Source organism: Streptomyces speibonae (genome assembly GCF_984686075.1).
Window position 1 is genome coordinate 57,672 of sequence record NZ_OZ480260.1, and the last position, 57,671, is coordinate 115,342.

Annotated in this window: 39 protein-coding genes and 1 pseudogene (2 of these 40 cut by a window edge); 21 read left to right on the forward strand and 19 right to left on the reverse strand. The window is 70.8% G+C overall.

All coding sequences use genetic code 11. The features are described 5' to 3' along the window. The 7 genes and pseudogenes from AC5L3C_RS00170 to AC5L3C_RS00200 all read left to right on the forward strand — a co-directional run. A protein-coding gene (locus AC5L3C_RS00170) for a type I polyketide synthase (protein ID WP_493646204.1) crosses the window boundary here: on the forward strand, positions 1 to 3,140 show its final stretch. 14,887 nt of this gene lie to the left of the window's left edge; only the last 3,140 of its 18,027 coding nucleotides appear in the window; its start codon lies off the left edge, out of view; its stop codon occupies positions 3,138 to 3,140. 62 nt (positions 3,141 to 3,202) lie between these two features. Continuing rightward, entirely contained in the window at positions 3,203 to 11,905 is an 8,703-nt protein-coding gene (locus AC5L3C_RS00175) for a type I polyketide synthase (RefSeq protein ID WP_493646205.1), read from the forward strand. 91 nt (positions 11,906 to 11,996) lie between these two features. Further along, a pseudogene (locus AC5L3C_RS00180) lies at positions 11,997 to 15,182 on the forward strand (type I polyketide synthase); the annotation flags it as partial. Then, the gene (locus AC5L3C_RS00185) at positions 15,179 to 17,620 is read left to right on the forward strand and encodes a type I polyketide synthase (RefSeq protein WP_493646206.1); all 2,442 of its coding nucleotides are present in this window, start codon (positions 15,179 to 15,181) and stop codon (positions 17,618 to 17,620) included. The pseudogene AC5L3C_RS00180 and the gene AC5L3C_RS00185, both read left to right, overlap by 4 nt. 6 nt (positions 17,621 to 17,626) lie before the next feature. After that, positions 17,627 to 18,979, forward strand: coding sequence for a crotonyl-CoA carboxylase/reductase (ccrA, locus tag AC5L3C_RS00190; protein WP_493646207.1), 1,353 nt, complete (start codon positions 17,627 to 17,629; stop codon positions 18,977 to 18,979). Between the two features lie 101 nt (positions 18,980 to 19,080). Next, a complete protein-coding gene (locus AC5L3C_RS00195; RefSeq protein ID WP_493646208.1) occupies positions 19,081 to 19,914 on the forward strand; it encodes an SAM-dependent methyltransferase in 834 nt (277 codons plus the stop codon). Positions 19,915 to 20,278: 364 nt separating this feature from the next. Then, positions 20,279 to 20,689, forward strand: coding sequence for a DUF6896 domain-containing protein (locus AC5L3C_RS00200; RefSeq protein ID WP_493646209.1), 411 nt, complete (start codon positions 20,279 to 20,281; stop codon positions 20,687 to 20,689). Positions 20,690 to 20,962: 273 nt separating this feature from the next. Here the strand turns inward: AC5L3C_RS00200 and AC5L3C_RS00205 are convergent, their stop codons facing one another. Beyond that, positions 20,963 to 21,538: a TetR/AcrR family transcriptional regulator gene (locus tag AC5L3C_RS00205; RefSeq protein WP_493646210.1), complete on the reverse strand. Its 576-nt coding sequence runs from the start codon at positions 21,536 to 21,538 to the stop codon at positions 20,963 to 20,965. Positions 21,539 to 21,779: 241 nt separating this feature from the next. On the opposite strand from AC5L3C_RS00205, the gene AC5L3C_RS00210 reads away from it, so the two are divergent. Continuing rightward, a complete protein-coding gene (locus AC5L3C_RS00210; RefSeq protein WP_493646211.1) occupies positions 21,780 to 22,736 on the forward strand; it encodes an NAD(P)-dependent alcohol dehydrogenase in 957 nt (318 codons plus the stop codon). Positions 22,737 to 23,105: 369 nt separating this feature from the next. On the opposite strand, the gene AC5L3C_RS00215 is transcribed toward AC5L3C_RS00210, so the two are convergent. Beyond that, on the reverse strand, positions 23,106 to 23,249 hold the full coding sequence (locus AC5L3C_RS00215) for a hypothetical protein (RefSeq protein ID WP_493646212.1): 144 nt from the start codon (positions 23,247 to 23,249) through the stop codon (positions 23,106 to 23,108). 425 nt (positions 23,250 to 23,674) lie between these two features. Here AC5L3C_RS00215 and proS point away from each other — a divergent pair, with 425 nt between their 5' ends. From proS to AC5L3C_RS00230, 3 genes are all read left to right on the forward strand, one after another. Beyond that, positions 23,675 to 25,087 carry a proline--tRNA ligase gene (gene proS / locus AC5L3C_RS00220; protein ID WP_493646213.1) on the forward strand — a complete coding sequence of 471 codons (1,413 nt, stop codon included), beginning with the start codon at positions 23,675 to 23,677 and terminating at the stop codon, positions 25,085 to 25,087. A gap of 261 nt (positions 25,088 to 25,348) precedes the next feature. Next, entirely contained in the window at positions 25,349 to 25,528 is a 180-nt protein-coding gene (locus tag AC5L3C_RS00225) for a hypothetical protein (RefSeq protein ID WP_493646214.1), read from the forward strand. Between the two features lie 48 nt (positions 25,529 to 25,576). Then, the gene (locus tag AC5L3C_RS00230) at positions 25,577 to 26,071 is read left to right on the forward strand and encodes a hypothetical protein (protein WP_493646215.1); all 495 of its coding nucleotides are present in this window, start codon (positions 25,577 to 25,579) and stop codon (positions 26,069 to 26,071) included. A gap of 200 nt (positions 26,072 to 26,271) precedes the next feature. On the opposite strand, the gene AC5L3C_RS00235 is transcribed toward AC5L3C_RS00230, so the two are convergent. Then, the gene (locus AC5L3C_RS00235) at positions 26,272 to 27,294 is read right to left on the reverse strand and encodes a carboxylesterase family protein (protein ID WP_493646216.1); all 1,023 of its coding nucleotides are present in this window, start codon (positions 27,292 to 27,294) and stop codon (positions 26,272 to 26,274) included. A 388-nt stretch (positions 27,295 to 27,682) separates the two neighbouring features. On the opposite strand from AC5L3C_RS00235, the gene AC5L3C_RS00240 reads away from it, so the two are divergent. The 3 genes from AC5L3C_RS00240 to AC5L3C_RS00250 are packed head-to-tail and all read left to right on the forward strand — an operon-like array spanning position 27,683 to position 31,405. Further along, positions 27,683 to 28,936 carry an IS256 family transposase gene (locus AC5L3C_RS00240; RefSeq protein WP_493646217.1) on the forward strand — a complete coding sequence of 418 codons (1,254 nt, stop codon included), beginning with the start codon at positions 27,683 to 27,685 and terminating at the stop codon, positions 28,934 to 28,936. A 40-nt stretch (positions 28,937 to 28,976) separates the two neighbouring features. Further along, positions 28,977 to 30,617: an amidohydrolase gene (locus tag AC5L3C_RS00245; RefSeq protein ID WP_493646218.1), complete on the forward strand. Its 1,641-nt coding sequence runs from the start codon at positions 28,977 to 28,979 to the stop codon at positions 30,615 to 30,617. Then, positions 30,614 to 31,405, forward strand: coding sequence for an IS5 family transposase (locus tag AC5L3C_RS00250; RefSeq protein WP_472094517.1), 792 nt, complete (start codon positions 30,614 to 30,616; stop codon positions 31,403 to 31,405). Before AC5L3C_RS00245 ends, AC5L3C_RS00250 begins: the two co-directional genes overlap by 4 nt. On the opposite strand, the gene AC5L3C_RS00255 is transcribed toward AC5L3C_RS00250, so the two are convergent. The 3 genes from AC5L3C_RS00255 to AC5L3C_RS00265 form a co-directional block, all read right to left on the reverse strand. Next, positions 31,362 to 31,898, reverse strand: coding sequence for a hypothetical protein (locus tag AC5L3C_RS00255; protein ID WP_472094515.1), 537 nt, complete (start codon positions 31,896 to 31,898; stop codon positions 31,362 to 31,364). The two genes, AC5L3C_RS00250 and AC5L3C_RS00255, sit on opposite strands and share 44 nt — an antisense overlap. 265 nt (positions 31,899 to 32,163) lie before the next feature. After that, complete coding sequence (locus AC5L3C_RS00260) at positions 32,164 to 33,393, reverse strand: amidase family protein (protein WP_493653700.1); 1,230 nt, start codon at positions 33,391 to 33,393, stop codon at positions 32,164 to 32,166. Between the two features lie 160 nt (positions 33,394 to 33,553). Next, the gene (locus AC5L3C_RS00265; protein WP_493646219.1) at positions 33,554 to 35,050 is read right to left on the reverse strand and encodes a sodium:solute symporter family protein; all 1,497 of its coding nucleotides are present in this window, start codon (positions 35,048 to 35,050) and stop codon (positions 33,554 to 33,556) included. A gap of 261 nt (positions 35,051 to 35,311) precedes the next feature. Here AC5L3C_RS00265 and AC5L3C_RS00270 point away from each other — a divergent pair, with 261 nt between their 5' ends. After that, positions 35,312 to 36,355, forward strand: coding sequence for a LacI family DNA-binding transcriptional regulator (locus AC5L3C_RS00270; RefSeq protein WP_493646220.1), 1,044 nt, complete (start codon positions 35,312 to 35,314; stop codon positions 36,353 to 36,355). A 122-nt stretch (positions 36,356 to 36,477) separates the two neighbouring features. On the opposite strand, the gene AC5L3C_RS00275 is transcribed toward AC5L3C_RS00270, so the two are convergent. Further along, on the reverse strand, positions 36,478 to 37,791 hold the full coding sequence (locus AC5L3C_RS00275; protein WP_493646221.1) for an MFS transporter: 1,314 nt from the start codon (positions 37,789 to 37,791) through the stop codon (positions 36,478 to 36,480). Between the two features lie 431 nt (positions 37,792 to 38,222). Here AC5L3C_RS00275 and AC5L3C_RS00280 point away from each other — a divergent pair, with 431 nt between their 5' ends. Beyond that, positions 38,223 to 38,792, forward strand: a complete 570-nt coding sequence (locus tag AC5L3C_RS00280; protein ID WP_493646222.1) for a CGNR zinc finger domain-containing protein — start codon at positions 38,223 to 38,225, stop codon at positions 38,790 to 38,792. Positions 38,793 to 39,088: 296 nt separating this feature from the next. Here the strand turns inward: AC5L3C_RS00280 and AC5L3C_RS00285 are convergent, their stop codons facing one another. The 3 genes from AC5L3C_RS00285 to AC5L3C_RS00295 form a co-directional block, all read right to left on the reverse strand. Then, a complete protein-coding gene (locus AC5L3C_RS00285; RefSeq protein ID WP_493646223.1) occupies positions 39,089 to 39,829 on the reverse strand; it encodes a dienelactone hydrolase family protein in 741 nt (246 codons plus the stop codon). A 21-nt stretch (positions 39,830 to 39,850) separates the two neighbouring features. Beyond that, on the reverse strand, positions 39,851 to 40,576 hold the full coding sequence (locus AC5L3C_RS00290) for an MFS transporter (protein ID WP_493653701.1): 726 nt from the start codon (positions 40,574 to 40,576) through the stop codon (positions 39,851 to 39,853). Positions 40,577 to 41,527: 951 nt separating this feature from the next. After that, positions 41,528 to 42,694, reverse strand: coding sequence for an ROK family transcriptional regulator (locus tag AC5L3C_RS00295; protein WP_493646224.1), 1,167 nt, complete (start codon positions 42,692 to 42,694; stop codon positions 41,528 to 41,530). A 77-nt stretch (positions 42,695 to 42,771) separates the two neighbouring features. On the opposite strand from AC5L3C_RS00295, the gene AC5L3C_RS00300 reads away from it, so the two are divergent. The 4 genes from AC5L3C_RS00300 (at position 42,772) to AC5L3C_RS00315 (ending at position 47,080) form a co-directional block, all read left to right on the forward strand. Then, the gene (locus AC5L3C_RS00300) at positions 42,772 to 44,061 is read left to right on the forward strand and encodes a Gfo/Idh/MocA family protein (RefSeq protein WP_493646225.1); all 1,290 of its coding nucleotides are present in this window, start codon (positions 42,772 to 42,774) and stop codon (positions 44,059 to 44,061) included. 73 nt (positions 44,062 to 44,134) lie between these two features. Next, positions 44,135 to 45,052 (forward strand): SIS domain-containing protein, encoded by a 918-nt coding sequence (locus AC5L3C_RS00305; protein WP_493653703.1) that lies wholly within the window; start codon positions 44,135 to 44,137, stop codon positions 45,050 to 45,052. 4 nt (positions 45,053 to 45,056) lie between these two features. Further along, entirely contained in the window at positions 45,057 to 46,151 is a 1,095-nt protein-coding gene (locus AC5L3C_RS00310; protein ID WP_493646226.1) for an ROK family protein, read from the forward strand. After that, on the forward strand, positions 46,148 to 47,080 hold the full coding sequence (locus AC5L3C_RS00315) for a 1-phosphofructokinase family hexose kinase (RefSeq protein ID WP_493646227.1): 933 nt from the start codon (positions 46,148 to 46,150) through the stop codon (positions 47,078 to 47,080). Before AC5L3C_RS00310 ends, AC5L3C_RS00315 begins: the two co-directional genes overlap by 4 nt. A gap of 140 nt (positions 47,081 to 47,220) precedes the next feature. Here the strand turns inward: AC5L3C_RS00315 and AC5L3C_RS00320 are convergent, their stop codons facing one another. From AC5L3C_RS00320 to AC5L3C_RS00350, 7 genes are all read right to left on the reverse strand, one after another. Continuing rightward, positions 47,221 to 47,580, reverse strand: a complete 360-nt coding sequence (locus tag AC5L3C_RS00320) for a putative quinol monooxygenase (RefSeq protein WP_125501296.1) — start codon at positions 47,578 to 47,580, stop codon at positions 47,221 to 47,223. 263 nt (positions 47,581 to 47,843) lie between these two features. Continuing rightward, positions 47,844 to 49,151: an alpha-glucosidase/alpha-galactosidase gene (locus tag AC5L3C_RS00325; protein ID WP_493646228.1), complete on the reverse strand. Its 1,308-nt coding sequence runs from the start codon at positions 49,149 to 49,151 to the stop codon at positions 47,844 to 47,846. A gap of 111 nt (positions 49,152 to 49,262) precedes the next feature. Next, on the reverse strand, positions 49,263 to 50,153 hold the full coding sequence (locus AC5L3C_RS00330) for a carbohydrate ABC transporter permease (protein WP_493646229.1): 891 nt from the start codon (positions 50,151 to 50,153) through the stop codon (positions 49,263 to 49,265). Beyond that, entirely contained in the window at positions 50,150 to 51,094 is a 945-nt protein-coding gene (locus AC5L3C_RS00335) for a carbohydrate ABC transporter permease (protein ID WP_493646230.1), read from the reverse strand. Before AC5L3C_RS00335 ends, AC5L3C_RS00330 begins: the two co-directional genes overlap by 4 nt. Positions 51,095 to 51,107: 13 nt before the next feature. After that, complete coding sequence (locus AC5L3C_RS00340) at positions 51,108 to 52,436, reverse strand: ABC transporter substrate-binding protein (protein ID WP_493646231.1); 1,329 nt, start codon at positions 52,434 to 52,436, stop codon at positions 51,108 to 51,110. Positions 52,437 to 53,332: 896 nt separating this feature from the next. After that, positions 53,333 to 54,190 (reverse strand): class II fructose-bisphosphate aldolase, encoded by an 858-nt coding sequence (locus AC5L3C_RS00345; RefSeq protein ID WP_493646232.1) that lies wholly within the window; start codon positions 54,188 to 54,190, stop codon positions 53,333 to 53,335. A gap of 24 nt (positions 54,191 to 54,214) precedes the next feature. After that, complete coding sequence (locus AC5L3C_RS00350; RefSeq protein ID WP_493646233.1) at positions 54,215 to 55,099, reverse strand: SIS domain-containing protein; 885 nt, start codon at positions 55,097 to 55,099, stop codon at positions 54,215 to 54,217. A 531-nt stretch (positions 55,100 to 55,630) separates the two neighbouring features. On the opposite strand from AC5L3C_RS00350, the gene AC5L3C_RS00355 reads away from it, so the two are divergent. Next, positions 55,631 to 55,771 (forward strand): hypothetical protein, encoded by a 141-nt coding sequence (locus AC5L3C_RS00355; RefSeq protein WP_493653705.1) that lies wholly within the window; start codon positions 55,631 to 55,633, stop codon positions 55,769 to 55,771. 103 nt (positions 55,772 to 55,874) lie between these two features. Here the strand turns inward: AC5L3C_RS00355 and AC5L3C_RS00360 are convergent, their stop codons facing one another. Both AC5L3C_RS00360 and AC5L3C_RS00365 read right to left on the reverse strand, forming a co-directional pair. Continuing rightward, on the reverse strand, positions 55,875 to 57,389 hold the full coding sequence (locus AC5L3C_RS00360) for an aldehyde dehydrogenase family protein (protein ID WP_493646234.1): 1,515 nt from the start codon (positions 57,387 to 57,389) through the stop codon (positions 55,875 to 55,877). A gap of 123 nt (positions 57,390 to 57,512) precedes the next feature. Beyond that, positions 57,513 to 57,671, reverse strand: partial view of a TetR/AcrR family transcriptional regulator gene (locus AC5L3C_RS00365; RefSeq protein ID WP_493646235.1) — the final stretch only. 405 nt of this gene lie beyond the right edge of the window; only the last 159 of its 564 coding nucleotides appear in the window; its start codon lies beyond the right edge, outside the window; its stop codon occupies positions 57,513 to 57,515.

The window sequence follows — 57,671 nt, forward strand, 5'->3', positions numbered from 1 at the left end:
TACTCGACGTGCTGTACGACCGCCCGGGCGCGCCCTCGATGCAGCGGCTCGACGTGGTGCAGCCGCTGCTGTTCGCGGTGATGGTGGCGCTGGCCCGCACCTGGCGGGCGGCCGGGGTGGTACCGGCGGCGGTCGTCGGGCACTCGCAGGGCGAGGTGGCCGCGGCCTGTGTCGCGGGTGCGCTGTCCCTGCCGGACGCGGCACGGATCATCTGCCTGCGCAGCAAGGCCATGCAGGAGGAGCTGTCCGGGCTCGGCGCGATGGCGTCGGTGGCCGGCAGGTCGCGGGAATGGGTCGCCGCGCGTCTCGAACGCTGGGGCGGCCGGCTGAGCGTGGCCGCGGTCAACGGACCCGAGTCGATGGTGGTGTCGGGGGAAGCGGCCGCGGTGGACGAGTTCCTGGCGGACGCCGAGTCGGCGGGCGTCCGGGCCCGCCGGGTGAAGGGCGCGATCGCCGCCGGGCACTCGGCCCAGGTGGAGCTGGTGCGCGACCGCGTCCTGGCCGAGCTGGCCCCCGTGGCGCCCCGGGCGGGCGAGGTCCCGGTCGTCTCCACGGTCTCGGGTGCCGTGACCGACGGCTCCGGCATGGACGCCGGCTACTGGTACCGCAACATGCGTGAGCCGGTCCGCTTCGACGCGGCCGTACAGGAGCTGCTCGGCCGAGGTCACCGGGTGTTCCTCGAGGTGAGCCCGCATCCGGTGCTGCTGACGGGGCTCCAGGAGACCGTGGAGGGCGCGGGCGTGTCGGCGTCCGCGCTGGGTACGCTGCGCCGTGACGAGGGCGGACCCGACCGGCTCGCGCTCTCCCTGGGCGCGGTGTACGTCGCCGGGGTGCCCGTCGACTGGGCGGGGGCGGTGTACGCGCACACCCCGCCGGCCTTCGTGGAGCTGCCGACCTACGCGTTCCAGCGGCAGCGGTACTGGCTGGACGCGCCGCGCCAGTCGGCCTACTTCGCCGCTCCCGCCGCCGTGCGGGCACCGGCCGTGGACGGGGACTCGGCCCAGCGGCGTTTCTGGGACGCCGTCGAGAGCGGGGACGTCGACGCGCTTTTGGGTGAACTCCCGCTCGTGAACGGGCAGGTGGCCTCCCTGCGGGACCTGCTGCCCGCGCTCGCCGACTGGCGGGAGACGTCCCGGCAGGACGCGGCGCTCGACCGGTGGCGGCACCGGGTGGTGTGGGAGCCGGTCGGCACGGCCGCGCGGCCCGCGCTCACCGGTGAGTGGCTGCTCCTCGTACCGGACGACCCGGCGGCCCGTTCGGTGGCCGCGCAGGTCGAAGAGGCGCTCGGCGCGCACGGGGCGCGGGTGACACGGCTCGGGCTGCCGGCCGGGGCCGACCGGGCCGCCGTGGCGCAGGCGCTGGACGGGGCCGGGGTTCCGGCCGGTGTGCTGGCGCTGAGCGGGCTGCTCGACGGTACGCACCCCGGTCACGACGCCGTACCGTCGGCGCTGGCGGCCACGCTGGCCGTCGTCCAGGCCCTCGGCGACGTGGACTGGCCGGCTCCGCTGTGGGTGCTCACCCGTGGTGCGGTCGCCGCGGAGCCGGCGGACCCGGTGACGGCGCCCGAGCAGGCGATGGTGTGGGGGCTGGGGGCGACCGCCCGGCAGGAGCATCCCGAGCGGTGGGGCGGGGTGATCGACCTGCCCCCGGATCTGGCGACGCGTGCGCTGACCCGGCTTGTGGCCGTGGTGTCCGGGGCCACCGGCGAGGACGAGGTGGCGATCCGGGCGTCGGCGGCGCTCACCCGGCGGCTGGTGCCCGCACCGCTGGAGGAGCGGACCGGCAGCTGGAAGCCCACGGGGACGGTGCTGGTCACCGGCGGCACGGGCGTGCTCGGCGGGCACGTGGCCCGGCACCTGGCCGCTCTGGGGGCGCCCCATCTGCTGCTGACCGGGCGGCGCGGCCAGGACGCGCCGGGCGCGCGGGAGCTGGTGGACGAACTCACCGCGCTCGGCGCCCGGGTGACCGTCGCGGCCTGTGATCTCGGCGACCGTACGGCGCTCGCGGAGCTGCTGGCCTCGGTGCCGGCCGAGGATCCGCTGACCGCCGTGGTGCACACGGCGGCGGCCGTGGACGACGCGCTGCTGACGTCCCTGACGGCCGAACAGCTCCAGCGGTCGCTGCGGGTGAAGGCACGGGCCGCGCGTCATCTGGACGAGCTGACGCGGCACCTGCCGCTGGGCGCGTTCGTGCTGTTCTCGTCGTTCGCGGGCGTCACGGCGGACGCGGGACAGGGCGGCTACGCGCCCGGCAACGCCTACCTCGACGCGCTCGCGCTGCGGCGCCGGGCGCTCGGCCTGCCCGCGCTGTCCGTCGGCTGGGGGCACTGGGCGGGCGGCAGCGGCCTCGAAGGCGGCGAGGTGGTCGCCAACCGGCTGCACCGGTTCGCGATGGAGTCGATGGACCCGCGGCGGGCGGTGCGCGCGCTGGAGCGGGCGGTGGCCGGCGACAGCGGTCATCTGGTGATCGCGGACGTGGACTTCGGCCGGTTGGGCGCCGGCTCGGTGGCAACGCGGCCGACCCGGCTGTTCCTCGGCCTGCCCGGCTACCGGGAGGCCGTGCGGCCCGCCGCCGGAGAGCCGTCGGCCACCCCGGCCAAGACCGCTCCGGCGGAGTCCGGCTCCGGCTTGGGCGACCGGCTCGCGAACACCGCGGCCGGTGACCGCAGGGCGCTGGTGCGGGACCTGGTGCTGCGCCAGCTCGCCGCGGTGCTCGGCCACGCCGACCCCGCCGAGATCTCGGCCACCCGCCTCTTCCGCGAACTGGGCATCGACTCGCTCACGGCGGTGGAGTTCCGCAACCGGCTCGGCGCGGCCACCGGGCTGCGGCTGCCGGTCGGCGTCGTCTTCGACCATCCCACGCCGGAGGCGCTGGCGGCCCACGTCGTCACCGAACTCGCCGTGGACGACGAACCCACCGCCGGTGACGGCCCCGCGGCGGACGTCGAGCTGGACCGCCTGGAGGCGGCGATCGACCGCCTCGCCGCCCCGGCCTCGGCGGCGGTGGCGGCCCGTCTGCGCGCCCTGCTGGCCCGGCTCCCGGACACCGTCCCGGCGGCACAGGACGGCGGCGACGCGCTGGCGTCCGCGACGAGTGCCGAGGAGGTCCTCGGCTTCATCCAGGAACGGTTCGGCAGATGACCGGCCGTGCCCAGGCGCGCCCGCCCCGAAAAAAGCCCCAGGCAGCACAGGAGATGCGTGCAGTGACGAGCAGCGACAGCTCCGCCGGCGCCCCGGCCGGCGGCGACAAGGTCATCGAGACCCTCAAGTGGATGGCGAACGAACTCGACGTCACCCAAAGGCGGATGGCGCGGCTGGAGGCCGAGCGGTCGGAGCCGGTGGCGATCGTCGGCATGGGCTGCCGCTTCCCCGGAGACGTCGCCTCCCCGGGCGACCTGTGGCGGCTGCTGTCCGAGGGCGGCGACGCGATCGGTCCCCTGCCCGCCGACCGGGGCTGGCAGCTGGACACGCTGTACGACGCGGACCCGGCCGCGCCCGGCACGGCGTACGTACGCGAGGGCGGGTTCCTCGCCGCGGCGGGCGACTTCGACGCGGGCTTCTTCGGGATCTCGCCGCGCGAGGCCCTCGCCATGGACCCGCAGCAGCGGCTGCTCCTCGAAGTCGCCTGGGAGACGCTGGAGGACGCGGCGATCGATCCCGGGGCGCTGCGCGGCAGCGGCACCGGCGTCTACGTCGGCACCAACGGCCAGGACTACGTGCCGCCCATGATGGACGGCGTCGCCGACCTCGGCGGCTACCTCGGCACCGGCTCCACGCAGAGCGTGCTGTCCGGGCGGCTCGCCTACACGCTGGGCCTGGAGGGCCCCGCCGTCACCGTGGACACGGCGTGCTCGGCGTCCCTGGTGGCCCTGCACCAGGCGGTACGGGCGCTGCGCGGCGGCGAGTGCGACCTGGCGCTCGCGGGCGGCGCCACGGTGATGTCGACCCCGTGGACGCTGGTGGAGTTCTCCCGGCAACGGGGCCTGGCGCCGGACGGCCGCTGCAAGACGTTCTCGGAGCGGGCCGACGGCACGGCCGTGTCGGAGGGCGTGGGCCTGCTGCTGGTGGAGCGGCTGTCGGACGCCCGCCGCCACGGCCACCGGATCCTGGCGGTGGTGCGCGGCTCGGCCGTCAACCAGGACGGCGCCTCCAACGGACTGACCGCCCCCAGCGGGACCGCCCAGCAGCGGGTGATCCGGGCGGCGCTCAAGGACGCCGGCCTCGCCCCGGCCGACGTGGACGCCGTCGAGGCGCACGGCACCGGCACCCGGCTCGGCGACCCCATCGAAGTGGACTCGCTGCTCGCCACCTACGGCCGTGACCGGGACACGGAGCGGCCGCTGTGGCTCGGCTCGGTCAAGTCCAACCTGGGCCACACCCAGGCCGCCGCCGGGGTCGCCGGCGTCATCAAGACGGTCCTCGCCCTGCGGCACGGCGTGCTTCCCCGCACCCTGCACGCCGAGCCGCCCACCGCCCACGTCGACTGGGACACCGCCGGTGTCCGGCTGCTGCACGACGAGCGGCACTGGCCGCGCGTGGACCGGCCGCGCCGGGCGGCGGTGTCGTCCTTCGGCATCAGCGGGACCAACGCGCACGTGGTGCTGGAGGAGGCCGACCCGGCCGACCCGGCCGACCGGACCGACCAGCCCGACCCGGCCGCCCAGGACGCGGTGCACGGCACGGACGGCACGGACAGCGGGGGCGGGGGCGGCCCCGCCGCCCTGCCCTGGCTGCTGTCCGCCCGCACCCCCGCCGCCCTGCGCGGCCAGGCGGCCCGGCTGGCCGCGCACGTGCGGGCGCATCCCGGGCTGCGCCCGCTGGACCTGGCGTGGGCGGCGGCCACCACCCGGGCCCGGATGCGGCACCGCGCCGTGGTCGTCGCGGCGGACGGCGACGAACTGCTCGCCGGTCTCGGCGCCCTCGCCGACGGCACACCCGGCGCGGGCGTCGTACGCGGCGAGGCGGGCGAACGGCTGTCGCCGACCCTCCTGTTCACCGGTCAGGGCGCGCAGTACGCGGGCATGGCGGCGGAGCTGTCCGCAGAGTTCCCCGTGTTCGCGGCGGCCCTCGACGAGGTGTGCGCGCATCTGGACCCGCTGCTCGAACACCCGCTGCGGCAGGTCCTTTCCGGTGACCCGGACCCCGCGGCCCTGGACCGGACCGCGTTCACGCAGCCCGCCCTGTTCGCCGTCGAGACGGCGCTGTTGCGCCTGGTGGAGTCCTGGGGCGTCGTACCGGGGCGGCTGATCGGGCACTCCATCGGTGAGCTGACCGCCGCGCACGCGGCCGGGGTGCTGTCCCTGGCCGACGTGTGCGCGCTGGTCGCCGCGCGCGGCCGGGTCATGGACCGGCTGCCGGCGGGCGGGGTGATGATCTCGGTACGGGCGGCCGAGGCCGAGGCCGCCGGGCTGCTCACGCCCGGGGTCTGTATCGCCGCCGTGAACGGTCCGCAGTCCGTGGTCCTGTCGGGCGAGGCGGAGGCGACCCGGGCGGTGGCCCGCACGCTCGCGGAGCGCGGGCGCAAGACCCGGGAACTGACGGTCAGTCACGCCTTCCACTCGACGCTGATGGAACCGGCCATGGCGGAGTTCCGCGAGGTGGCCGCCCGGGTGACCTACCACGAGCCGCGCGTCCCGCTGGTCTCCGCGCTCACCGGGGCGCTCGTCGGGCCCGGCGAGATCACCGGCCCCGAGTACTGGGTACGGCACCTGCGCGAACCGGTCCGCTTCCTGGACGCGGTGCGCGCCGCCGAGACGGACGGCGCACGCATCTTCCTGGAGCTCGGCCCCGACGGGGTGCTCACGTCGATGGCGGCGGACTGCCTCACCGACCGTGCCGCCGCGGTCCTCGCCCCGACCCTGCGCAAGGGCCGTCCCGAGAGGCGGTCCCTGCTCACCGGGCTCGGCCGGGTGTACGCGGCCGGGGTGGACGTCGACTGGAGCGCGGTGTTCGCCGGCACGGGCGCGGTGCGCGCACCGCTGCCGACGTACGCCTTCGAGCACGAGCGGTACTGGATCACGGCGGGCCGCACCGCCGGCGGCGGCGCCTCCTCCTCCGCCGAGCCCCTTCCCTCGTTCTCCGCCGAACCCGTCGCCCCGGCCCCGGCGCCGGCGCAGAGTCTGGACCTCGTCCGCTGTGCCACCGCCGCCGTGCTGGGGCACCCGTCGAAGGAGGCCGTGGCGGCCGACCGCCCGTTCTCGGAGCTGGGCGTGACCTCCGTCGGCGCGGTCGAGCTGTGTGCCGAACTGCGCGCGGCGACCGATCTGTCGGTACCCGCGTCCGCCGTCTTCGACCATCCCACCCCGCGGGCGCTCGCCGCCCATCTGGACCAGGAGCGCCGGGGAGAGACCGCACCGGCGTCCCGGCCGGCCGCCGCCTGGCGCCGCTCACCGGACGAACCGGTCGCGATCATCGGCATGGGCTGCCGTTTCCCCGGCGGGGTGACGAGCCCCGAGGACCTGTGGCAGGTGGTGGCCGACGAACGCGACGTCCTCGGCGGCTTCCCCGAGAACCGGGGCTGGGACCTGGAGGAGCTGTTCAGCACGGACGGCGACCGGGGTACGTCGACAGAGGCGCGGGAGAGCGGATTCCTGCACGAGGCGGGCGAGTTCGACCCGGCGTTCTTCGGGATCTCGCCGCGTGAGGCGCTGGCCATGGACCCGCAGCACCGGCTGCTCCTGGAGACGGCCTGGGAGGCGATGGAACGCGCCGGTGTGGACCCGGGCACGCTGCGCGGCAGCCGTACCGGCGTCTTCGCGGGCCTGGTCGGCCACGACTATCTGCCGGGGCCCGACCGGATGCCGGACGACCTGGTGCCGTACTTCGCGACCGGTATCGGCGGGTCCATCGCCACCGGGCGCATCGCGTACACCTTCGGCTTCGAGGGCCCGGCGGTCACCGTGGACACGGCGTGCTCGTCGGCGCTGGTCGCGCTGCACCAGGCGGTGAGGGCGCTGCGCGACGGCGAGTGCGATCTGGCGCTCGCCGGGGCGGCGACGGTGATGGCGACGCCGGGCGCGTTCGTCGGGTTCTCCGGGCAGGGGCTCATGGCGCCCGACGCGCGCAGCAAGTCCTTCGCGGAGGCGGCCGACGGCACCATGTGGTCGGAAGGCGTGGGCATGCTGCTGGTGGAGCGGCTGTCGGACGCGGAGCGCAACGGACACCGGATCCTGGCCGTCGTCCGCGGCACGGCAGTCAACCAGGACGGCGCCTCCAACGGACTGACCGCGCCCAACGGCACCGCCCAGCAGCGCGTGATCCGCGAGGCGCTCGCCGACGCCGGGCTCGCCCCGGCCGACGTGGACGCCGTCGAGGCGCACGGCACCGGCACCCGGCTCGGCGACCCCGTCGAGGCGCACGCGCTGATGGCTGCATACGGCCGGGACCGGGACGGCGGGCAGCCGCTGCGGCTCGGCTCGATCAAGTCGAACATCGGGCACACGCAGGGCGCGGCAGGCGTGGCCGGGGTCATCAAGACGGTGATGGCGCTCGGCCACGGGCTGCTGCCGCGGTCCCTGCACGTGGACGAGCCCTCGACCCGGATCGACTGGTCGCGGGGCGCGGTACGGCTGCTGACCGAGGCCGAGGTGTGGCCGGCGGTGGACCGGCCGCGCCGGGCGGGCGTGTCGGCGTTCGGCGCGAGCGGCACCAACGCGCACGTGATCCTCGAACAGGCTCCGCCCGCGCCCGTGGCGGACGAGCCGCGGGTGCCGCTGCCGGTCACCCCGCTGGTGCTGTCCGGGCACACGCCCGCGGCGCTGCGCGGGCAGGCGGCCCGGCTGGCCGGACTGCTGGCGGCCCAGGACGCCCCGAAGACGGCCGACGTCGCCTGGTCCCTGGCGACCACGCGTACGGCGCTCGCCCACCGCGCGGTGGTGCTCGCCTCCGGCCCGGACGACGCCCTGGCCGGGCTGCGGGCGCTGGCCGGGGGCGAGGAATCGCCGCAGGTGGTCACCGGGGCGCCCACCGGATCCAAGGCGGTCTTCGTCTTCCCCGGGCAGGGCTCGCAATGGGTGGGCATGGCCTCGGAGCTGCTGGAGCGGTCCGAGGTGTTCCGCGACACGTTCGCCGACTGCGAGCGCGTCTTCACCGACCTGGTCGGGTGGTCGGTGACCGGCGCGATGGCCGGGGCGCCGGACGCGCCGTCGCTGGACCGCCTCGACGTGGTGCAGCCGGTGCTGTTCTCCGTGATGGTCTCCCTCGCCCGTACCTGGCAGGCGGCCGGGGTGCACCCCGCGGCCGTCGTCGGCCACTCGCAGGGCGAGATCGCCGCCGCGCACGTGGCGGGTGCCCTGTCGCTGGCGGACGCGGCCCGCGTGGTGGCGCTGCGCAGCCGGCTGATCGTGGACGTGGTGGGCCTGGGCGCGATGGCCGGAGTCTCCAAGTCCCGCGCGTGGGTGGCCGAGCGGCTGCGCCCGTGGGAACGCACGTTGAGCGTCGGCGTCATCAACGGACCGGAGTCGGTCGTGGTCACCGGCGACGTCACGGCCCTGGAGGAGTTCCTCGCCATGGCCGAGTCCGAGGGTGCGCAGGTGCGCCGGGTGCGCGGCGCGGTGGCCCCGGGTCACGCCCCGCAGATGGGGCGGCTGCGCGGCCGGCTCCTGGACGCTCTCGCCGGGCTCACCCCGCACGCGGGCACGGTCCCGCTGTGCTCGACCGTCACCGGTGAGCTTGTGGACACCTCGACGATGGGCGCCGGGTACTGGTACCGCAACGCGCGCGAACCCGTGCAGTTCGAGGCGGCCGTACGGCATCTGCTGGACCGGGAACACCGGGTGTTTTTGGAGATGAGCCCGCACCCCCTGCTGCTCGGCCCGGTCAGCGACATCGCCGCCTCGCAGGATGTACAGGTGGCCGCCCTGAGCACGCTGCGCCGCGACGACGGCGGACCGGAGCGCACCGCGCGGGCCCTGGCCGACGCGTGGGTGCACGGGGTGGACGTGGACTGGGCGGCGGCCGTCTTCGACGGGGCCGGCGCGCGCCGCGTGGACCTGCCGACGTACGCCTTCCAGCGCGACACCTACTGGCTGCGGCCGGTGAAGGAGCCGGCGGGCGCGGGAGTGCGCGGCACCGGGCATCCGCTGGCCGACGCGAGCGTGGAACTCGCCGACGGCGGCCTGGTCCTCAGCGGCCGGCTGCAGCGGCGCTCCCTGCCCTGGCTGGACGACCACGCGGTGGCCGGGACGGCGATCCTGCCCGGCGCGGCCTTCGTGGAGCTGGCGGTGCGGGCGGGCGACGCGGTCGGCTGCCAGACCGTGGAGGACCTGACGCTCCAGCAGCCGCTGGTCGTCCCGGCGAGCGGTGCGACCCTCGTGCAGGTGACGGTCGATGCGCCGGACGGTGCCGGCCGGCGCGCGGTGCGCGTCAGCGCACGGCCCGACGCCGACGAGGACTGTCCGTGGACCCAGCACGCCGAAGGCTTCCTGGCCCCCGCCGGACTGGCCCCCGACCCCCTCGCCGGCTGGCCGCCGCGCGCCGCACAGCCGCTCCCGGCCGACGACGCCTACGAGCGCATCGCCGCCGCGGGCATCAGCTACGGTCCCGCCTTCCGCGGCCTGACCGCCGCCTGGCGCCACGGCGACGAACTGTTCGCCGAGGTGCGGCTGCCGCAGCCGGAGGCGAAGAACGCGGCGCAGTACGGCATCCATCCCGCACTCCTGGACGCGACCTTGCACCCCGTCGTCCTGAACAGTCTCGACGGCTCGGACAACAGCGGCCAGCTCGCCTTCAGCTGGAGCGGCGTCACGCTGCACGCCCAGGGCGCCACCGAGCTGCGGGTACGCGTCGTACGGCTCGGCAACGGCTCCTTCGCCGTCCACCTGTACGACGGTGCCGGGCAGCCGGTGCTCACCGCCGAGTCCGTCGCCGTACGCCCGATGGCGAACGCCGCGCCGACGGCCGCCCGCGCCGGGACGGACAACTCCCTCTTCCGCCTTCACTGGACGCCCCTGCCGCCCGCCGAGGCCACCGCCGTCCGCTGGGCGGTCCTGGGCGAGCACTGCGAGGCGGTGTGGCCGGCCGAGGTCGACGGCCGTCACCATTACACCGGCCTGGCCGCGCTCGCCGCCGCCGTGGACGCGGGTGCTCCCGTGCCGGACGCGGTGGTGGTGGCCGGCGCGGGCGGCGCACCGGGAGACCGGCGAGTGCTCCTCGACGCGCTCGAACTGTGCCGGGCGTGGACGGCGGACGAGCGGTGGGCCCAGACGCGGCTGGTGTTCCTCACCCGGCAGGCGGTCGCGACGGCGGCCGGCCCGCGAGCCGCCTTTGCTTCGCAGGACACACCCGTCGGCCTCGCGCACGCCCCGCAGGACACACCCGTCGACCTCGCGCACGCCCCGCTGTGGGGCCTGGTCCGTTCGGCGCAGCAGGAGCAGCCGGACCGCTTCGTCCTGCTGGACAGCGACACGGCGACTATCCCGGCGGCCGTACTGACGGCGGCCCTCGGCTCGGACGAACCGCAACTGGCGTTGCGCGACGGCATGCTGCGCGTCCCCCGGCTGACCCGGGCGGCCGCCGACGGGCCGGCCGCCACGCACCGCCTGCTCGCTCCCGCCGCCCACCGCGCCCTCGACCCCGACGGCACGGTGCTGATCACCGGCGGCACCGGCACCCTCGGCGGTATCCTCGCCCGCCACCTGGTGGCCCGGCACGGCGTACGGCATCTGCTGCTCACCGGCCGCCGGGGGGCCCACGCTCCGGGCGCCGCGCGGCTGCGGGCGGAGCTGGCCGAGGCCGGTGCGACGGTCACGGTGGCCGCCTGCGACGTGGCCGACCCCGAGGCCCTGGCCCGGCTGCTGGACGGGATCGGCGCACACCATCCGCTCACCGGCGTCTTCCACCTGGCCGGTGTCCTCGCCGACGGCGCCCTCGGCTCGCTCACCGGGGACCAGGTCGACACCGTGCTGCGGGCGAAGGCCGACGCGGCCTGGCATCTGCACCGGCTCACCCTGGACGCCGACCTGGCCGCGTTCGTCGTGTACTCCTCGATGGCGGGCACCTTCGGCGGCGCGGGACAGGCCAACTACGGTGCGGCGAACGCGTTCCTCGACGCCCTCGCCCACCACCGGCGGGGTGCGGGGCTGCCCGGCCTGTCCGTCTCCTGGGGCCTGTGGCAGGACCGTTCCGAGATGGGCGCGGGCCTCTCCGAACAGGACCTGGCCCGCCGGATGGCCCGCTCCGGCACCCGCGCCCTGACCGCCGAGCAGGGCATGGCCCTGCTGGACGCGGCCCTCGACTGCGCCGACGCCCATCTGGTCGCCGCCCGCTTCGACTTCCCGACGCTACGCGCCCAGGCGGGCGAGGGAACACTCCCCGCGCTGCTGCGCGGCCTGGTACGGGCGGGACGGCGCCGCGCGGGCGCCGCCGACCAGGCAGGACTGCGCGACCGGCTCGCCGCGCTCAATCCCGCCGAACGCGGCGCCGCCCTGCTGAGCGCCGTGCGCACCACCGTCGCCGCCGTCCTCGGGCACGGCTCCGCCGAACAGGTCGACGACAGCCGCGCGTTCCGCGAACTGGGCCTCGACTCGCTGACCGCGGTGGACCTGCGCAACCGGCTCGCCGCCCTCAGCGGCCTGAAACTCCCGGCCACACTCGCCTTCGACCATCCCAACCCGCGGGCCATCGCCGCCTTCCTGGACGAGCGGATGTTCGCCACCCCGGACGAGACCGTCGCGCCGGTCCTCACCGACCTGGACCGCCTCGAACTGGCCCTGCTCGGCGCCGACACGGCCGATCCGGCCCTGCGAGCCAAGATCACCACGCGGCTGCACTCCCTCCTCACCCGCGTCAGCCAGTGGGGCGACGCCGGGTCACCGACCACCGCCGGCGACCCGGCGGACGACCTCGGCCTCAAGGACGCATCGGTCGACCAACTCCTCGACTTCATCGACGACATGGGCAGCTTCTGAGCCACCACCGACACCTGGCCAGGGCAGCTTCCGGGCCGCCGAAGCCGCGGGCAGAAAGGGACGCGTCTCCGTGGAAGACACACGGATCATCGAGTACTTGAAGCGGGTGACGGCCGATCTGCACCGCGCCCGCACCCGGCTCCTGGAGCTGGAATCGAAACGGCAGGAGCCCGTCGCCATCGTCTCGGCCGCCTGCCGCTTCCCCGGCGGCATCGACTCGCCCGAGGACCTGTGGCGCGCGGTCGTGGAAGAACGCGACCTGATCTCGGCGATGCCCGCCGACCGCGGCTGGGACATCGACGAACTGTACGATCCCGACCCGGACGCCGTCGGCCACATGTACGTCAAGGAAGGCGGCTTCCTCCAGGACGCGGCCGGGTTCGACGCGGGCCTCTTCGGCATCCCGCCGCGCGAGGCGCTGTCGATGGACCCGCAGCAGCGGCTGCTGCTGGAGACCACCTGGGAGACGTTCGAACGCGCCGGTCTCGACCCGCGCGGCCTGGCCGGCTCCCGCACCGGCGTGTTCATCGGCATCCTCTCCCACGACCACGGCGCCCGGCTGACCCCGGCACCCGAGGGCTTCGAGGGCATGATCGGCGCCGGCACCGCGGGCAGCATCGCCTCCGGCCGGCTGTCGTACGTCTTCGGCCTCGAAGGCCCGGCCCTGACCGTCGACACCGCCTGCTCCTCGTCACTGGTCGCCCTGCACCTGGCCGTCCAGTCACTGCGTTCGGGCGAATGCGATCTGGCCGTGGCGGGCGGCGCCACCGTCATGTCGACGGTCGAGTCCTTCGTGGAGTTCTCCCGGCAGCGGGGCCTGGCCCCCGACGCGCGTATCAAGGCGTTCGACGATGAGGCGGACGGTTCGTCGTGGAGCGAGGGCGTGGGCACACTGCTGGTGGAACGCCTCTGCGACGCCCGCCGCAACGGCCACCCCGTCCTCGCCGTCGTACGCGGCACGGCCGTCAACCAGGACGGCGCCTCCAACGGACTCACCGCACCCAACGGCCGCTCCCAAGCCCGCCTGATCCGCACCGCACTCGACAACGCCCAGCTGACACCCGCCGACGTCGACGCCGTCGAAGCACACGGCACCGGCACCCGACTCGGCGACCCCATCGAAGCCCAGGCCCTCCTCGCCACCTACGGCCAGAACCGCACCACCCCACTGCACCTCGGCTCGGTCAAGACCAACATCGGCCACACCCAGGCCGCCGCCGGCATCGCGGGCATCGTCAAAACCATCTGGGCCATGCGCGAGGGCCTGCTCCCCCGCAGCCTCCACCTCAGCCGGCCCACCACACAGGTCGACTGGACCGAGGGCGCCATCCGCCTCCTCGACCGCGCCCTGCCCTGGCCGAAGACCGACCGGCCGCGCCGCGCGGGGGTGTCGTCCTTCGGCATCAGCGGGACGAACGCACACGTCATCCTGGAACAGCCCGAGGAGCCGGAAGAACCGCAACAGCCCGCCGCCGAGGACACACCCTCCGATCTGCCCCTGCTGCTCTCCGCGGCGAGCGCAGAAGCACTGGCCGCCGCCGGGAAACGCCTGGCAGACCACCTCGAACAGACGCCGGGCCTCCCCCTGCCCGCCGTCGCCCACACCCTGGCCACCACCCGCGCCCTGCTCCCCCACCGGGCAGCCGTCCTCACCGACGACCACGCCACCGCCCTGGACGGCCTGCGCGCCCTCGCCGACAACCGGCCCGCCCCCCACCTCATCACCGCCACCGCCACCCTGGCCGGGCCCGGGCCCGTGTTCGTCTTCCCCGGCCAGGGCTCCCAATGGGCCGGCATGGCCCGCACCCTCCACACCGACCACCCCATCTTCCGCCAGGCCCTCGACGACTGCGCAGCCGCACTCGACCCGCTCACCGGCTGGTCACTGACCGACACCCTCACCGGATCCGACCACAGCTGGCTGCACCAGGTGGACAAGGTCCAGCCCGCCCTCTTCGCCGTCATGACCAGCCTCGCCCGCCTCTGGATCGCCCACGGCATCCAACCCGGCGCCGTCATCGGCCACTCCCAGGGCGAAATCGCCGCCGCCCACCTCGCCGGCATCCTCACCCTCCAGGACGCCGCCCGCATCGTCCACACCCGCTCCACCGCCATGCGCCACCTCTCCGGCCACGGCGGCATGGCCACCATCAACACCAGCGCCGAACAACTACAACACCAACTCCACGGCCTCGACGCCACCATCGCCGCCCACAACTCCCCCACCACCACCGTCATCTCCGGCACCCCGCAAGCGCTGGACGAACTCACCACCCGCTGCGAGTCCGACGGCCTGCACCTGCGCCGCATCCACGTCGACTACGCCTCCCACTCCCCCCAAGTCGACGCCTACGAAGACGAAATCACCACCGCCCTCGCCGGCATCCGCCCCCGGCCCGCCACCACCCCGATGATCTCCACCGTCACCGGAGAACCGGTCCAGGGACCCGAACTCGACGCCGCCTACTGGTACGCCAACCTCCGCCGCCCCGTCCTCTTCCACCAAGCCCTCACCCACCTCACCGGCTCGGGCCACCACACCACCATCGAAACCAGCCCCCACCCCGTCCTCACCCCCGCCATCCAGGAAACCGCCGACCTCACCACCCTCCACACCCTCCGCCGCGACCACGGCACCACAACCGACTTCACCACCGCCCTCGCCGCAGCCCACGTCACCGGCACCACCCCCACCTGGACCACACAGGCTCCCGACCGCCCCGTCCCGCTGCCCACCTATCCCTTCCAGCACCAGCGCTACTGGCTGGAGGCGAGCGCGGTTTCCACGCGTGTCTCCGTGCCCGCAGGCCCGTCCGCGGTTGCGGTCCCGCACACCCGGGACCGGTTCTGCGCTGCCTCCCGGGACGATCTGCTCGACGAGTTGCTGGCCCTCGTACGGGTGCATGCCGCCGTGGCGCTCGGGCACGACTCGCCGGAGCCCATCGCGGCCGACCGCACCTTCCAGGAACTGGGGTTCGAGTCGCTGACGGCGGTCAACCTGCGTCGGCGGCTGGTCGCGGAGACCGGTCTGGAACTGCCGGTGAGCGTGGCCTTCGACCATCCCACACCCGCTGCGCTGGCGGAGCACCTCGCCGGCCTGCTCACCGAGGACCAGCCGGCTCAGACACAGACACAGGCGCGGGTGGGGGTGCGGGCGGGCGGAGACGGCGCGGCGGAGGACCTGTCCGACGCGACGGACGACGAACTGTTCGCGCTGATCGACGCAGACGGATCGGACAGTGCGGACGGCGCAAAAGGCCCGGAGGGAACGCGATGAGCGACGAGGTGAAGCTGCGGGACTATCTGCGCAAGGCCACCTCCGCGCTCCAGGAGGAGCGCCGGAAGGTGGGGGAACTCAGCGACCGGCTCGCCCAGGCGCAGCAGTCGCGGCAGGACGACCCGGTGGCGGTGGTCGGCATGGGCTGCCGCTGGCCCGGGGGCATCGACACCCCCGACGAGCTGTGGCGGGCCCTGGTGCAGGAGCGGGACTGCCTGTCGCCGTTCCCCACCGACCGGGGCTGGGACCTGGAGGGTCTGTACGACCCGGAGCCGGGGGTCGCGGGCCGGTGCAGTGTGCGGGAGGGCGGCTTCCTCGCGGACGCGGGGTCGTTCGACGCGGAGTTCTTCGGCTACACCCCCGAGGAGGCCGCCGGGACCGACCCGCAGCAGCGGTTGCTCCTGCAGACGGCGTGGGAGGCCGTCGAGAGCGCCGGGATCGACCCGACGACGCTCGCCGGGTCGCCCACCGGCGTCTTCGTGGGGCTCACCCCGCAGGGCTATGCGGGGACCGGCGGCGGACGAAACCGGCCCGAGCAGGGCACGGACCACCTGGCCGTCGGCACCCTGCCCAGTGCCGCCTCCGGGCGCATCGCCTACGCCCTGGACCTGCACGGACCCGCGCTCACCGTCGACACCGCCTGCTCCTCCTCCCTGTCCGCGCTGCACCTGGCCCGCCGCTCGCTGCTGTCGGGCGAGTGCTCACTGGCGCTGGCGGCCGGTGTCACCGTGATGGCCGTACCCGATGTGTTCCTGGAGCACAGCAGGCTGGCCGCGCTCGCGGGGGACGGTCGTACGAAGCCGTTCTCGGCGAAAGCCGACGGCGGCAACTGGGCCGAGGGAGTGGGAGTGCTGCTCCTTGAACGGCTGTCGGAGGCCGAACGGCACGGGCATCCCGTACTGGCGCTGGTGCGCGGGTCGGCGGTGGGCCAGAACGGCACCAGCAACGGGCTCGCCGTGCCCAACGGTCCGGGGCAGCAGCGGGTGATGCACCACGCACTCGCCGACGCCGGACTGTCGGGCGCGGACATCGACTACGTCGAGGCGCACGGTACGGGCACCCCGTTGGGTGACGCGATGGAGGCGGAGGCGATGCTCACGGTCTACGGCCGGCAGCGGCACCCCGGACGGCCGCTGCTGTTCGGCTCGGTCAAGTCCAACCTGGGGCATCCTCAGTCGGCGGCCGGCGTGGCGGGCGTCATGAAGGCGGTGCTCGCCCTCGGGCACGGCAGCGTGCCCGCAACCCTGAACTGCCTACCGCCGCTTCAGACGGTGGAGCACTCCGGCACTGTGCTGCGGCCGGTGCCCGCCTCACTGCCGTGGCCGGAAACAGGCCGGCCCCAGCGGGCCGCCGTGACGGCACTCGGCGCGGGCGGCACCAACGGGCACGTGATCCTGGAACGGCCCGCGCATCCGCCGTGGGAGCGGCCGGCACCGGCCACGCGGGAGGTACGGCCGCTGCCGTGGCTGCTGTCCGCGAAAGACCCCGCCGCCCTGCGCAGACAGGCCCGCAAGCTTCTCGCCCATCTCGACGCGCACCCGGCACGGTGGTGCGACGCGGACATCGCGTACTCCCTGGCCGTGACACGGAGTGCGTTCGCACACCGGGCGGCCGTGGCCGGCGCCGACCGGGAACAGTACCTGGCAGGACTCCGGGCGCTGGCCGACGGGGAAACGTCGCCGTGGGTGCGCACGGGGCTCGCACGCACCGGCCGGACCGCGCTCGTCTGCTCGACCCCCGCCCCCCTCGCTCTGCCCTCCCACGATCACCTGCCCTGGGAGTGGCCCGCGTTCAGGGACGCCGTCGCCGACCTCGACGAGGCACTGACCCCGTACACGGGCGGGCGGTCACTCACGGAGCTGCTCCGCCCCGCGGACGGGCAGGCCACGGACCACACAAACCACAAGAACAGCAAGAACAGCAAGGTCTGCCAAGACGACGACAACGACGGCGACAGCCACGCCTCGCTCGGCGGGTTCGCGGTGATCGTGGCGCACGCCTGGCTGTGGCAGGCGTGCGGAATCAGGCCCACGACGGTGGCCGGCAAGGGCCCCGCCGGGCGCTGGGCCGCCGCCCATCTGCGCGGCGACCTCACCCTGGATGCCGCACTCGCCGGGCTCACAGCCGGTGACCAACCCCCCGCCACCCCTGCACCGACGAGGACGGGCGCCACAGTGATCGAACTGCCGGCCGCGCCCGACGCACACCTGCCCTCCTTCGCACGCCAACTGGGCGCCGCCTTCGTCTCCGGCGTACAGCTGGATCGGGAGACGGTCTTCGGCGGACCCCACGTGCGGCGCGTGCCGCTGCCGACCTACCCCTTCAACGGAACACGCCACTGGTGGCTCCCGACGGCTCCCCCCTCTCCCCCACAGCCACAGCCTCAGTCCACTGCCTCCCGCCCCGAACCGACTGCCTCCTCCCCCGAGCCGAGGTGAACCGCCATGTCGTTGACCGACGCCGTGCTGTCCGGCGCACCCGCGGACGACCTCGCCCGTGCCGCGCTGCCCGACCGCTACACCGCCGCGCATCTGCGGATCGAGGACGAGGAGGTCTTCGCCGACACCACCGACAAGGACGTACGCCGCACCCTGCACGTCGGCGAGGTCCCGATGCCCGAACTCGCACCGGACGAAGTACTGGTCGCCGTGATGGCCAGCTCCGTCAACTACAACACCGTCTGGTCGGCGAAGTTCGAGCCGATGTCCACCTTCCGCTTCCTGCGCGCCTACGGCCGGCAGGGCGGCTGGGCGGCCCGGCACGACCAGCCCTTCCACGTCCTGGGCTCCGACGCGGCCGGAGTCGTCGTACGGGTCGGCTCCGGCGTACGGCGCTGGCAGCTCGGCGACCACGTGCTGGTGAACGCGGCCCGGGTCGACGACCAGGAACCGGCCAACCACGCGGACGGCATGCTGGGCGAGGACCAACTGGCCTGGGGATACGAGACCAACTACGGCGGGCTCGCCCACTACGCCGTGGCGCGGGCCAGCCAGCTCATCCCGAAACCACCACACCTGACATGGGAAGAAGCCGCGACGATCCCGGCATGCGCGGGCACCGCGTACCGCATGCTGGTCAGCGACCGCGGCGCACGGATGAAACAGGGCGACATCGTGCTGATCTGGGGCGCATCCGGCGGGCTCGGCGCGTACGCGGTGCAACTCGTCAAAAACGGCGGCGGGATCCCGGTAGGTGTCGTCGGTTCGGAAGAGAAGGCCGCAGCCGCGCAGAAGCTGGGCTGTGACGTCGTCGTGAACCGGCAGGACATCGGGATCGGCGACGACACAGGCGACGACCCAGAAGCCACACTGAAGGCGGGCCGGCGGCTGGGACGGATCATCCGGGACACGACCGGCTCGGACCCCGACATCGTGTTCGAACACGTGGGCCGCTCAACGTTCGGCATCTCGGTAACCGTGGCCAAACGCGGCGGAACAATCGTCACCTGCGGATCCAGCACGGGGTACGTCCACCAGTTCGACAACCGCTATCTGTGGATGCGGCTCAAGCGTGTCATCGGCAGCCACGTCGCCAACCTCCAGGAACAAGCCGAATGCGCCCGCCTGTTCACACTCGGCGGTATCGCACCGGCCCTGTCCCGCCTGTTCCCGCTCGCCGAAATCGGCGAAGCAACCCGCCTCGTCCAGCTCAACCAGCACATCGGCAAAGTCGGCGTGCTCTGCCTCGCCCCCACACCCGGCCTCGGCATCACCGCACCCCAACTACGCGCCCACATCGGCGAGAAAACACTCACCCCCCTGCACGACTACGCCACCCACCCCACCACCACCAGCTGACCCCCACAACCAAACACACCCCGCACCATACGCACCCCGCACCACCGCAATCCGCACCACGCGCACCCCGCACCATCCGCAGCCACCGAAAGGACACTCACATGACCGACCCCACGCACGACCTCCCCGTACCCGAAGCCGTCGGCAAGCTGTACGACCGGCTCACCCTCACCGCACTGAACGACGGCACCTTCAACCCCAACATCCACATCGGGTTCTGGGACACCCCGAACTCCCAGGCCACCCTGGAAGAAGCAGTCGACCGACTCACCGACGTACTCATCGAACACCTACTGGTGGACGACTCCGCCCACGTACTCGACCTGGGCTGCGGAGTCGGCGGCCCAGGACTACGGATCACACGGACAACGGGAGCCCACGTCACCGGCATCAGCATCAGCCAGGAACAGATCAACACCGCCAACCGGCTCGCCCACGAAGCCGGACTCGCCGACCGCGCCACCTTCCAGCACGCCGACGCCATGAAACTCCCCTTCCCGGACAACACCTTCGACGCCGTCATGGCCCTGGAATCCATCATCCACATGCCGGACCGGCAACAAGCACTCACCGAAACAGCCCGAGTACTACGCCCAGGCGGCCGGCTCGTCCTGACCGACATCTACGAACGCGCCCCACGCAAAGAAGAACCCCACCCCGCCATCCAGAAATTCTGCCGCAACTTCATGGTGACCCTCGCCGACGCCGACGACTACGTCTCCCTCCTCCACCGATCAGGCCTGCGACTGCACGGACTCCTCGACATCACCGACCACACACAGCAACGCACCTTCCAAGAACTGGCCCGGCCGACCGCGGGCGAGGACCGCCCCGAGGCCCTCGGCCAAACCAACCTCCCCGACCTCTTCCACCCGTCCGACATGCTCGGCGTACACGAATTCGGCTGCCTCCTCGTCACAGCCACACACCCCTAAACCCACCCACCGCCACAAGCAAACCCCACACGCTCCTGGCAATGCCGGGCCCACGGACCCGGCGGATGTCGCGGTGACGGTAGCCGCGCGGCTCGGTCCTTCTGTCCGCTCGGGCGGGGGTTTTGGTGTGCCCTGCCCTGCCTCCCCCTCGCGACTATCGCACCCTCACGCCGCCATCCCCGGCCCGGCCACCCGCCGATCCCCCATCGGCCGGGCCAACCCCTCCTCCACGACGGCCCGCCGACAGCCTTGAGCACGAACACTCTGAGCGGACGCCGTCGCGCTTACTGCTCGTTTCAGAATGCCGTCGTGAGGAGACGTCAGCGGTCATGGAACAATCCTTTCGACCACGGGCTCGAGGAGAATGACGCCGTATGGACGGGTCGGGGATGCACGGGAGCTCGTGCTTGGTTACGTCGACGCTCTGAGCGCGGTTGGCGAGGCTGCGAGGGCGGCAATCCCCTCGCTTGAGCGACTCGCAGATGTCCTCGGCCTGGTCCATTCGCGTCGGATCAGCAGGAGTGGGCAGGTCGGCACCTACTCATACACGGTTCATGGGGCAGGGTGCCGCTTCGTCAGCGACAACGGCACCGAGGTCGATGTCGACTTCGCAGCCGACCGGAGCGAGATCTTCGGCCTCTGGCGGCTGCGCTGGTACGGGCTGAGCCTGCCGGAGTCTCTTGACGTCACGGATCAGGACCTGCGGAGCGCGGTGCGGTCCCTGCAATCGCGCCTGACCGAGGTGCGACCGGGATGGTTCAGCGTCGCCAACTGACCGCTTCAGGATCAGGGCGGAGGCAACCGACCAACAATGTTGTCCTGTCCGCATCAAACGTGACCTCGGATTCCCCAGGTCGCAAGATGGAGAACCGGCAGATCTGCCCGCGCAGCAACTGCTCGTCATCACACGCCAGCCGTTCCGCCCTGGCACGGCAGCGAAGGGCGCGGCAGTCGGCATCCCTCCGCCGCCCCGCACCGGCCGCCCGCCTCGCGCAAAGACACCGGCGTCGATACAGGGAGGCGTCGGGGCACAGGCACCGGACGAGGCTCAGCTCCTGCCCGGCACAGGACCGCCGAGAGTGCGGGTGATGATGTCGGTGACGAACTCCGAGGTCACCGCCCCGCCCTCGTACGTCGCCCGGACAAGGACCGCACCGACCAACAGGGCGAGGGTGGGCCCGACGTCAGCGGGCGGGAGATGCCCGGCCAGGACACGGCGGACCCCGCTCGTGGCAGTCTCATACAACCGGTCTCGCAGATCGCGTGCACCTTCGTCGGTGGCGGCGCGTTCGATGACGCCCGCCATCAGCCGGTCGTATCGCCCCTCCGACAGGGTCAGCGCCAGGGCACTCAACGAGACGTGCAGGTCCTCGTGAAGTATTCCCGTGGTCGGCGGGCGGGTCGCGTCCTCGCAGATGTACATGATCGCGTCCCGCATGAGATCGGCGGAGGTCGGCCAGTGCGCGTAGATGGTCGCTTTCGAGTACCCGGCCCTCCGGGCGACCTCGGCATGTGTCGTCGCCTCCCAGCCCTCTTCCAGCAGTGACGCTGCGCTCGCTCTTACGACGTCGCGCCGCGTGCGCACCACGCGCGGATCCCCGGGCCCACCGGACGACTTTGCCATCCGCCAAGGATAAACCTTCCGACCTGGGCAACCATTATTGAACTTGCCGTACAGTATCTGTCTGCAAGTACAGTATTGGCTTGAAGGGTCAGGACTCTCTGGCTCATCCCTGTGCGCGGCCCGGCACTCCCCGCACGGTCCCGCAGGCCGGTTCTCCCGGAAGGGTTCCTCCATGACTCCCCCCGCAGTACCCCTCACGCAGCGAGCGATCGTGCAAAGCCGCTATGGACCGGTTCGGGACGTGCTCGCCTTGTCGGAGACGGTGCCCGTCCACCCTCCGGGGCCCCACGAGGTGCAGGTGGAGGTCCGGGCGGCGGGGGTCAATCCCATCGACTGGCAGATGATCGAGGGCAACCGGCGCCTGATCACCCGTCGGCGCTTCCCGTTCACGCCGCTGTTCGACCTCGCCGGAGTCGTCACCGCTGTGGGGGACGGGGTGACGTCGTTCCGCGTGGGCGATCGTGTGCATGCCGACAATGAAGTCGACGCAGGCGGCACCGCGCAGTACGTCAATGTGCGCTCCGGGCTGCTCGCCGCCGCGCCGGCCGGGCTGGACTTCGCCGCGGCCGCCGCGCTCCCGCTCGCGGCACAGACGGCGCTGACCTGCCTGGACAGCGGACAGGTCGCGGACGGAACCCACGTCGCGGTCATCGGGGCGTCCGGAGGTGTCGGTCACCTCGCCGTCCAGATGGCACGTGCGGCCGGGGCCCATGTGGTCGGTGTCGCCGGCGCGCGCAACCTGGACTTCGTGCGGTCCCTGGGCGCGGACGAGGTCGTCGACCGGCACACGGACGATCTGCCGTCCCGTTTCGGCGCGGACTCGTTCGATGTGGTGGTCGACTGCGTGGGCGGACGCGAGCAGTGGCTGCGGGCGCAGCGGGTTCTGCGTCCCGGAGGGCGCTTCGTAACCATCGCACGCGACGAGGACGGCGTGGTCACACTCGCCTCGGCGGCCCGGCTCCTGTCGAGTATCACAGCCCGCAAAATGCGGGGCGCGGGGCCACGGGGGACGAAGTACGTCCCCGTCTTCCTGAAGGCCTCCGGATCCCTGCAGCGGCGGGTGAACGCCCTGGTCGAGGACGGCCGCGTCCGCGCCCATGTCTCCCGCTCCTTCCCGCTGACGCCGGAGGGCGTGAACGCGGCGCTGGAGGAGAGCCGCGCGGGGCGGGTCACCGGAAAGCTGGTTCTCCAGCGATGACGACCCCGTTCCGGGGTCCAGGGCCAACCACCCCCGGCGTTCGCTCCCCTCTTCCGGCTGCTCAGCGGGATCACTCATCCCAGCCGTCTGGTGAAGGCGGCGGTGCAGGAGCAACTGGCGCAACCGGTCGGCCGTCCCGGTGCCCGGATCACCGAGGCACGGACCTGTGCTCGGCGAGGTCCCGGTGGATGGTTTCCTCCAGGAGGCGCTCGGGTTTTCGTCCTGTGCGAAGAGCTATGGTCTGAAGGGCTGTCAGGATCGCCTCCCGTGCCTCCTGCTCCTCGATGTACGAGACACCACTGGCACCGTCTTCTCCACCGTCACGGCAGGAGATCAGGGGCAGGCGGCTGCTCGAACATCGCCATGGGACTACTCGCAGTAGGCGGCGCTCTCCGCATCCGCCCGGTAGTGGGACCCGATCGCCATCTCGTCCAGCGTGATGTCCATCGGGGTACCGAACGTGGTGATCGTCGAGAACAGCCGCAGCTTTCGTCCGTCGAAGCGATGAGTCATCGGCATCACCACTTCGCATCCGACCGATCGGCTCGACACGTGCTCGGAATTGGGCTCCAGCAGTTCCTCATAGAGCGCAGTGAGCTCAGCGTCGGGAGCAACAGCATGCTGAGGCCTGATCCGGAAACGGGAACACCACACGCACATCGGCCAGGTTGACGACCAGAGCCAGAGGAGCAAACCCGCACGCCGGCTCCCGTGGCGAGATCATCCATGCGAGTCGAACTGGCACGGGATCACCCAGTCGGCAACAAACCGAAGGCGACCACAAACGGCCCGTGGAATGTCCGTGGGTCAACGGTGCGTAGCTCTGGCCCCAGGGCGCTTCCTGCATGCGCATGTGTGGCCGCTGACCGGCCGGCGTCCCGGCGTGGGGGGAGTAATCGGGTCGCGTCCTGCCGGAGCCGCGTCCTACTGTGCGCGTCATGGCAAAGGCACCCGTTCTCACACCCCGGGCGGACGACTTCCCCCGCTGGTACCAGGACCTGGTCGGCAAAGCAGAACTGGCCGACAACGGGCCGGTGCGCGGCACCATGGTCATCCGACCGTACGGCTACGGCCTGTGGGAGCGGATGCAGCAGGAGATGGACGCCCGGATCAAGGCGGCCGGCGCGCAGAACGCGTACTTTCCGCTGTTCATCCCGCAGTCGTACCTGACGAAGGAGGCCGAGCACGTCGAGGGCTTCGCGCCCGAACTGGCCGTAGTCACTCATGGCGGCGGCAAGGAGCTGGACGAGCCCGTCGTCGTCCGCCCCACGTCCGAGACGATCGTCAACGACTGTTTCTCCAAGTGGGTGCAGAGCTACCGCGACCTTCCGCTGCTGATCAACCAGTGGGCGAACGTGGTCCGCTGGGAGCTGAGGCCGCGCGTGTTCCTCCGTACGACGGAATTCCTGTGGCAGGAGGGGCACACGGCACACGCCACCTACGAGGATGCCCGGGACTACGCCGCTCGCATCCATCAGGACGTGTACGCCGACTTCTTGGAGAACGTCCTCGCCATGGACGCCGTAGCGGGACGCAAGACGGTCAGGGAACGGTTCGCCGGCGCGATCAACACGCTCACTCTGGAAGGCATGATGGGCGACGGCAAGGCCCTCCAGCTGACCACAAGCCACGAACTGGGTCAGAACTTCGCCAAGGCGTTCGAGACGCGCTACCTGTCGAAGGACGGCCGTGAGGAATACGTCTGGCAGACGTCGTGGGGTTCCACGACCCGCATGGTCGGCGCGCTCGTGATGATGCACGGCGACGACGACGGCCTGCGCATCCCGCCGCGTCTGGCCCCGGTTCAGGTGGTCGTCGTGGCCGTCAAGGGCGACGACGCGGTCCTGGACACGGTCCGCGGGATCGGTGACCGGCTGAAGACGGCTGGTATCCGCGTCCACGTCGACGACCGCACCGACACGCCGTTCGGCCGCCGCGCGGTCGACTGGGAGCTCAAGGGGGTGCCGGTACGCATCGAGGTCGGGCCACGTGACGTGGAGAACGGGACTGCGGTGCTGGTCCGCCGCGTAGCGGGAAGCAAGGAGCCGAAGCCGATCGGAGCGCTGTCCGAGATCCTGCCCACGGTACTGGAGGACGACCAGGCGCTTCTGCTGGCACAGTCCCGTAAGCGCCGCGACGAGCGCACCGTCGAGGTGACCACGGTCGAGGAGGCCGCGGAGGCCGCGAGCACCGGCTGGGCGCGCATCGCCTGGGAAACGCTGGGTGTGGAGGGTGAGGCCAGACTCGCCGGACAGGGCGTCACCGTGCGGTGCTTGGTCGCCGCGGACGGTTCCGTTGCCGAGAGCGACAACCAGCCCGGCAACGTCGCCGTCGTGGCACGCGCCTATTGACCCCGGAGCAACCGCTGCCGCTGCTCCGCCTGCTTACCGCGGGCGGACCGGCGGCCTCACGGCACGGGGCCGCTCGGGGGGCGCCCTCGTGATCGTGCCCCACACCGACGGAGCACCACTCACCGAACTGATCGACGGGGTTCGAGATCGTCGCCGGAATGCAGCCGCAGGCGACGCCTACGGCGGTTTGGTCCCGGAGTTCTTCCGGTTCGGGCCGATGCGGAATGACTTCCTGCCGGCGAATGGGGATGCCGGCCCCTCATGGCCTCCGTCACCGCGACGGCCGACTTCGTGACCTGGGACGCCTTTGAGCAACCGCACCGCAAGGCCCGTGACCATGCGGCATTCGGTCCGTTCCAGTTCCGCTGTCACCCCTACGATGAGGCCTTGCAAGTGTTGAGCACGGTGATCAGCTCCGCCGTCGACGGCACATGGGCATGAGCGTCACCAGGCGCGGCCTGCCGGGGCTGAGGGACGGGGAGACGGTTCATGGACAGGTTCGAGACGGAGAGTCTGGCGCTCATGCCCGGCCAGAAGGTGCAGGCCAAAATCCTCAGCCATCAGCCGTGGGGTGTGCTCGTTGAGATCGTTGGTTACGACAACGCTGGTCTGTCGGCCTCTATCGACATGATCCAGCAGTTCTCCCGGACAACGAACAGCCATGACGAACTCCTCGCGCTCTTTCCACCCGTAGGTTCACAGATTGATGCAGTGATCCAGCAAATCCACCGCTGGCATCCGCCGGTATCCGTGCGGCTCACCATACGACCTGCCGACCTGGAGTCGCTGATCTGGAGTTGCGACTTCTGTGGTGAACCGGTCAATTTGAGCCCAGGTGGAGACGCCCTCGTCCTGGACTCGCGCAGCAGCGACGGCCCAGGGAGCCACACCATCATCTCCCACCGGGGCTGCCTGGCGGATCGCATCCGCCCGGAGAACAGCGGAGAGCGGGCGCGAGCAATGAAGATCGGGAAAAGGTGCTGAAAGTCGTGAGGCCCGCGCCAACCGGTATGGATGAGCTCACCAGCTCATTCGGCAGCATCACATGATGGTCCGCAGAAGTGCCCAGGCCACATCGCCCCGGACCGGATCGTCCGGGGCATGCCCATCTCCACAGTCGCACCGAGCTTCGCCCACCTACGAGCGACACACAGCACGTGCGGCGCGACAACTATCCCGACCGGTCACAGCACTGGGTACAACGGGTCGAACCTGATGTTCCGCCAAGGGGCGCGGAAGGGGGACGTGTCGTCGCCGGTCAGGTCGTCCCGAGGGACCGCCCAAGACCTGACCGGCGTGGTTGTGGCGGTGACGGGCGGCCAGCCCGGATCGGCGGTGGCGGCGAAGCCGGCCCAGGAGCGGAGCATGCGCCGGGAGAGGGCGTGATCGAGCTCATCGGGCGGGCCGCCGGTGAGGAATTCGGCGCCGAGAGCGTCCAGGTTGCCGAACGCGAAGGGGATGTCCGCGTTGTGCCAGGGCCGGGCGTCTGCGCGCCTGCGGGCGAAGCGGGCCAGATAGGACCGGCCGCCCGCTTTCGCATGGTGCTCGGCGAGGCGGGTGGTGTACTCGCCGAACTTCGCGTCGCCGAACATCGAGAGGTAGCGGTCGAGCACCGGTGCGCCGGGCATGGACGTCCGGTAGTCGTTGACCAAGGTGGCCGGCAGGCGCAGGGCTTTGGCGAACTCTTCCAGTTCTGCCTCGCTGGTGACTTCCCGGACGGCTCCGACCGCGTGGAGGAACCAGCATTCCTCCAACGTGTGGCATGCGAGTAGGTCCACGTCTCGTGCCGCTCCGGAGGCGATCAGGCGGAGCGGGTCCGCAGGCAGGACCTCACCGTCGACGACGGGTTGGAAGATCACCGGGTCATAGGCATGGATCGCCGCCACGGGGACGGCCCTGCACTGGGCGGCGACCTTGTCGGAGGCGGCCACAAGAGCCAGGGGCGGTAGGGACAGCAGCCCCTCCGCCGTCGGTGCGACGCCGGCCTTCGCGGCGATCCGCTCGGCGACCGCCGCCGCGAGCTCGACCGTGTAGAAGGCATTGGGCACGCTGTGGGCAATGGCCCGCCGGAACAGGCGCTTGCCTGCCGGTCGAGGCCGCTGTGCGGCAGTCTCACCGCGAGCGCTCCGTCCGCGGTCTCCAGGGAAGGGGAGCGGGCCTCTGCTGGTCGCAACCTCACATCCTCGAACTGCTCGACCACACGACACAGCGCTGGCTGCGGCCCGGGTTCCTGCGCCATGCCTCAGCAGTCGCCGACATCAATCTGCTTGCCTACGCGTTGGTCCAGGCGCGTCGGTCCAGGGAGGCGGCCACTGCTCTGCACGGTGCATCGGGCCTGGCCACGAAGTGGCCGTGGCGGTACGACGGTGACCCGATCGAGCTCTGCACCCGTCACAGGAAATGACCTCTCAGAGGGCTCGACGGCGCGCCCCGCCGATGTACTGCGCACACCTGTTGCGGAGAGCAATGTTCAAGACCTGTGGATCGGCCTCGGGAGGGGTGCCTCGCGGAATGCGGAGGGCGTACCTTCCCGAGTGATCGACTGATGGTCATCGAGTAGGCCCGCGTTGCAGCGCGGGTCGGGAAGGCACGCCCGTGCTCAGCGTAGTCAACGACGAGGGATCCACCGAGACCGGCTCCTTGATGGACGACATCGTCCGTGAGGGCGCCCGGCGGATGCTCGCCGCCGCCCTGGAAGCCGAAGTCAACCAGTACATAGCCGAGTTGGCCGGTCAACGCGACGAGAACGGCCGCCGCCTGGTGGTCCGCAACGGCCACCACCGCGAACGGACCGTGACCACTGCCGCCGGCCCGGTCCAGGTGCGGGCGCCCCGGGTCAACGACAAGCGTGTCGACACGGAGACGGGCGAGCGCAAGCGGTTCTCGTCGAAGATCCTGGCGCCGTGGTGTCGGAAATCCCCGAAGGTCAGCGAGGTCCTGCCCCTGCTCTACCTGCACGGACTGTCCTCGGGCGACTTCGTGCCCGCGATGGAGCAGTTCCTCGGCTCAGCGGCCGGGCTCTCGCCGGCCACGGTGACCCGGCTGACGAAGCAGTGGCAGGACGACCACGCCGCCTTCCAGGCCCGTGACCTGTCCGGATCCGACTATGTCTACGTGTGGGCCGACGGTGTCCACCCCAAGGTCCGCCTCGGCCAGGTGCACTCCTGCGTCCTGGTCCTCATGGGCGTCCGCCTGGACGGCACCAAGGAACTCATCGCGCTCGCCGAGGGCCTGCGCGAGTCGACCGAGTCGTGGGCGGACCTGCTGCGCGACTGCCGGCGGCGTGGCATGCGCGACCCCGAGCTCGTGGTCGGCGACGGTGCGATGGGCCTGTGGCGGGCGCTGGCAGAGGTGTTTCCGCAGGCCAGACAGCAGAGGTGCTGGGTTCACAAAACCCGCAACGTGATCAACGCCCTGCCGAAGTCGGCTCAGCCCGGCGCCAAGAAGGCCCTGCAGGAGATCTACAACGCCGAGGACCGCGGCCATGCCATGAAGGCGGTCAAGGACTTCGAGCGGTCCTACGTCGCGAAGTGGCCCAAGGCCGTCAAGAAGATCACCGACGACGTCGACGAACTCCTCGCGTTCTACGACTTCCCGGCGGAACACTGGGTGCACCTGCGCACAACAAATCCGATCGAGTCAACCTTCAGCACGGTGAAGCTCCGGACCAAGGTCACCCGCGGAGCAGGCAGCGCGGCCGCCGCCCTGGCGATGGTGTTCAAACTCGCCGAGTCCGCCCAGGCCCGATGGCGTGCGATCACCGCACCCCAACTCGTCGCCCTCGTCCGCGCCGGCGCCCGCTTCGAGAACGGTCACCTCATCGAACGCCCCGAGGCCGCCGCGGCCTGAACAACCCCGCTGATCCACAACTCTTGACAATTACTCCACGGTGGAGCAGGTGTACGACGCTGTCGCCCGCCAAGCGGCGGCGCTGCCCGCCCACGCGTGGATCGTCGGATCCGGCTACGACGACACCGTCATGGGCCGCCATCCCCACCGCCTGGGGCTGGACCGGGCCTCCGGCGGGCGGCCGGTGTGGCTGAAGCACCGCTCCGGACACATGTGCGCTGTCAGCAGCGAGGTCCTGCGGCTGGCCAACGTCCTCGACGGCTCGGCCGAAGAGCCCGACGGCGGCGTCGTCGTGCGGGACAAAAACGGCTCGCCGACCGGGGTGCTGCAGGAACGCGCCCAGAGCCTCGTGTCGGCGCTCGTCCTGCCCTGTCCGGTGGCCGATCTCGTGGATGCCGTCTCCCGCGCCGGCGCCGTCTACGTGGCGGAGGGAATCACCCACGTCGTCGAGGCCGGGATCGGCCTCGGTCTCATCGGCCGGAGCCCGGTCGAGGCAGCTGCCTACCAGCTGGCCCGCGACCGCGGCGTCCTGCCTCTCCGGGCGGAGCTCATGGTGGCCGCCGACAACCTGCATGCGCTGCACGCGCACGCCGACGACGGCATCACCACGGGAATCGACCTGGGACTGCACAGTGGGTTCGGTGACGACTGGCTGCGGCTCGGGCCGATGAAGATCTGGCTCGACGGATCACTCATAGGCCGCACCGCCGCTGTGTCGGAGCCCTTCTGCGGCCAGCACCACACGAGCGGCGTTTACCAGGACAGCCCCGACGAACTGCGCCGCCGGATCGTGGCCGCCCACCGGGCCGGCTGGCGAGTCGCCGCCCATGCCATCGGCGACAGCGCCGTGGATCTCGCCCTCGACGCATTTGCCGACGCCCAGTCCTCCGCGCCCCGGCCCGGCATACGGCACCGTATCGAGCACTCCGGCGTTGTCCGGCCCGACCAGCTCGACCGCTACGCCGAACTCGGCGTCGTCCCGGTGCCACAGGCGCGCTTCCTCCACGCGGTCGGCGACGCCATGGCTGCGACGCTCGGTCCCGAACGCACTCGGTGGATGTACCGCCAAAGGTCATTCCTGGAGCGGGGTATACGGGTGCCCGGCAGCTCCGACCGACCGGTCGCGCCGGGAGCCCCTCTGCTCGGTATGCAGTCGATGGTGGAACGCCTCAGTTCGGAAGGCGCCGTACTCGGTGCCGACGAGCGGGTAACCGCTGAGCAGGCGTTGCGCGCGTACACCCTCGACGCAGCGTGGGCCAGTCACGACGAGAACACTCGCGGCAGCATCACCCCGGGCAAGTACGCGGATCTCGTACTTCTCTCGGAGGATCCCGTCGAGGTGGAGAGCGCCCGCATCGGCGCCATCGACGTCCTGGCCACCTTCGTGAACGGCGTATGTGTCCATGGCTCAGAAGCCGTTGTCGTACCGTTCTCGGGACTTGGTGATCGAACGGTCGTCCCGATCGGGTGGTCGTGGTGTGCTCGGCGCATGAGAGGAGGGCCTCCTGAACAGCTCGCTGGTGTCGAATCACCGAGCATCAGGAGGCCCTGGTGTCGCAGTCTTGCGTGCCGATGCCTGTGCAGTCCACCGCGGGCACCCGGGAGTGTGACTGTCTGGCTCACCGGTTCGGAAACGCTGCCGACCATGCGCTGCACGAGCGCCGTTACCCGAGTGACATGACGGACGCGGAGTGGGCGGTGGTGCGGCCGCTGCTGCCGGAGCCTGGCTGGATGCGCGGCCGGGGCGGGCAGCCGGAGGCGTACTGCCACCGGGCGATGCTGGACGCCATCGCCTATCTCGTGGACAACGGGATCAAGTGGCGGGCGATGCCGGTCGACTTCCCGCCGTGGGACCGGGTCTACGCGTTCTTCCGCCGCTGGCGCGACCACGGCCTGGTCCGGGAGTTCCACGACCGGCTGCGCGGGCAGGTCCGCGAGAAGGCGGGGCGGGATCCCCGGCCGACGGCCGGGATGATCGATTCGCAGTCGGTCAAGGCGGACGCCGTGGTCGGCGCCGACAGTCGTGGCTTCGACGGCGGGAAGCTGGTCAACGGCCGCAAACGGCACGTCGTGGTCGACACCCTCGGCCTGCTGCTCGGCGTCATGGTCACCGGCGCGGATGCCGGCGACCGGGCCGCTGCCCGCGTCCTGCTGGAACAGGTTGCCGCTGCCCACCACCGCCTGGCCCTCGTCTGGGCCGACGGCGGCTACACCGGCAGCCTCGTCGAGCACTGCCTGGCCACGTTCGCCCTGGTGGTGGCGATCGTCAAGCGCAGCGACAACGTGAAGGGGTTCGTGGTGCTGCCCAAGCGGTGGATCGTCGAGCGTCTGTTCGCGCACCTGATGCGCAGCCGCCGCCTGGCCCGCGATTTCGAGCGCCGTGTCACCAGTGCCGAGGTGATGATCTACTGGTCGATGACCGCCCTCATGATCCGTCGCCTGGCCCGGCCGCACCGGGAGCGAGGGTGAACTGTCCGGGAGTGGGCTCGGCCAGCCAGCCCCGGGCGACCAGGCGTTTCGCCTTCGACCGCAATGCCTCCACCCGTGCCGGCACCACGTCCATGCCGAACCCCGCGGCCATTTCCTGGCACGTCACAGGCCCCTGCTCCAGACGGGCCCGGTCCGCGACTGCTTGAACGATCCGCTGGTAGTCGACCGACAGCACCGACGAGGCCATCCCCGCACGCCACACCGGCACCTGCGATTTCGGCCGGGCCGCATCACGGGATGTCGGCCACCCGCCCGCTTCCCGCGGACCGGCAGCGTCCTGAACGCCGGCACCGGCGGCTCCGTCGGGAGCCAGAACCGTGTCGACTCGCCGCCGGGCGATCAACCACTCCCGCAATTCCTCCTCGGCCGCGGCCAACTCGGCCTGGACGCGGTCGGCTTCCTCACGAAGCCCGTCGACCCGGCGTCGAGCAGCATGTTCCTGTTGTTCCAGCAGTCCGATGATCGAGGGCATTCACGGCCTCCCACGGAACGACAACGTGACAGGCCACTACTTTCACGGACCTACCGCACCCATCCACGACCTGCGGAAACCCACTGATCACACTCGGAAAGACAACAGCTTCTCAGGCACCGTCTTCGACGGTGCCTGAGCCCAAGGTCTCCGCCCCTGGGCGATGCGGCGGGTGGAACAGCTGCCGTGCGGAGGGTTTTCACGGGTGCCGCCCAGGACGTCGAGTCTGCTGGGCTGCACCGCCTTCAGGAGAGCCTTGCGGGGCTCACCCCCGGCCTTCCGGATCCGCAGCCAGCAGCGCCTCCACCGACCAAGCGGTGTGGAGCAGTTCGGCGTCCTGTCCTGGCAGGCCCTCCAACGAGATGCCGACCGGCAGTCCGGCCGTGAAGCCACCGACCGGCAGTGAAATGGACGGTGTGCCGAGGACCGTGGACTGGGTGGTGTTCGCAACGATCGTGCGGAGGAGATCCGTTGTACGGCCGTTGTGGGTGAGTACTCGGTCCTCGCCGGTGACCGGAGCGGTGGTCACGACCGTGGGATAGGCCAAGGCTTCGACACCTGTGGCCGCGAAGACGCGACGGAGGCTTGAGCGCAGCGTGTCGCACAGGCTCTGCATGTGCTCGTATTCGGTGTGGGACACGGGTGACTGTGCTGCCTCGGACACGAGGTCACGCACGTCCGGCGAGGCAATCAGGCCGGCCACTCCCGCGAGGTCGAGTTGTCTGCCGCCCGTGTCCAGCACGCGGTTGAAGTAGGCGGGCAGGAGGCGGGCCTTCTCGTAGTTCAGGATGGCGATGCCGGCCTCGAATACCGCGTCCCGGAGTGCTCCGAGGACAATGGGCACTACTTCTACGCCGTGGTGGGACAAGGTGTCGAGCGCTGCATGGGCTTTCTGTTCGACCACTGGGTCGAGGTCTCGCCACAGGTCCAGTGGCATGCCCAGGCGGCGTGGTGATGCCATGGGGGCGTCGCTGTAGGTGTCTCCGTGGATCACATGGTCGACGGCGATGATGTCGCGGACCGTGTTGGCGAGGATCCCGACGGTGTCCCGGGTCCATGAAACGCTGACGGCCCCGTCGCTCGGGTAGCGGTCGGTCGAGGGGCGGAAGCCCACGATGCCGCAGAAGGCAGCCGGGATGCGGACCGAACCGCCGGTATCCGTACCGAGGGCGAACGGTACGGAACCGGCGGCCACTGCGGCGGCGCTGCCACCGCTGGATCCTCCGGCGGTCCGGACCCTGTCGGCAGGATTGCGCACGGGCCCGAACGTGGGGTTGTTGCTGGTGACGCCCAGGGCCAGCTCATGCATGTTCGTCTTGGCCACGGCAAGGGCGCCGGCGTCCACCAGGCGCCGTACCACTGATGCGCTCTGGACTGGCAGGTTGCGGTCGAGGGAAGGGGTGCCGGCCGTCGTGGGAAGTCCCGCGACGTCGATGTTGTCCTTGACCACGAACGGTACGCCGGCGAGTGGGCCACGCGCCTCCCCCGGCCGCATGGTCGCCCGTGCGGTGAGCGCGCCAAGTGCTTCCGCCGGCTGGAGGAGCTCGGCGATGGTGTCCGGGGAGGTCTCGGTGTGGTTACCGAAGTCGCGACAGGCACTGATCGAGTTCTGATACCGATCGGTTGGGGTCGCACAGCCCTCGAAGGCGCTGGGCTCACACACGCTCGGGCGTCCCCTCGGTCTCGCCTCGGTGAACCTTCCAGAGCTGCTCGATCCGCTCACGCTCACCGAGTGACTGGGGCTTGACCAAGGAGATGAGGACGTAGACGGCGATGTTCACCGCCAGGGCTGCGACTCCGGAGGTCAGACCGGCCAGCCACGGGATCGAGAGGGGGTATATCCCCTGCAATACCGCTGCGGTGATGAAACCGCTGGTCATGGCTGCAACAGCCGCCGGCGCGGTTCCGCGCTTCCAGAAGATGCCGAAGAACAGGGTCGGAGCAAGCTGAACAATCCCCTGGTAGGCGACAAGGGCCCAGGTGATCAGGCCGGTGGTCGCCGAGGCGGTGAAGAACGCGGCGACCGCGCAGATGGCCGTGATGATCGCTACCGACCAGCGTCCCACGGCGGGGTTCTCGATGCGGCGGTGCTGGATCACGCCGATGAAGTCGTTGGCGCTCTGCGCGCCCAGGGCTTGCAGGTTCGCTCCGACGTTGCCCAGAGTCGCGCCGACCACGCAGATCGCTGCGGCCGTCAGCACCACCAGGCCGCCTCGTTCAGCAAGGATGAACCAGACATCATCGGGTGCGGCGGCCACCTCCTTCACGCTGCCGGCGAGGAAGGCGACCATGCACACCGCAGTGCTGAAGACGAAGATGATGGGTGTGGCCTGAAGGGCCGTCCGTCGAATCGTTCTCACGCTGTCTGCGGTGAACAGCCGGACGAAGATGTCGGGCCAGCACCAGCTGCCCGCGGCGCCGGTGAGGACGATCGACAGCGCGTACAGCGGTCCGAGTTCACTGCCCGGGCCGGGCAGGGAGTAGCGTCCGGACGGGACGGCGCCGAAGCCGTGCCCGTTCGTCAGCAGCCAGGTGAGCATGCCGAGTGCGATGACGGTGCCGATGAGGTAGGCGAAGATTCCCTGTACGAGATCGCTGATCATCACACCGCGCATGCCGTACTTGACGGTCCAGATCTGCCGGAATCCGATGACGCCGACGCTGATGATCACTGCCCAGATCGGCCCTACGCGCCCGAAGGACAGGTAGGAGAAGACGAGCCCGAGGGACTGCATGCCCAGGACGATCCACGGGAGAGTCGCCACGATGCCGATCAGTGAGGCCACCACCCGGACGGCTCGGGAGCCGTAGCGCATGCCCAGCAGGTCGGCCTGGGTGCGCAGGTCGAACTTCCGGCCCCAGTCGTGCACCGGCCGCGCCAGCGCGTACATCAGCGCGATGGCCGCCATGGAGTACACGACGAGGTAGAAACCGATCACTCCGCCGCTGGCGGCGAGTCCTGCGAAGGAGATGAACACCGTCCCCGGCAACCAGGTGTTGACGAACGCCATCGTTCCGTAGGTGGCGTTGAAGGAACGCCCCGCCGTGGCGTACTCACTGAAGGTGGCGTCGGGATGGCGTGTCCGCTCCATCACCCAGATGATCAGGGCTATGAAGGCGGCGACGCCTCCGTAGGCCAGCAGCATGTTCATGCGTGACTCCAGTCCCCATATGCCGGAACGTTCCGGCACCTGCCAGAAGTGAATGACCCCTCGCTCACCTCAGGGGTCTTGAGGGGTTCTGGCCTCCGGCGATCGGACATCCGAAACGCTCCTCGGCGAAGTCGCGGAGGGGTGGAAGCGAACCCTGTTGCCGGAACGTTCCGACGCGGTTCAGGCTGCGCTATCCAGCCTCCAGGTGTCAAGGGTCGCTCACGCTCATCAACAAGCGATGACGATTGGTATCGTGCGGTCATGAAGTCCCGTCCGGTGACCATCGTCGATCTTGCGGAGAGTCTCGGGCTCTCCAAGACCACGGTTGCAGATGCACTGAGAGGTTCCGGACGGGTCGCAGCGACGACGCGCCGGCGTGTGAGGGAAGCCGCGCGCGAGTACGGCTACGTGTCGAACCGGGCGGCCCGGCAGCTCAGGACCCGGTCCAGCGGTGCCATAGGGCTCTACATCCCCCCGCAGGTTCGCAGCATGTGGTTCTACATGCCGTTCACCTTCGGCGTTGCCCAGGAGGCGTCGCAGTACGAGAACGACCTCACCCTGATCACGCCGAGAGACGGCGCAGTGGCGCCGGCCCAGCAGCTCGACGGCGTGATGATCGTCGATGCGCTGCCCGGGGACCCTGTGGTCAGCAGCCTCATGGACCTGCCGGTGCCGATCGTCACCGCCGGCCGGATCTCCGACATCCCGGAGGACCGTCTGGCCGGCTTCGTCGAGATCGAGCACGAACGCATGTGCGGGGTCGTGCTCGACGAACTGGAAGGGCTTGGCTTCTCCAACCCCGCGTTGGTGAGTCCCGTCCCCGGCGATCCACTGTCGTGGTCGCACCAGCTGCACGCCGGATACAGGAAATGGTGCAAACGACGGGGCCTGCGTGAGCGCGCGGCCGCCGCGGTCCCCTTCCCGGACAACGCCGAGCTCGCGGCAACCCTGGATGAGATCCTGCGCGACCCGGAGGTCGACGCGATCTTCTTCGCATGGCAGGACATCGCCACCCGGGCGGAAATACAGCTTGAGCATCTCCGCAAGGAAACCGGGCGCAGGGTCGGCATTGCCACAATGGTCAGCTCGATGGACCACTTCTCTCACACCTACGATGCGGTACTGAACCTGCGACCGTACGAATTCGGCCAGGCCACCGCCCGCCTGCTGGAAGAAGTCATCACCAACCCGTCGGACACACTCATCCACAGAATCCATGACGCAGTCCTGGTCTCGTCGGCGGACATGGAGCCGGCCACCATGGGGGTCACTGCTGTGGAGAACGCCCCGGCGAAGCTGCCGTGACACTGTTGTGAGGCTGCTCCGCGGCAGGCTCAGTCCGTACACCCTCAGCTGTCCACCGCGGTGGTGCGGTTCCGGATCGCGGAACGCCGGTGGCCGCCCCTGTGACCGTCGAGGCGCTTGAGTCACGCCGTGAGGATGCCCCGGTTGCAGCGCAGCGTCGCCGCGACGACGGCGATGACGACGGCCGCGATGACGGCCGTCCCTACGACCGAGCCGGTGGCGGCGAAGAGGCCGCCGAAGCAGGCCACGCCCAGCGCCGCACCCACCGCGAGGGCCGTCTCCTGGAGCGCCGCGGCGCGCGCGACGTCCTTCGGCGGGACGCTGCCCAGCAGGTAGGCGTCGCCGGAGGCCATGGAGACACCGACACCGAGGCCGAGAAGGAAACTGGCGGACCACAGGCCGGCAAAGGCGGCCACGATGAGGCCGACGGCGCAGGTGGCCAGGCCGGCCTGGAGCATGTGCACCGCGGTGCAGCGGGCCTGGACCTTGTGGAACGCGAACCCGCCGAGGGAGACCCACAGGGCCAGGACCGAAATCGGCAGGACCGACAGGAGCGAGTCGGCCTCCGCGCTGAACAGAAGGACCGATCCCGTGTAACAGGCGGAACTCACGACGAGCGCGACGGAGGGTGCGCCGAGCCGGGAGAAGCTGAGCATTCCTACGTCGATCAGCGGGTCGCGCGAGCGGAGTTGCCGCGTGCAGAAGACTGCCAGGATCAGGCAGCCCGCGGCCGTGGCGAGGAGGCGCTCGAACGCGGCGCCCTGGCTCTGCAGTCCGGCCACGAAGAGTCCGAAGCCCACGAAGGCGAGGGCGGAGGAGGTGACGTCGGCGTTGGTCGATGAGGCCTGTCCGAGCGTGATGCCGTGCAGCAGCGCGATGGCGAGCGCCGCGCACACCAGAGCAACGGCGGCGGGCAGCCAGAAGAGCACCGTGCAGGCGTCCATGCCGACGAAGACCCGGCCGGTCAGGGGCCCTGCCCCGGCTCCGATGGCGTACGTGGTGATCCACAGGGAGTAGCCGAGGGTGCGTTCCGAGGTCCCGGGCAGTCCGCCGATGACCGAGGCGACGCTGGAGACGATCAGCGCGTAGCCGAATCCCTGGATGAACCGGCTCGCCGTCCACATCGTTGCCGTGTCCAGCAGTGCGGGACTCGCCCCCGCGAGGGCGAAGACGAAGAGGCCGGCCGCCAGGGTGACGCCGGGGCCCAGGCGTGCGCCCAGACGCGAGCCGAGGACGACGCAGGAAGCGAGGGCGATCGTGTACCCGTCGATGAACCACAGGCGCCATGAGTCGGTCAGGACCGGCAGGTCGTAGGCCACGGAGTTGAACAGTGTGGAGTCCACACCGCCCAGGAACATGGGGACCAGCAGCAGCGGGAAGAGGACCTTCTTCGACACGGCGGTGGACCGTGGCGGGGCAAGGACACTTCCGGTCATGGCAGACCTCGTCTCAGTTGGCCTTCATCGGTGAGCGCAGCAGGAGGAGGACCCTTGCGACGACGCCCGGCAGGACTGCCGAACCGCTGCCGGTCTTTCTGTCCGCGAGCCCGGCGCGACGTGCGTGCGCCGCACGGGGGGGGGGGGCCGCAGGGCACTCAGGACCGGCTCCCGAGGGCGTCACGAAGTCCAGGGGTGAACCACCTGAGACGGTTCTATCAGCCGGTGACTCCTGAGGCAACCGGCCTAGCCGGTTCCACGCCCCTGGGGTGCCGCGCCGGCAGCACACCGGAGGCCGGCCCGACGAGGGACCAGCGGCTGCCAGGCCTCCGAATCGCCTTCGACCCCGTCAGGGCCGCGACGTGCAGCGCGAACCGTCTGGAGCAGTTCGCTTGCTTGTTCTCGGCAGGGCAACCGGCTAGGGTGGTTCCATGCCCGTCAAGCGATTCCCCGAGTTCCGTCTCGGCAAGGTGCTGGCGACCAGCTTCACGGCGACCCTCACGGAACGCTGCGGTGAGCCCGTCGAGCGCATCCCCGTCCCGGAGCGGCTGGTCGACTGGCTGGCGGTCAACGGGCTCAAGGTCGATTCGTGCAGCGATTCCCAGCTGGAACACGCCCGGCAACTACGTGAAGCGATCCACAAGGCCGCTACCGCCGTGGCGACGCAGGCTCCCCCTCCCGCCGCAGCCATCCAGGTCATCAACGACCGCAGTACGGGGGGCCATGCCTCAGCGGTCCTCTCGCCCCGGGGCGAGCACGAGTGGCACCTGGGTTCCGCCTCCGTCGAGGACGCCCTCAGCGTGATCGCCGCCGACGCGGTCGACATCGTCTCGGGCGCGCGCGAGGGGAGGATGGCGTTGTGCGCGTCCCCGACGTGCCGGGCCGCCTTCTTCGACACCAGTCGGGGCGCCACGCGCAGATGGTGCGAGATGAACACCTGCGGGAACCGCGAGAAGAAGGCGCGTTTCCTCGCCAACAAGCGCCAGGACCACGCCGGCTGACGTCGCGACAGGCGCCGTTTGCACACCGACACCTCTGCCTCCTGGCCGTGCCCCTCTGCCAAGGAGGCGCCCCACCCAGCCGAACGGCGACCGGAACACCTCGGGTCCGGCCGCCGCAAGCGAGCAGCCGAGCCGTCTTCGCTCATCCCGACCGCGCCCAACGCCAGGGCCTTCCCGGTACGCTGGAAGCAGCCGACGAGGGCAGGCGGCCACCCGCATGCCGTTGCGCGGTGCGCACTGTGACAACCGGTCAGTGTCCGGTGCCGATCAGGCCGGCACCGGCCTGCCCGCCCGGATCATTCCCCTGGGCCCCCCGTGACAGGCAAGCACTCGGCGAGCAGATCAAGGACGTCACGCCAGGCGCGCCGCGCGTGCCGTGGGTGGTAGCCGGTGCCATCGACTGTGGGGTGGCCGACCGGCGGATGGTGGAAGGCGTGCAAGGCGCCGCCGTAGACCGTAAGGCGCCAGTCGACGCCCGCGGCCTGCATCTCGGCGATGAACGCATCCCGCTGCCCGGGCGGCATGATCGGGTCCTCCGACCCGACCCCGGCCCACACCGGGCAGCGAATGCGCGCCGCCTCACCCGGCCGGCCCGTGGTGATCGCGTTGACTGTCCCGATCGCGCACAGACCGACACCATCACGCCCCAGTTCCAGCCCGACGGCACCCCCGGTGCCATAACCGATGACGGCAATCCGGACGGGGTCGGTCCGCGGTTCACCGCACAACACGCCGAGCGCCGCGCGCCCGATACCCCGCATCCGGTCAGGATCACCGAGCAGCGGCATGCAGCGGGCCAGCATCTCCCCGGGATCAGCCAGATAACGCCCGCCGTGAAGGTCGAAGGCCAACACCACATACCCCATCCCGGCGAGGACATCGGCCCGGCGACGCTCGACATCACTGAGGCCCAAACCCTCCGGCCCGAACAGCACCCCCGGCCGGCAGTCGTCACCACCCGCCGGAAGCGCGAGATACCCAATCATCGTCAAACCATCGGCCCAATACTCGACCGCACGCGTCGCAACCTCCGCCATAAGACCGGACCGTAATCTTCATCAAACACAATCCAGCCGCCGCTCTGCCGCTAGCAGAGCAGGTGCCCCTCTGTGAGAACCGTCCTCCTTCCCGGTGGGCAGGAGCAGCGCGGGCCCTGTGGCGAGGGCAAGGAGCGCGACGGCCCACCAGTAGGTGTACTGGTAGGCGTCGGCGGCCCGGGCTGAGCCCGCCACAGCGGTCGAGTGCGACGTGAGTACGACGGACATCGCGGCAATCCCGATTGCTGACCCTGTTTGTGAGGTTATGTGCAGCAGGGTGGTGGCCGAGGGGACGTCGGCAGCGGCCAAGTCGCGTGTCGCCGTGGTGTTGACGGGCATGAGGACCATACCGACGCCCACGCCCGACACCGCCATCGCTGCACACAGGATCCAGTAGAAAGTGGCTGGGCCCAATTGCGTGGTGAACAAGGACAGCCCGAGCGCGGCGACAATGATGCCGGAGACGATGACCAGTCGCGGGGAGACACGATCCATCCGCCGAGTGGCGATTTGCATGGCGATGCCCACGGCAACCGCCAGAGGGACTCCGAGCAGACCGGACGCGGCGCTCAGGCCCCGGACCGTCTGGTAGTACATCGGGGTCAGCAGCATCGAGCCGAAGTAGCCACAGGGAAACAGCAGCATGATGGCGAGTCCGGCAGCGAAGGTGCGGTCGTGCAGGAGCCGTAGCCGAAGCAGTGGGGCTGGTGTGGACAGGCAGCGGACGATGAACCCACCGATGAGCAGTACCCCCGCTGCTCCTGGAGACCGGCGGCGACGGCCGCGTCACGCGCCGCATCGTCCAGAGTCCGATCGCGCCGGCGAGTGCCCACACGGCTCCCACACCCGTCAGGATGCGCCACGAGGTGTCGCGCCGTTCGGCATGCGCGATGCCCCAAGCGCCGCCCACGGCCCAGTAGAGCCAGACCAGCCCTACGGCGGCGGCAAGAGCCGCCGCACCCTCCACATACCGCACGGGACGGTCGGCGACCGGCGCCGCGAAGGCCACCGGCCAACGTCGGCGCATGTACGACGGCAAGGCGACCGCCAGTCCGAGGCCCATACCGACGAAACTCATCTGCACGAGCACTCCCTCCCACAGCGGCATCGCCGGCTCATCCGAACCGGGAGCCTCCTCCGTCCCCTTGTGCAGGGCAGTGGCGATGAGAGCGAACGGCAGCACCGATACGAGGAACCCGCAGCCGACCCAGGCAGTCGCGGCCACCAGCCGGCCGGGCAACCTCATCCCCCACGGGCGCACGAGCGCGAGCGCCAAAGCGATCCCGGCTGTGGCCATGCCTATGGTCACGGCGTTCAGAAGGACCCATTCGAACAGGGTGTAACCCGCGCCCACAGGGGCGATTCCGAGAAGCGAGCCGCCCACCCAGGATATTTTGATGAGCAGATACGGCGTCATGGCGATGGCCGCCCCGTAAGCGGCCACGCGTCCTGTTTTCTCCCAGAGCTCAGCTGGAACTTGCTTTTGGTCATTCACTTTGTCGGTCGACATCGCCTTCATATCCGTCCCCTGGACAGCACCGCTTCAACAGCGGTGCAACCCGGGATCGAAACCGCGCGGCTCACGCACCGCGGCATCCGCCACCAGGTCCATGCGAGCCTGGCAGGCAGCCGGGCCGTGCGGATCCCCACCCGGAAGGAGGACAGCTCCACCGTCCGGCGGAGGACACAGCGACACCCTCAGACGCCACGACCACGGGAGAAGAGGGCGGGCCCCTCCATGGCGCCTCGTTCGTGTATGTCACGGCTCACGTGGTCGAGTGCGAGGCGCACTGCTCCGAGGGCCACACCCTCGTCGCCGAACTCCGAGATCCGGACCTCGGGCGTGCGGATGCACCAGCGGTCGAGTTCGATTTTCAGGGGGTCGGCGATGAGGTCCGCCGAGCGGGAGAAGCCGCCGCTCAGCACCACCAGTTCCGGATCGAGCGTCAGCACCAGCGCCGCCGCCCCCACGGCTACTTCCCGTACGTAGCGGCGTACGGCCGTCCTGGCCTTGCGGTCGCCGGCCCGGGCCGCTTCGAAGACCGCCCCGGCCACGTCGACCTCATCGGCCGAGGGGTCGGCGCCCGGCCAGGACCTCAGATGCTCCTGGGCGCGCATCCAGCCGGCCGCGGGCAGTGCGCCGAGCTCCCCGGCCGCGTTGCCGAACCCGCGGTGCAGCCTGCCGCCGATGATCAGGCCGGCGCCGGTGCGCAGACCGGCCTGGATGAGCACGACGTCCTTGGCGTGGCGGGCGGCGCCGCGCCAGGACTCCGCGAGCGCGGCCAGCTTGCAGTCGTTGTCCACCAGTACAGGCGCGCCCACCAAGCGGCGCAGATGGGCGGCCAGGTCCATACCGGTCCATTCGGCGAGCGCCTCGGAGAGCAGCACCCGGCCCGCGCCGTCCACCAGGCCGGTCGTGGCCGCGCCCACCGCCCACACGTCCTCGGCAGCCAGGCCCGCGCCGGCCAGCGCCTGTCCCACCACTGAGTCCAGCGCCGCGAGTCGTTCCTCGCGGCCCAGGGAAGGCGATACGGCGGCGCGGCTGCTGTGCACCGCGGTGCCGTCCAGATCCGCGACCACAGCCAGGATCTTGTGACCGCCGATGTCGATGCCCAGCACATGGCCGGCGTCCGCCCGGAAGCGGTAGCGGCGGGCAGGTCGACCCACTGTGCCGGCGGCAGGCGGTACGACGGCCACCCAACCGCGTTCGACCAGGTCACGGACCACGTCCTCGGTGGATGCCCTGGACAGCCCGGTCCGCCGGGAGAGGCCGGTCAGCGTCTGTGCGGGCTCTTCACGCAGAGCCGTGATCAGCGCCAGCGAGTTCAGCCGGCGGAGCTGGGAGAGGTCACCACCACTCGTCATCCCGGTCACCACATCCTCTTGAGGCCGCTACCCCGCGCCAATAATGATGGTCTCCATCATAAAGAGGGAGGGATCTCATGTCACAGGTGACCCTGGTTCTGGTCGGTGCCGGGCTGCGCGGACAGACCTACGCGCGCCGGGCCCACGCCACTGACGCGGGCCGGGTGGTGGCTCTGGCCGAGCCGGATCCGGTGCGGCGTGCGGCGGCGGCCCGGGAGTTCGCGGTCCCGCCGGAGCGCGCATATGCCGACTGGACGGAACTGGCGGCGGACGGGCCGCTCGCCGACGCCGCCATCATCGCCACCCAGGACCGGCTGCACACCGGGCCCACCGTGCGGCTGGCCGACCAGGGATATCACGTACTCCTGGAGAAGCCCATGGCCCCCGGGGACGAGGAAGCCGCGGTCATCGCGGAGGCGGCCGCGCGCAACGAGATCATGCTGGCTGTCTGCCACGTGCTGCGCTACACCCCTTACACCCAGGTACTCAAAGGTCTCCTCGACGACGGGCGCATAGGCCGTCTGGTCAGCGTCCAGCACCTGGAACCCGTCGGCTGGTGGCACCAGGCGCACTCCTTCGTCCGCGGGAACTGGCGACGCTCCGACACCTCGGCGCCCATGCTGCTCAGCAAGTCCTGCCATGACATCGACTGGCTGATGTACCTCTTCGGCCGCTCGCCGCAGCGGATCAACTCGTTCGGCAGCCTGTCCCACTTCCGCGCCGAGGCCGCCCCCCGAGGGGCGGCACAGCGATGCCTCGACTGCATGGTCGAGAGCAGCTGCCCGTATTCCGCCAAACGCCTCTACCTCGACTGCCTCACCGACCCCGACAGCGCGTTCTGGCCGCTGTCCGCGGTCACCGAGGACCACACCGAAGAGGGCGTGCTGGAGGCTCTGCGCACCGGCCCCTACGGCCGCTGCGTCTACGCCTGCGACAACGACGTGGTGGATCACCAGGTGGTCGCCATGGAGTTCGGCGACGGCGCGACCTGCTCGTTCACCATGAGCGCCTTCACGCCGATGGAGCACCGGCGCACTCAACTGCTGGGCACCCACGGTTTCCTCGACGGGAACGGCACGACCATCCGCCTGGTCGACTTCCGGACCGGCGCGGAGGAGACGATCGACACCGGCGCCACCGCCGGCGCCTCGGCGGCCGACGGGCACGGAGGAGGCGACGACGCGCTGGTGGACGCGTTCCTGCAGGCCGTCGCGACCGGCGACCCGCGCCTTCTCAAGTCGGACGCGGCGGCGAGCCTCGCCAGTCACCGGGTCGTATGGGCGGCCGAGGAGGCCCGCGCCACCGGCAGCGTCGTCACCCTGGCTCCCCCGTGCGCGGAGAAGCGGGAGCCTGGCGCTCATATGTGATTGCAAGGTACGGTTTTAGAGCATCTTCAATCACAGGATCGAAGTGAGGTCATCCGTGAGTCCCCCTGAGTTCATGGCGCAGGAGATCGACAGTCAGCCGGAGACGTGGCGTGCGGCGGCGCGTCTTGCCGCAGAGCCGTCATGTCCTCTGCCCGCCGCCGGGCAGCGGGTGGCCGTCGTCGGCTGCGGTACCTCGTGGTTCATGGCGCAGGCTTACGCGGCGCTGCGGGAGGCGTCGGGGTACGGGGTGACGGACGCGTTCGCGGCCTCCGAGGCGCCCCTCACCGGCCGCAGCTACGACTCGGTGGTGGCCATCAGCCGCTCCGGCACCACGACCGAGGTGCTCGAGGTCCTGGACGAGGCCCGGGGGCGGATCCCCTCGGTCGCTGTCGTCGGCGACCCGGACAGTCCGATGACCTCCGCCGCGGACGCCGTGGTGCGGTTGCCGTTCGCGGACGAGTGCTCCGTGGTGCAGACCCGCTTCGCCACCACGGCGCTCACGCTGCTGCGGGCCCACATGGGGTGGGACGTCACGGCGGCGGTGAAGGACGCCGAGGAGGCACTGCGCCGTCCGGTCGAGGACGCCTGGATCACCGCCGAGCAGTTCACGTTCCTCGGCCTCGGGTGGACGACCGGCCTGGCCAATGAGGCCGCCCTGAAGCTGCGCGAGTCATCGCAGAGCTGGACCGAGGCGTACCCGGCCATGGAGTACCGCCACGGTCCGATCTCGATCGCGGCCCCCGGCCGTGCCACCTGGATGTTCGGTGCGGCGCCCGAGGGTCTGGCGGGTGAGGTCGAGCGGACCGGTGCGCTGTTCGTCCAGCACGACGTGGACCCCCTGGCCGAGTTGGTGCTGGTCCAGCGTGTCGCGCTGGAGCGTGCGCGGGCGCGCGGACTCGACCCTGACGCTCCGCGCAATCTGAGCCGCTCCGTCATCCTCGAAGACCCCGTGGCCCCGCGAACGCCCGCGGCGGACCGAGAGGGAAGGTGAGACCATGCACGGCTCCACGCACCCGCCGGTCGGACACCCCCATGTGCCCGCCGGCCGTTCCGACGTCTCGGCCGGCCTGGTCATCGCCTGCGATGTCGGCGGCACCGGCATCAAGGCCGGTCTGGTCGACCCCCGCGGTCGGATTCAGCACGCCCGCACCGTGCCGACTCCGGTGGTGCCCGGGGACGGCGCGGCGACGGCCACGGCGGTGACGGAGTGCCTCGTCGGCCTGACCGGGGATCTGCGGGCGGCCGCCGAGGCCCGGTCCAGGTCCGTGGTGGCGCTGGGGGTCGTCGTACCGGGTCTCGTGGACGCCGCCGCCGGCGTTGCCCGGTACTCGGAGAACCTCGGCTGGCGCGACGTCCCGTTCGCCGAGCTCCTGGCCTCCGCCACCGGCCTTCCCGTGGCCTTCGACCATGATGTCCGCGCCGCCGGTGCCGCCGAGCAGCGGCTGGGTGCGGGGCGCGGCCGACGCGACGTGGTGTTCGTGCCGATCGGAACCGGCATCGCCGCGGCGCTCGTCCTCGATGGACACGCCTACGCGGGTGAGGGCTGGGCCGGCGAGATCGGGCACATCGACGTGGGAAGCGGCGTGCCGTGTGCCTGTGGTGGCTCCGGCTGCCTGGAGACGGTCGCCTCCGCGGCGGCGATCTGCAAACGGTACGCCGAGCGCACCGGGCGGCCGGTGGGCGGAGCATCCGATGTCGCCGAGCGGATGGCCGCCGGGGACGAGGACGCGGCAGCGGTGTGGGGCGAGGCGGTGGAGGCGTTGTCCGGCGTGCTGGCCGCCACCGCCGCTCTCGTCGCCCCGGAAGTCGTACTGATCGGGGGCGGGTTGTCCCGGGCGGGGGAAGCCCTGCTGGGACCACTGCGCCGTCGGCTGGACGCCAGACTCACTCTTCAGCGACGACCGCAGTTGCAGCTCGCGCGGCTCGGAGACCGGGCCGGGTTGCTCGGCGCCGGTCTGCTCGCCTGGGAACGAGTCGGGGTCCGGCTCGGGTCGCAGGACGGGCCCAAGGATGAGCCGGAGGACGAGCCGGAGCCCGCCACCACGGCCCAGCAGAACTCGGCCGCTCGCTCCAGGGGAGTCCAGCGGTGATCACCACCGTGACCCCCAACCCGGCGCTCGACCTGACCTACACCGTCCCGGGCCTCGTGCCCCGCACCACGCACCGGGTGCACGCCCCACGCCACCGGGCCGGTGGCAAGGGACTGAACGTCAGCCGCGTGCTGCACCAGCTCGGTTGCCCGACCCTGGCCGTGGCCGCTGTGGGCGGGCCCACCGGCACGATGTTCAGCGAAGAGCTCAAGAGTTCGGGGATACCGCACGCCCTCGTCGTGGTCACCGTGCCGACCAGGTGCACGGTGGCCGTCGTCAGCGTGGCCGACGGCGACACCACCATGTTCAACGAGGCGGGCCATGACCCGGGGCCGGACGGGCACCTGCGCCTGCGGCGGCTCCTGGAACGGGAACTGGCCGGAACCGCCGTCCTCGTCATCTCCGGAAGCGTGCCCTCCGCCACGCCGGACGGCACGCTCGCCGGGCTCATCGGGCTCGCACGCGACTGCGGCACACCGGTGGTGGTGGACACCTCCGGGTCGGCCCTGATCGAGGCCGCGTCCGCCGGCGCGGCCCTGCTCAAACCCAATGTCAGCGAGATCGTCGAAACCACGGGCATATCCGACCCGCTGCGCGCCGCCCATGCGCTGCGCGATGCCGGCGCCGAGCGCGTAGTGGTCTCGCTCGGTGCGGACGGCATGCTCGCCGTGGACACCCACGGCACCTGGGCCGCCCGTCCGGCGCGTGCCGTGCAGGGCAACCCGACCGGGGCCGGCGACGCGGCAGTCGCCGCCCTCGCCCGTGCCCTGCGGGACGGCATGCCCGTACCGGACGCGCTGCGCGAGGCCGTGGCGCTGTCCGCGTCCGCGGTACTCGCTCCGCTGGCCGGCGAGGTGAACGGGGGCGGCCTGGACGAGCTGCGCGACGGTGTGACCGTGAACCGGCTCGAGCGGCGCAAGTCCGCCTGACCGTCATCGACGCCATCCCCGGGGGACAAGCATCCTGCTGCTTGTCCCCACTCCTCCATGGTCCCCGCAGTCGCGTTCCCCGTGGTGCACTCGTCCGTCTGCGTCGCCACCACCGTGCGACGCGGCCGCGCTCGGGTGCCTCAGGCCCGGGGGTCCCTCTCGTTGCGTGCGTCGTACTTGCGCACTTCGTTGCGCATATGAGGGCTCCACTTGGCGAAGAGCGCCACGACCTCCGGTGCGGCGAGGTGCCGATCGAGCGCCTCCTGGGACGCCCATTGCTCGAGAACCGTGACCGCTCCCGCCGCCGCGTCCTCCACGCAGAACGAGATCAGCACGTTGCCGGGGTTCGCCGCGGCGATCGGGTACGTGGCCTGCGCCTCGGCGACGAACGTCTCGACGTCCTCGGGGGGAACGAAGACCCGGCCGGCGACGATGAGGGCCGTCCGGCCGGACGCTTGCGTGTCCTCGGTGGTGGCGGCCTCGTCCTGAGGCGAATTCATTGTTCCTCCTCTTTCTGGGTGTCCTGGTGCGGAGAGTCATGCCTGTACTCCTCGCACCGGTCCGTGCTGGTGGAAGGACCCGGAACCGCGGGCCCGGCAGGCAACCTAGAACCTGACACCAATGTGAGAGGCAAGTCATGTGGCCCGAGTCACAGGCGGGGAACCAGAGGCGGATCGGAGAACTCACGAAGCCATGGCGTAGCCCTCCTGGTGAACCGTCGGTTCAGCCAGGAGGGCTACGCCATGGCCTGGGCCCGGAGCCGTCAGTTGTTGAGGGCGGTGCGCAGGCCGGGTTGCAGGGCGTCGGCGTGGGCTTCGACCATGTCGTCGCACAGTTGCCAGATCTGGTCGACGGTCAGGGCCGCGGCGGTGGCCGGGTCGGTCATCGCGGCATGGCGGATGTGGCGGGGCTCATCCTCCGTCGCCGCCCGTACCACCAGGTCGTTGGCGCTCAGGTAGGTGCGGTTCAGGGCGGCCAGCTGGGGTGGCAGCGCACCGATGCGGGTGGGCTGGACGCCTGAGGCGTCGACCAGGCACGGAACCTCCACGACGCCGTTCGCGGGCAGGTTGTGGATCAGGCCCCGGTTGGGGACGTTGCCGTAGATCGTGCACGGTGTTCCGGTGACCATGCTGTGGATGATCTGCGGCGCGTACTCCATGGTGCCTTCGACCTCGATCGGCGCCCCGCAGATCAGGGCGTCCCGGGTCTTCTCGTAGGCGGCGACGTTGTCCTGGACCGTGCGCAGGTATTCACCGATCGGCAGGCGCAGCCGGTCGATCTCGCCGTCGTGGTGGAGGTACCAGGGCACGTACTCGGCGGAGTGCTCGCTGGTCTCGGTCGGATAGTGCCCGAGGCGCCGGTACATGTCCACGCGCACCCGGCGGCGCAGCTGCTCGTCCTCGGCGATCGCGGCGTCGAGGAGCGGATACAGATCGCTGCCCTCGTGCTCGAAACGCAGCACCCATGCCTGGTGGTTGACGCCCGCGGCCTGGTAGGTGACCTCCTCGTAGGGAACCTTGACCAGGTCGGCGAGGCCCCGCATCGTCCAGTACACCGAGTGGCACAGACCCACCACCTTGGTCAGGCCGGTGGCCTGGCTGAGGTACTGGACGTTCATCGCCATGGGGTTGGTGTAGTTGAGCAGCCAGGCGTCCGGACAGACCTCGGTGATGTCCTGGCCGAGTTCCTTCAGGAAGGGGAAGGTGCGCAGGGCGCGGAAGATGCCGCCCACGCCGAGGGTGTCGCCGATGGTCTGGCGCAGCCCGTAGCGCGCGGGGACCTCGAAGTCGGTGCGGGTGGCCTCACCCATGCCGATCTGCACGATGTTGATGACGAAGTGGGCGCCGTCGAGTGCCGCACGGCGGTCCCGGTGTGCGCTGATCACGGGGTGCGCGTGACGCTCATCGGCGATCAGCCGGGCCGCGGCCTGGGCGGTGGACAGGCGTTCGGCATCGATGTCGTGCAGTGCGATGTGCGCCGACTTCAGCTCGTCGAAGGCGAACAGGTCCGCGAGCAGGCCCTGGGTGAAGACGACGCTGCCGGCGCCGATAAAGGTGATCTTGAGGCTCATGAGAGTTGGTATCCGTTACGGGTGAGAGTCGAAGGTGTGCACCGCGTGCGGCCTCATGGTGAGAGCGAGCACCGGTGGAGCGGTGGGCCACCGGCGGACACGGTGTCGGTTTCAGCCCTTGAGGCCGCTCGAGGTGATGGACTGGATGAAGGTCTTCTGCGCGGCCAGGAAGGCGAGCAGCACGGGCAGGACGGTGATCACGTTTCCCGCCATCACGGCGGCCCAGTTGGTGTGGTGCTGTCCCTGGAAGGTGGTGAGGCCGAGCTGCAGCGTGTACTGCGTCTCCTGGTTGATGGCGATCAGTGGCCAGGTGAGGTCGTTCCAGGTGCTCAGGAAGGTGAGCACGGCCACCGTGCTCAGGGCGGGGCGGGACAGTGGCAGCACGACCTGGCACAGGGTCCGCAGCCGCGAGCAGCCGTCGATCCAGGCGGCCTCCTCCAGTTCCCGGGGCAGTGAGAGGAAGAACTGCCTCAGCAGGAACACCGCGAACGGGGTGACGAGCGAGGGCACGATCAGCGCGCCGAGGCTGTCGATGAGACCGAGTTCCTTCATCACCAGGAACGTCGGGATCATCGTCAGCTGGAACGGTACCGCCATCGTGGCCATCATCATTCCGAGCAGCAGCCTCGAGCCGGTGAACCGCATCCGGGCGAAGGCATAGCCACCGAGTGTGCCCAGGACGAGGTTTCCGGCGACCGTCGCCACCGAGACGATCAGGGAGTTGGCGAACCAGCGCGGGAACATCGCGTTGCCCAGCACATAGCGGTAGCCGCCGAGGTCGAGGTGGGAGGGCCACAGCGCCGGCGGGAAGCGGTTGATCTCCGCGTTGCTCATCACCGAGCTGAGCAGCAGCCAGATCAGCGGTACGGCGAAGAGGAGCGAGAGCGGGAGGAGCAGCAGGTGCCAGGGGCTGAACGGCAGCCGTCGGCGGCCCCGCGGGGGCGTGGGCGCCTCGGCGGCGACGGTGGGGGCCGCGTAGGGCGGGGCGGAGGTCGCCGTCATGCGGTGGCTCCTTCGAGACTGCGGCGCTCGCGCCGGCGGACGATACGCAGGATTGCGGCCGTCAGGCCCAGGACAACGGCCAGCACATAGGCGGCGGCGGCTCCGTATCCGGCGGCGCCGTTCTTGAACGCCTGCTCCCAGATGAAGTAGACGATCACGGTGGTGGAGCCGAGCGGGCCGCCCTTGGTGGTGACGTAGACGAGGTCGAAGACCTGCAGGGCGTTGATGGTCTGCCACAGCACGAGGAAGACGCTGACCGGGGTCAGGGTGGGCAGGGTGACGTAGCGGAGCACCTGGCGGCGGTTGGCCCCGTCCAGGATCGCGGCCTCGATGAGGGACTGCGGAACGTCCTGCAGCGCCGCGAGGTACACCACGAGGCAGAAGCCGGTGCCGCTCCACAGGGTGATCGCGACCAGGACGAGCAACGCCTGGGAGGGGTCGGTGAGGAAGCCCTGGGAGGATATGCCCAGATGGTGCAGCACGGCGTTGGCGGCGCCGAAATCGGGATCGAGAATGAAGGAGAACAGCACGCCCTGCGCGGTCGCGGAGATGACGAACGGCACGAAGATGAGGGTGCGGTACAGGCCCACCAGCCGGATGCGCCGGTTCAGCGCGTGTGCCAGCATCAGGCCCGCCGCCATGCTCAGCGGCACATACAGCACGACGTAGAGCAGGGTGTTGCGCACGGCCTCGCTGAAGCGCGGGTCCTCGGCCAGAGCGCGGTAGTTGTCCAGGCCGGTCCAGTGGCTGGGGGTGACCAGGTTGTTGGCCTGGAAGGACAGCAGCAGGGACCAGACGACGGGCACCACGCCGAGTCCGAGAATGATCACCGCGGAGGGTGCGGCGAATGTCCAGGCCGTGGCGGCTTCGCTGCGGCGTTTGCGGCGGCGGCGGTCCGGGTGCGGCCGCTCGATGGTGATCGGTGAGGGCAGGCGTGACACGGGGTCGGTCTCCTCAACGCGGAAGGGCGAGGGCGGGGTTGGCGGTGTCGGCGCAGGCCCGCATGGCCTTGGTCGGGGTGCTGCGGCGCAGCAGTACCGAGACCACCGCCTCCCCGACCGCCTTGGAGACCTGTGGGTAGGCCGGGTGGACGGGGCGGACCCGGGCCGTTTCCAGTGCCTTGGTGAACACCGCGAGGCCTTCGGTCCCGGTGGCCTTTTCCTGCCAGTCGGGCATGCTTTCGGTGCGGCGGCTGAGCGGGAGGCTGCCCGCCTCCACGTCCCAGACGACGTCCTGTTCGGGCTGCATCAGCCAGCTGACGAAGGTGCGTGCCGCCTTTTCCCTGGCGGATCCGTTGCTGAACACCGTCCAGGTATCGGGCCCCGATATGGTCACCGGCCGGCCGGAGAAGCTGGGCAGCGGCACGACGTGGTAGTCGACCTTCGCCTGCTGTATGTCGGGCAGCTGCCACGGGCCGGTGAGGACCATGCCCATCCGGCCGGACATGAAGACCTGGTACATCTGCTCGCTGCCGGGCTTGGGGTCGATGTAGACGCTCTTGTCGCGGGCCAGGGCGTCCACCACCTCGAGGGCACGCACCCCGCTGTCGGCGAAGCCGATCTTCTTGCCGCTGGAGTCGACGACGTCTCCGCCGAGGTCCCAGACCATCGGCCACAGCCGCCATACGGTGTCCTCGTCGCCGGCGCCGGGCCAGCCGGTGCCGAACTGGCCCCGGCCCTCGTCGGTCAGCTTCTTCGCGGTGTCCTGGAAGTCCTGCCAGGTCCAGCCCGCCTTGGGCAGCGGGAGGCCTGCCTGACGGAACAGCTTCTTGTTGCACACGACGGCCAGGGAGTCCAGCAGAGCGGGCGCCGCCCGCACCTTGCCGTCGACGGTGACGGCGTCGCGGGCCGGGGCCCAGTAGTTCGACCACGGAGTGGAGGCGGAGCCCACGGTGTCGGTGAGATCCACGACCTGCGGGCTCACGGCGATGCTGGCCAGGTCGGAGCCGAAGATGTAGGCGATGTCAGGATAGGAGCCGGCGGCCAGCCCGGCGGTCACCTTCTGCAGCATCGCGTCGGCCAGCACACCGCCGCCCAGCCCGACCTTGATGTCGGGGTGGCTCTTCTCGAAGTCGGCCACCAGTTTCTCCAGGGCCTTCTTCGCGATGTCGGTCTGGCCGTGCCACATCTCGATGTGGACCTTGCCATCGGCGGCGACACCGTCGTCGTCGCCGGCTGTGCAGCCGGATGTGGTCACACCTGCGGCTGCCGCAAGTGCCATGCCTCCGCCGGCGCGCAGGACGCCGCGGCGTGAGGGGTGCGCGGTGTGTCGGACCGCATCCATCTGTGTACCTCCGGGGGGAATTCGGGACGGGCGGCGGCTATTGCGCTGACCGGTCAGGATGTCTGGTCGGGCATTCGGTCGCCCCGGATCGGCCGCGTTTCAACGACATTGCGCGCGGGGCTCGGAGCAGGTCGTGCGAATGTATTCACTGCTGTGGGCAGGGACGGTCACGTCGCTGGACGATGCCGGACGAACGGCCGCGGACGGGCGAAATGGCCCGGCGGCCTCTCGACGCTCTTGGAATCGTTCACGGTGAGCGTTCAAAAAGACGCCCTAATCGAACATGGCCGAGGCCGGGGATGGCGGTGCTGTTTCCCGCGGCCCCGTCGGCACGGCCGTCGGCCCGGCCGGTGAAGTAGCCGGATGCGGCGCCGAGTCGGCGCGGTTCACCGCGCGCGCCTCTCCCGTACCGAGGCCGGTCCCTTCGCGGGAGACCTCAAGAATTCGGCTCATGGTCGAACTCCAGCGGATGGTGGGCACGTCCCCGCCTCGGACACTCAACGGTGTCCTGGCGACTCAGTCCGGGCTCCTGATGCAAAAGCCAGCTACCGGCTGGGCGTACCTCTGCGCCGAGTGCGGAACTTCGGCGTTGCAGGGGAGTAAATCGGCCATGGATACCCATGTCAAGGGTTCGAAACAGCACGATTTGCGGTTGTTTCTACGGAGGGCTCGATATGCCGCGCATGACCTCCGTCGGGGGCATACTCGCGTAACCCGGTCCCCGGTGACGGGGAATGGGGCATCAAAGCGGCGCATCGGCGTGCCGCACCAACGCTGAATGCCGGGCCCCACGGAGACATCCGCCGATTGGCGCAAAAGCGTTCACGGCGGCTCGGCGGCCCCGCGGGCTGTCCAGGACACACCGCCCCCTGCGTACGCCGGGCGGCAGGAGCCCGTCAGCCGCGTGCGCCCAGCACCGCGAGCAGGCGGGTGACGGTGTCGGTCATGGCCTGACGGCCGGCGGCCAGATAGGTGCGCGGGTCGACCGTGCCGGGACGGTCGGCGACGCAGCGGCGGATCGCGTCGGTCATGGCGATGTTGAGCGCCGTTCCGATGTTGACCTTGGCGATGCCGCCCGCGACCGCCGCCGCCAGTTCCTCGTCGGGGACGCCGGAGGAGCCGTGCAGCACGAGCGGTACCGTGAGCGCCTCGTCGAGGCGGCTCAGCAGTGGGTGGTCGAGGGCGGCTGTGCGCGAGGTCATGGCGTGCGAGCTGCCGACGGCGACGGCCAGTGCGTCGACACCGGAGTCGGCGACGAACTGCCGGGCCTCGTCGGGGTCGGTGCGGGCGCCCGGTGCGTGGGCGTCCAGCGGCGGACGGCCGTCCTTGCCGCCGACCTCGCCGAGTTCGGCCTCGATCCACATCCCGTGCGTGTGCGCCCAGTCGGTGGCGGCCCGGGTGGCGGCCAGATTCTGTTCGTAGGGCAGATGGGCGGCGTCGAACATCACCGAGCTGAAACCGGCATCGGCGGCCTGACGCAGGAGGCGGTTCTCCTTGACGTGGTCCAGATGCAGGGCGACCGGTACGGCGGCCGCCTCGGCGGCGGTGAGGGCGGCGCGGGCCAGGGGCAGCAGCTGCCCGCGACGGTACTTGACGGCGTTCTCGCTGATCTGGAGAACCACCGGGGACGTGACGGCTTCGGCGCCGGCGATGACGGCTTCGACGTGTTCCAGGGTGATCACGTTGAAGGCCGCGACGGCGCCGCGCTTGGCAGCGGCCTCGCCGACCAGGGCGCCCGTTGCGGCGAGCGGCATTGTCCTCTCCTCTCTTCCGGCCGGTCAGGAGGCCGTCAGAACGACCGAGCGGGTCAGATGACGTGGCCGGTCCGGGTCGAGGCCCCGGGCCGCGGCCACCGCCACGGCCAGGCGCTGGGCCCGTACCAACTCGGCGAGCGGGTCCAGGTGTCCCTCGATCCACCGTGCGCCGGTCGCCTCGACCTGCTCGGCGAGACCGGCCGGCGCCTCGCCGAACATCCAGGTCGCGGTGCCGGCGGTGGAGATGGAGATCGGTCCGTGCCGGTACTCCATCGCCGGATACGCCTCCGTCCAGGACAGGGACGCCTCACGCATCTTCAGCGCCGCCTCCTCGGCCAGACCGACGCTCCAGCCGCGGCCGAGGAAGGTGAACTGGGTGCACTCCACCAGACCTTCGGGCAGCGGCTCGGCGAGCGCGGTGCACGCGTCGGCGACGGCCTCCCCGGTGTGCAGGCCGAGGTGTGCGCGCAGCAGGGTGAAGGCGGTGGTGGCGAACCGGGTCTGCACCACCGACTTCTCGTCGGCGAAGGCGAGCACGACAAGATCGTCGACGGCCTCCGAGACGGGCGTGTCCGGATCGGCGGTGATCGCCGTGGTCCGCGTGCCGCCACGCAGCTGTGCCAGCAGGCCGAGGAGTTCCGTGGTCGTGCCGGACCGGGTCAGGGCGATGACCCGGTCGTAACGGCGGCCTGCGGGGTACGTCGACGCGGCGAACGCGTCCGTCTCGCCCAGCCCCGCCGTCTCGCGCAGGCGGGCCACGGCCTGCGCCATGAAGTAGGAGGTGCCGCAGCCCACCACGGCCAGCCGCTCACCCGGGGCACCGAGCACGTGTCGATGCCCGGCCGACAGTTCGGCAGCCCGCTCCCAGCACTCGGGCTGACTCCTCAGTTCCTTCTCGACATGGGTCATGCCGGGGCGCCTCCTGTCGTCGCAGTGATCGTTCATGCAAGAAAAAGCAGTGTTTCAATCACATTGAAGCACAGCCACCCGGCTATGGTCTGCTGTCGTCGCCTCACGTTGCCGCGTGGTCACGACGGATCACGCAGGATCACGCCGGAGGCGGCGAAGCCTTGACACGGTTTCAGTCCGGTCGATCTACTCCCCGGCAAGAAGTCGGGCCTGGCCGCCACTTGTGCGGCGGCGGCCCTGGCCGGCGCGCTGCTCGTCCCGGGCACCGCCTCGGCCGCCCCGGCCGCCGGCCTGTACAACAAACGCGTTCCAGGTTCAGCCCGGAGCCGAGGACGAGCGGGACGCGGACCTGCTGCTGCGCGATTCCTCAGGCGAGGTCGTCTACGACGAGGACTGGAGCGAGGCCTCCTCGACATCCGCACCGCCGCTCCGGCGGGCTGCTGAGCAGCTTCCAGGCGCAGGCGTTCATCAGGCTCCTGTCGGCGCGCGCACGCCGGCGGACTGGCGATCGCCCAGAAGAACACCGTTGAACTGGCCCGCAACCGCGTCGCCAACGGACTCGACTTCGCGGTCGCCGAGAAGTGCGGGCGATGTGTCGCCGGCGGCCAGCAGCGGATACGTCCGCCAGACCTGCTGAACCCCGTGCCGCCGACGGCGCGGCCCGCCCCCTGAGAACCGCCCAGGAGACCGCCGGCAGGCACCGACCGGCGAAGGCTCCCCGGAAGCGAGTCGCACCGGCCGTGCGGCTCGCTTCCCCGGTGCTCGGACCCGCGGGTCACAGGGCTACGACGACTGCCTTGGACTGGGTGTAGGCGTCGAGGACTTCCAGTCCGCCTTCGCGGCCGAGCCCGGACTGCTTGTAGCCGCCGAACGGCAGGTTGCCGGTGCTCATCTCGCCCCACGTGTTGATCCACACCGTGCCCGCCTGCACCGCGGCCGCCATCCGGTGCGCGTTGGCGAGATCGGTGGTCCACACCGATGCGGCCAGGCCGTACTCGGTGTCGTTGGCCTGCGCGATCGCGTCGTCGATGTCGGTGAAGGTCATCAGCGCTCCGACCGGCCCGAAGATCTCTTCCCGCACGATCCGCATTCCGGGGTTCACGCCGTCGAGCAGTGTGGGCGCGATGAAGTAGCCGTGGTCGCCGTAGCGGGTACCGCCGGTGACGACGTTCGCTCCTTCCCGCACGGCGAGGTCCAGATAGGAACTCACCCTGTCGAACTGCGCCTTGGTCGCCAGGGGGCCCACCACGGTTCCGGCCGACAGCGAGTCCGCCGGGGTGAAGACGGTGGTCATCTCCTTCGTCAGCAACTCGACGAACTCGTCGCGGATGCTCTCCTGGACGAGGATGCGCGTCGTCGCGACACAGGCCTGGCCGGCGTTGCCCAGGAATCCGGCGGCGACGCCACGGGCGGCCTGGTGAAGGTCGGCGTCGGCGAACACGACGGAGGGGGATTTCCCGCCGAGTTCGAGCGTGACCTGCTTGAGCGACCCGGTGGCCGTCCGTTGCACATGCTTGCCGGTGGCCGTGGAGCCGGTGAAGGCGATCTTGTTGACGTCCGGGTGTGCGACCAGCGCCTGGCCCGCCTCGTCACCACGTCCGGTGACCACGTTGACCACACCGTCGGGCAGGTCGGTACGGGCGAGCAGCTCGGCCAGGCGCAGGGTGCTCAGCGACGCCGTCTCCGCCGGCTTGAGGATCACCGTGTTGCCCGCGGCCAGGGCCGGAGCGAGCTTGCCGGGGAGCTGTCCCATCGGGCCGTTCCAGCCCCAGATGATGCCCACCACGCCCAGCGGCTCCTTGCGCGTGTAGGCAAGGCGGTCGCCCCCGGCGGGCACGTGCGTCCCGAACAGCTTCGTGGGCCAGCCGGCGTAGTAGCGGAAGATCTCGCCGGCCTCCGCCAGCATGGTGGTGGTGATCGCGCGCGGCGCGCCCATGTTCACCGAATCGATGGTGGCGAGCTCGTCGGCGTGCTCCTCGATGACGTCGGCGATCTGGTGAAGGATCCGGCTGCGGCGGTCCGGTGTCATCCGCGCCCAGGAGGGGTCCTCGAACGCCTTGCGTGCGGCCTTGGCCGCCGCGTCCACATCGGCGGCGTCACCGCGGGGAACGGTCGCGAGGGGCTGTTCGGTGGTCGGGTCGGTGTTGGGCAGCGTCTGCCCGGACACCACGTCGGTCCACTGTCCGGCGATCCACATCCGCCGGTCGCCGTCCCGTACGAACGCGGGAAGGTCGCGGCGGGCTTCCTGTGCGACGGGCGGGGTGAGGGCTGCTGCGGACTGTGCGCTCATGGCATCTCTCTCGTTCTCTCGGAGCCGGGCCGTCCCGGCAAACGGATAACCTATCCACAACGTAGTGGATAGGTTATCCGCTTTACAAGGGGGCAGCCCCCGCCCGCCCGGGCAAGGAGTCGGTCAGGCCCCCCGCCTGCGCAGACCGTCGAAGAGAACCTGGATCATCGACCCCTTGGAAGACGCGTCGTCCCGCACCCGCTCGAGGGCCACCACGGCGTCCAGCACCTGCCCGAGGGAGACGTCGTCGCGCACCTCGCCGCTTTCGCCGGCGGCGGCGAA

What these genes read in the sequence shown, in the direction of transcription:
- AC5L3C_RS00345 (WP_493646232.1), bottom strand. Translation starts at nt 54,190, where the DNA reads ATGCCGCTCGCCGCAACGGGCGCCCTGGTCGGCGAGGCCGCTGCCAAG.
- proS (WP_493646213.1), top strand. Translation starts at nt 23,675, where the DNA reads ATGGCAAAGGCACCCGTTCTCACACCCCGGGCGGACGACTTCCCCCGC.
- AC5L3C_RS00260 (WP_493653700.1), bottom strand. Translation starts at nt 33,393, where the DNA reads ATGCGGCCGGGGGAGGCGCGTGGCCCACTCGCCGGCGTACCGTTCGTG.
- AC5L3C_RS00340 (WP_493646231.1), bottom strand. Translation starts at nt 52,436, where the DNA reads ATGGATGCGGTCCGACACACCGCGCACCCCTCACGCCGCGGCGTCCTG.
- AC5L3C_RS00230 (WP_493646215.1), top strand. Translation starts at nt 25,577, where the DNA reads ATGGACAGGTTCGAGACGGAGAGTCTGGCGCTCATGCCCGGCCAGAAG.
- AC5L3C_RS00200 (WP_493646209.1), top strand. Translation starts at nt 20,279, where the DNA reads ATGACGCCGTATGGACGGGTCGGGGATGCACGGGAGCTCGTGCTTGGT.
- AC5L3C_RS00250 (WP_472094517.1), top strand. Translation starts at nt 30,614, where the DNA reads ATGACGGACGCGGAGTGGGCGGTGGTGCGGCCGCTGCTGCCGGAGCCT.
- AC5L3C_RS00305 (WP_493653703.1), top strand. Translation starts at nt 44,135, where the DNA reads ATGGCGCAGGAGATCGACAGTCAGCCGGAGACGTGGCGTGCGGCGGCG.
- AC5L3C_RS00270 (WP_493646220.1), top strand. Translation starts at nt 35,312, where the DNA reads ATGAAGTCCCGTCCGGTGACCATCGTCGATCTTGCGGAGAGTCTCGGG.
- AC5L3C_RS00185 (WP_493646206.1), top strand. Translation starts at nt 15,179, where the DNA reads ATGAGCGACGAGGTGAAGCTGCGGGACTATCTGCGCAAGGCCACCTCC.
- AC5L3C_RS00265 (WP_493646219.1), bottom strand. Translation starts at nt 35,050, where the DNA reads ATGAACATGCTGCTGGCCTACGGAGGCGTCGCCGCCTTCATAGCCCTG.
- AC5L3C_RS00330 (WP_493646229.1), bottom strand. Translation starts at nt 50,153, where the DNA reads ATGACGGCGACCTCCGCCCCGCCCTACGCGGCCCCCACCGTCGCCGCC.
- AC5L3C_RS00205 (WP_493646210.1), bottom strand. Translation starts at nt 21,538, where the DNA reads ATGGCAAAGTCGTCCGGTGGGCCCGGGGATCCGCGCGTGGTGCGCACG.
- AC5L3C_RS00295 (WP_493646224.1), bottom strand. Translation starts at nt 42,694, where the DNA reads ATGACGAGTGGTGGTGACCTCTCCCAGCTCCGCCGGCTGAACTCGCTG.
- AC5L3C_RS00325 (WP_493646228.1), bottom strand. Translation starts at nt 49,151, where the DNA reads ATGAGCCTCAAGATCACCTTTATCGGCGCCGGCAGCGTCGTCTTCACC.
- AC5L3C_RS00280 (WP_493646222.1), top strand. Translation starts at nt 38,223, where the DNA reads ATGCCCGTCAAGCGATTCCCCGAGTTCCGTCTCGGCAAGGTGCTGGCG.
- ccrA (WP_493646207.1), top strand. Translation starts at nt 17,627, where the DNA reads ATGTCGTTGACCGACGCCGTGCTGTCCGGCGCACCCGCGGACGACCTC.
- AC5L3C_RS00225 (WP_493646214.1), top strand. Translation starts at nt 25,349, where the DNA reads ATGGCCTCCGTCACCGCGACGGCCGACTTCGTGACCTGGGACGCCTTT.
- AC5L3C_RS00285 (WP_493646223.1), bottom strand. Translation starts at nt 39,829, where the DNA reads ATGGCGGAGGTTGCGACGCGTGCGGTCGAGTATTGGGCCGATGGTTTG.
- AC5L3C_RS00310 (WP_493646226.1), top strand. Translation starts at nt 45,057, where the DNA reads ATGCACGGCTCCACGCACCCGCCGGTCGGACACCCCCATGTGCCCGCC.
- AC5L3C_RS00360 (WP_493646234.1), bottom strand. Translation starts at nt 57,389, where the DNA reads ATGAGCGCACAGTCCGCAGCAGCCCTCACCCCGCCCGTCGCACAGGAA.
- AC5L3C_RS00215 (WP_493646212.1), bottom strand. Translation starts at nt 23,249, where the DNA reads ATGACTCATCGCTTCGACGGACGAAAGCTGCGGCTGTTCTCGACGATC.
- AC5L3C_RS00275 (WP_493646221.1), bottom strand. Translation starts at nt 37,791, where the DNA reads ATGACCGGAAGTGTCCTTGCCCCGCCACGGTCCACCGCCGTGTCGAAG.
- AC5L3C_RS00195 (WP_493646208.1), top strand. Translation starts at nt 19,081, where the DNA reads ATGACCGACCCCACGCACGACCTCCCCGTACCCGAAGCCGTCGGCAAG.
- AC5L3C_RS00350 (WP_493646233.1), bottom strand. Translation starts at nt 55,099, where the DNA reads ATGACCCATGTCGAGAAGGAACTGAGGAGTCAGCCCGAGTGCTGGGAG.
- AC5L3C_RS00255 (WP_472094515.1), bottom strand. Translation starts at nt 31,898, where the DNA reads ATGCCCTCGATCATCGGACTGCTGGAACAACAGGAACATGCTGCTCGA.
- AC5L3C_RS00300 (WP_493646225.1), top strand. Translation starts at nt 42,772, where the DNA reads ATGTCACAGGTGACCCTGGTTCTGGTCGGTGCCGGGCTGCGCGGACAG.
- AC5L3C_RS00320 (WP_125501296.1), bottom strand. Translation starts at nt 47,580, where the DNA reads ATGAATTCGCCTCAGGACGAGGCCGCCACCACCGAGGACACGCAAGCG.